The 55,741-nt window shown below is 64.3% G+C and carries 55 protein-coding genes and 1 tRNA gene (1 of these 56 cut by a window edge); 36 read left to right on the plus strand and 20 right to left on the minus strand.

What is annotated here, in order from left to right:
* Positions 1-255: 255 nt before the first annotated feature.
* Complete coding sequence (locus ABIB91_RS10440) at positions 256-1,173, minus strand: LysR substrate-binding domain-containing protein (protein ID WP_354169269.1); 918 nt, start codon at positions 1,171-1,173, stop codon at positions 256-258.
* A gap of 126 nt (positions 1,174-1,299) precedes the next feature.
* On the opposite strand from ABIB91_RS10440, the gene ABIB91_RS10445 reads away from it, so the two are divergent.
* The 3 genes from ABIB91_RS10445 (at position 1,300) to ABIB91_RS10455 (ending at position 3,118) form a co-directional block, all read left to right on the plus strand.
* Positions 1,300-2,079 (plus strand): sulfite exporter TauE/SafE family protein, encoded by a 780-nt coding sequence (locus tag ABIB91_RS10445; RefSeq protein ID WP_007596772.1) that lies wholly within the window; start codon positions 1,300-1,302, stop codon positions 2,077-2,079.
* Positions 2,076-2,306: a hypothetical protein gene (locus ABIB91_RS10450; RefSeq protein WP_018453537.1), complete on the plus strand. Its 231-nt coding sequence runs from the start codon at positions 2,076-2,078 to the stop codon at positions 2,304-2,306. Before ABIB91_RS10445 ends, ABIB91_RS10450 begins: the two co-directional genes overlap by 4 nt.
* A gap of 116 nt (positions 2,307-2,422) precedes the next feature.
* A complete protein-coding gene (locus ABIB91_RS10455; protein WP_354169272.1) occupies positions 2,423-3,118 on the plus strand; it encodes a glutathione S-transferase family protein in 696 nt (231 codons plus the stop codon).
* Positions 3,119-3,277: 159 nt separating this feature from the next.
* Here ABIB91_RS10455 and ABIB91_RS10460 read toward each other — a convergent pair whose 3' ends face one another.
* Positions 3,278-3,469 carry a cysteine-rich CWC family protein gene (locus ABIB91_RS10460; protein ID WP_007596767.1) on the minus strand — a complete coding sequence of 64 codons (192 nt, stop codon included), beginning with the start codon at positions 3,467-3,469 and terminating at the stop codon, positions 3,278-3,280.
* Between the two features lie 114 nt (positions 3,470-3,583).
* Between ABIB91_RS10460 and ABIB91_RS10465 the strand changes: the two genes are divergently transcribed.
* The 3 genes from ABIB91_RS10465 (at position 3,584) to hmuQ (ending at position 6,795) form a co-directional block, all read left to right on the plus strand.
* Positions 3,584-5,173: a DUF1800 domain-containing protein gene (locus tag ABIB91_RS10465; protein ID WP_354169275.1), complete on the plus strand. Its 1,590-nt coding sequence runs from the start codon at positions 3,584-3,586 to the stop codon at positions 5,171-5,173.
* Positions 5,174-5,175: 2 nt separating this feature from the next.
* The gene (locus ABIB91_RS10470) at positions 5,176-6,393 is read left to right on the plus strand and encodes a DUF1501 domain-containing protein (protein ID WP_354169277.1); all 1,218 of its coding nucleotides are present in this window, start codon (positions 5,176-5,178) and stop codon (positions 6,391-6,393) included.
* A 78-nt stretch (positions 6,394-6,471) separates the two neighbouring features.
* A complete protein-coding gene (hmuQ, locus tag ABIB91_RS10475; protein WP_007596764.1) occupies positions 6,472-6,795 on the plus strand; it encodes a heme-degrading protein HmuQ in 324 nt (107 codons plus the stop codon).
* A gap of 18 nt (positions 6,796-6,813) precedes the next feature.
* Here the strand turns inward: hmuQ and ABIB91_RS10480 are convergent, their stop codons facing one another.
* The 6 genes from ABIB91_RS10480 to ABIB91_RS10505 form a co-directional block, all read right to left on the minus strand.
* Positions 6,814-7,755 (minus strand): aldo/keto reductase, encoded by a 942-nt coding sequence (locus tag ABIB91_RS10480; RefSeq protein ID WP_354169279.1) that lies wholly within the window; start codon positions 7,753-7,755, stop codon positions 6,814-6,816.
* 276 nt (positions 7,756-8,031) lie between these two features.
* Positions 8,032-8,487 carry a GNAT family N-acetyltransferase gene (locus ABIB91_RS10485; RefSeq protein ID WP_354169281.1) on the minus strand — a complete coding sequence of 152 codons (456 nt, stop codon included), beginning with the start codon at positions 8,485-8,487 and terminating at the stop codon, positions 8,032-8,034.
* Positions 8,488-8,552: 65 nt separating this feature from the next.
* Positions 8,553-9,365: a PAS-domain containing protein gene (locus tag ABIB91_RS10490; protein ID WP_354169283.1), complete on the minus strand. Its 813-nt coding sequence runs from the start codon at positions 9,363-9,365 to the stop codon at positions 8,553-8,555.
* 129 nt (positions 9,366-9,494) lie between these two features.
* Positions 9,495-9,653 (minus strand): hypothetical protein, encoded by a 159-nt coding sequence (locus ABIB91_RS10495; RefSeq protein WP_007596748.1) that lies wholly within the window; start codon positions 9,651-9,653, stop codon positions 9,495-9,497.
* A 73-nt stretch (positions 9,654-9,726) separates the two neighbouring features.
* A complete protein-coding gene (locus ABIB91_RS10500) occupies positions 9,727-9,903 on the minus strand; it encodes a hypothetical protein (RefSeq protein WP_007596747.1) in 177 nt (58 codons plus the stop codon).
* A gap of 155 nt (positions 9,904-10,058) precedes the next feature.
* On the minus strand, positions 10,059-10,709 hold the full coding sequence (locus ABIB91_RS10505) for a glutathione S-transferase family protein (protein ID WP_007596746.1): 651 nt from the start codon (positions 10,707-10,709) through the stop codon (positions 10,059-10,061).
* A 523-nt stretch (positions 10,710-11,232) separates the two neighbouring features.
* Between ABIB91_RS10505 and ABIB91_RS10510 the strand changes: the two genes are divergently transcribed.
* The 8 genes from ABIB91_RS10510 to ABIB91_RS10545 all read left to right on the plus strand — a co-directional run bounded on the left by ABIB91_RS10510 (position 11,233) and on the right by ABIB91_RS10545 (position 20,224).
* On the plus strand, positions 11,233-12,435 hold the full coding sequence (locus ABIB91_RS10510) for a pyridoxal phosphate-dependent aminotransferase (RefSeq protein WP_007596745.1): 1,203 nt from the start codon (positions 11,233-11,235) through the stop codon (positions 12,433-12,435).
* A gap of 426 nt (positions 12,436-12,861) precedes the next feature.
* Positions 12,862-13,341 carry a DUF992 domain-containing protein gene (locus ABIB91_RS10515; RefSeq protein ID WP_354169286.1) on the plus strand — a complete coding sequence of 160 codons (480 nt, stop codon included), beginning with the start codon at positions 12,862-12,864 and terminating at the stop codon, positions 13,339-13,341.
* Positions 13,342-13,493: 152 nt separating this feature from the next.
* Entirely contained in the window at positions 13,494-15,542 is a 2,049-nt protein-coding gene (locus tag ABIB91_RS10520; RefSeq protein ID WP_219683672.1) for an elongation factor G, read from the plus strand.
* Positions 15,543-15,828: 286 nt separating this feature from the next.
* Positions 15,829-16,101 (plus strand): helix-turn-helix domain-containing protein, encoded by a 273-nt coding sequence (locus ABIB91_RS10525; protein ID WP_007596742.1) that lies wholly within the window; start codon positions 15,829-15,831, stop codon positions 16,099-16,101.
* Between the two features lie 109 nt (positions 16,102-16,210).
* Positions 16,211-17,965 (plus strand): SulP family inorganic anion transporter, encoded by a 1,755-nt coding sequence (locus tag ABIB91_RS10530; protein ID WP_354169288.1) that lies wholly within the window; start codon positions 16,211-16,213, stop codon positions 17,963-17,965.
* A 92-nt stretch (positions 17,966-18,057) separates the two neighbouring features.
* Positions 18,058-18,891 carry a shikimate dehydrogenase gene (locus tag ABIB91_RS10535; protein ID WP_354169290.1) on the plus strand — a complete coding sequence of 278 codons (834 nt, stop codon included), beginning with the start codon at positions 18,058-18,060 and terminating at the stop codon, positions 18,889-18,891.
* A gap of 67 nt (positions 18,892-18,958) precedes the next feature.
* Entirely contained in the window at positions 18,959-19,585 is a 627-nt protein-coding gene (locus ABIB91_RS10540; RefSeq protein WP_007596731.1) for a hypothetical protein, read from the plus strand.
* A gap of 15 nt (positions 19,586-19,600) precedes the next feature.
* Positions 19,601-20,224, plus strand: a complete 624-nt coding sequence (locus ABIB91_RS10545) for a single stranded DNA-binding domain-containing protein (RefSeq protein WP_354169292.1) — start codon at positions 19,601-19,603, stop codon at positions 20,222-20,224.
* A gap of 153 nt (positions 20,225-20,377) precedes the next feature.
* Here the strand turns inward: ABIB91_RS10545 and ABIB91_RS10550 are convergent, their stop codons facing one another.
* Entirely contained in the window at positions 20,378-21,514 is a 1,137-nt protein-coding gene (locus ABIB91_RS10550; protein ID WP_007596727.1) for an alpha-hydroxy acid oxidase, read from the minus strand.
* 131 nt (positions 21,515-21,645) lie between these two features.
* Between ABIB91_RS10550 and ABIB91_RS10555 the strand changes: the two genes are divergently transcribed.
* The 12 genes from ABIB91_RS10555 to ABIB91_RS10610 all read left to right on the plus strand — a co-directional run bounded on the left by ABIB91_RS10555 (position 21,646) and on the right by ABIB91_RS10610 (position 34,891).
* On the plus strand, positions 21,646-21,813 hold the full coding sequence (locus tag ABIB91_RS10555; RefSeq protein ID WP_007596725.1) for a hypothetical protein: 168 nt from the start codon (positions 21,646-21,648) through the stop codon (positions 21,811-21,813).
* Positions 21,814-22,031: 218 nt separating this feature from the next.
* Entirely contained in the window at positions 22,032-23,375 is a 1,344-nt protein-coding gene (gene glmM, locus ABIB91_RS10560; protein WP_007596723.1) for a phosphoglucosamine mutase, read from the plus strand.
* A gap of 228 nt (positions 23,376-23,603) precedes the next feature.
* Positions 23,604-24,851, plus strand: a complete 1,248-nt coding sequence (locus ABIB91_RS10565) for an MFS transporter (protein WP_007596721.1) — start codon at positions 23,604-23,606, stop codon at positions 24,849-24,851.
* A gap of 235 nt (positions 24,852-25,086) precedes the next feature.
* Positions 25,087-25,932, plus strand: coding sequence for an outer membrane protein (locus tag ABIB91_RS10570; protein WP_007596720.1), 846 nt, complete (start codon positions 25,087-25,089; stop codon positions 25,930-25,932).
* Between the two features lie 167 nt (positions 25,933-26,099).
* Positions 26,100-26,921, plus strand: coding sequence for an outer membrane protein (locus tag ABIB91_RS10575; protein WP_354169418.1), 822 nt, complete (start codon positions 26,100-26,102; stop codon positions 26,919-26,921).
* Between the two features lie 74 nt (positions 26,922-26,995).
* Positions 26,996-27,586 carry a glutathione S-transferase family protein gene (locus tag ABIB91_RS10580; RefSeq protein WP_354169296.1) on the plus strand — a complete coding sequence of 197 codons (591 nt, stop codon included), beginning with the start codon at positions 26,996-26,998 and terminating at the stop codon, positions 27,584-27,586.
* A gap of 24 nt (positions 27,587-27,610) precedes the next feature.
* Entirely contained in the window at positions 27,611-28,075 is a 465-nt protein-coding gene (locus ABIB91_RS10585) for a GNAT family N-acetyltransferase (RefSeq protein ID WP_354169298.1), read from the plus strand.
* Between the two features lie 172 nt (positions 28,076-28,247).
* On the plus strand, positions 28,248-28,439 hold the full coding sequence (locus ABIB91_RS10590; RefSeq protein ID WP_245286332.1) for a hypothetical protein: 192 nt from the start codon (positions 28,248-28,250) through the stop codon (positions 28,437-28,439).
* Between the two features lie 79 nt (positions 28,440-28,518).
* A complete protein-coding gene (locus tag ABIB91_RS10595; protein ID WP_354169300.1) occupies positions 28,519-29,691 on the plus strand; it encodes a phosphoserine transaminase in 1,173 nt (390 codons plus the stop codon).
* 112 nt (positions 29,692-29,803) lie between these two features.
* Complete coding sequence (serA, locus tag ABIB91_RS10600) at positions 29,804-31,393, plus strand: phosphoglycerate dehydrogenase (RefSeq protein ID WP_204512347.1); 1,590 nt, start codon at positions 29,804-29,806, stop codon at positions 31,391-31,393.
* Between the two features lie 153 nt (positions 31,394-31,546).
* A complete protein-coding gene (locus ABIB91_RS10605) occupies positions 31,547-32,719 on the plus strand; it encodes a thiolase family protein (protein ID WP_275172497.1) in 1,173 nt (390 codons plus the stop codon).
* A gap of 198 nt (positions 32,720-32,917) precedes the next feature.
* The gene (locus ABIB91_RS10610; RefSeq protein WP_354169303.1) at positions 32,918-34,891 is read left to right on the plus strand and encodes a methyl-accepting chemotaxis protein; all 1,974 of its coding nucleotides are present in this window, start codon (positions 32,918-32,920) and stop codon (positions 34,889-34,891) included.
* Positions 34,892-34,930: 39 nt separating this feature from the next.
* Here ABIB91_RS10610 and ABIB91_RS10615 read toward each other — a convergent pair whose 3' ends face one another.
* Positions 34,931-38,344: a PAS domain-containing protein gene (locus ABIB91_RS10615; RefSeq protein ID WP_354169305.1), complete on the minus strand. Its 3,414-nt coding sequence runs from the start codon at positions 38,342-38,344 to the stop codon at positions 34,931-34,933.
* Between the two features lie 649 nt (positions 38,345-38,993).
* Here ABIB91_RS10615 and ABIB91_RS10620 point away from each other — a divergent pair.
* From ABIB91_RS10620 to ABIB91_RS10630, 3 genes are all read left to right on the plus strand, one after another.
* Positions 38,994-39,425: a phasin gene (locus tag ABIB91_RS10620; protein ID WP_007596705.1), complete on the plus strand. Its 432-nt coding sequence runs from the start codon at positions 38,994-38,996 to the stop codon at positions 39,423-39,425.
* Between the two features lie 310 nt (positions 39,426-39,735).
* Positions 39,736-39,812, plus strand: a tRNA-His gene (locus ABIB91_RS10625).
* A gap of 505 nt (positions 39,813-40,317) precedes the next feature.
* Positions 40,318-41,280 carry a DUF4238 domain-containing protein gene (locus tag ABIB91_RS10630; RefSeq protein ID WP_354169308.1) on the plus strand — a complete coding sequence of 321 codons (963 nt, stop codon included), beginning with the start codon at positions 40,318-40,320 and terminating at the stop codon, positions 41,278-41,280.
* A 39-nt stretch (positions 41,281-41,319) separates the two neighbouring features.
* Here the strand turns inward: ABIB91_RS10630 and ABIB91_RS10635 are convergent, their stop codons facing one another.
* Positions 41,320-42,216, minus strand: a complete 897-nt coding sequence (locus ABIB91_RS10635) for a LysR family transcriptional regulator (RefSeq protein WP_007596699.1) — start codon at positions 42,214-42,216, stop codon at positions 41,320-41,322.
* Between the two features lie 107 nt (positions 42,217-42,323).
* Here ABIB91_RS10635 and ABIB91_RS10640 point away from each other — a divergent pair, with 107 nt between their 5' ends.
* The 4 genes from ABIB91_RS10640 (at position 42,324) to ABIB91_RS10655 (ending at position 45,731) form a co-directional block, all read left to right on the plus strand.
* Positions 42,324-43,448 (plus strand): ABC transporter substrate-binding protein, encoded by a 1,125-nt coding sequence (locus tag ABIB91_RS10640; RefSeq protein WP_354169310.1) that lies wholly within the window; start codon positions 42,324-42,326, stop codon positions 43,446-43,448.
* A 270-nt stretch (positions 43,449-43,718) separates the two neighbouring features.
* Positions 43,719-44,393, plus strand: coding sequence for a thiaminase II (gene tenA / locus ABIB91_RS10645; RefSeq protein WP_354169312.1), 675 nt, complete (start codon positions 43,719-43,721; stop codon positions 44,391-44,393).
* Positions 44,394-44,522: 129 nt separating this feature from the next.
* On the plus strand, positions 44,523-45,242 hold the full coding sequence (locus ABIB91_RS10650) for an Xre family toxin-antitoxin system antitoxin (RefSeq protein WP_354169314.1): 720 nt from the start codon (positions 44,523-44,525) through the stop codon (positions 45,240-45,242).
* Positions 45,243-45,251: 9 nt separating this feature from the next.
* Positions 45,252-45,731, plus strand: a complete 480-nt coding sequence (locus tag ABIB91_RS10655; protein ID WP_219683703.1) for an RES family NAD+ phosphorylase — start codon at positions 45,252-45,254, stop codon at positions 45,729-45,731.
* On the opposite strand, the gene ABIB91_RS10660 is transcribed toward ABIB91_RS10655, so the two are convergent.
* The 3 genes from ABIB91_RS10660 to ABIB91_RS10670 are packed head-to-tail and all read right to left on the minus strand — an operon-like array spanning position 45,724 to position 48,767.
* Positions 45,724-46,668 carry an AEC family transporter gene (locus ABIB91_RS10660; RefSeq protein WP_354169316.1) on the minus strand — a complete coding sequence of 315 codons (945 nt, stop codon included), beginning with the start codon at positions 46,666-46,668 and terminating at the stop codon, positions 45,724-45,726. The genes ABIB91_RS10655 and ABIB91_RS10660 overlap by 8 nt on opposite strands.
* A gap of 6 nt (positions 46,669-46,674) precedes the next feature.
* Positions 46,675-47,598 carry an HpcH/HpaI aldolase/citrate lyase family protein gene (locus ABIB91_RS10665; protein WP_354169318.1) on the minus strand — a complete coding sequence of 308 codons (924 nt, stop codon included), beginning with the start codon at positions 47,596-47,598 and terminating at the stop codon, positions 46,675-46,677.
* 2 nt (positions 47,599-47,600) lie between these two features.
* Entirely contained in the window at positions 47,601-48,767 is a 1,167-nt protein-coding gene (locus ABIB91_RS10670) for a CaiB/BaiF CoA transferase family protein (RefSeq protein WP_354169320.1), read from the minus strand.
* A gap of 321 nt (positions 48,768-49,088) precedes the next feature.
* Between ABIB91_RS10670 and ABIB91_RS10675 the strand changes: the two genes are divergently transcribed.
* Both ABIB91_RS10675 and ABIB91_RS10680 read left to right on the plus strand, forming a co-directional pair.
* A complete protein-coding gene (locus ABIB91_RS10675) occupies positions 49,089-49,451 on the plus strand; it encodes a hypothetical protein (RefSeq protein ID WP_354169322.1) in 363 nt (120 codons plus the stop codon).
* A 370-nt stretch (positions 49,452-49,821) separates the two neighbouring features.
* A complete protein-coding gene (locus ABIB91_RS10680) occupies positions 49,822-50,499 on the plus strand; it encodes an AAA family ATPase (RefSeq protein ID WP_007596685.1) in 678 nt (225 codons plus the stop codon).
* 77 nt (positions 50,500-50,576) lie between these two features.
* Here ABIB91_RS10680 and ABIB91_RS10685 read toward each other — a convergent pair whose 3' ends face one another.
* The 5 genes from ABIB91_RS10685 to trxB all read right to left on the minus strand — a co-directional run bounded on the left by ABIB91_RS10685 (position 50,577) and on the right by trxB (position 54,449).
* On the minus strand, positions 50,577-50,756 hold the full coding sequence (locus tag ABIB91_RS10685; RefSeq protein WP_007596684.1) for a hypothetical protein: 180 nt from the start codon (positions 50,754-50,756) through the stop codon (positions 50,577-50,579).
* 98 nt (positions 50,757-50,854) lie between these two features.
* Complete coding sequence (locus tag ABIB91_RS10690; RefSeq protein ID WP_007596683.1) at positions 50,855-51,001, minus strand: hypothetical protein; 147 nt, start codon at positions 50,999-51,001, stop codon at positions 50,855-50,857.
* A gap of 179 nt (positions 51,002-51,180) precedes the next feature.
* On the minus strand, positions 51,181-52,089 hold the full coding sequence (locus tag ABIB91_RS10695) for a 4-hydroxy-tetrahydrodipicolinate synthase family protein (protein ID WP_354169325.1): 909 nt from the start codon (positions 52,087-52,089) through the stop codon (positions 51,181-51,183).
* Between the two features lie 465 nt (positions 52,090-52,554).
* A complete protein-coding gene (locus ABIB91_RS10700) occupies positions 52,555-53,478 on the minus strand; it encodes a LysR family transcriptional regulator (RefSeq protein ID WP_007614700.1) in 924 nt (307 codons plus the stop codon).
* 5 nt (positions 53,479-53,483) lie between these two features.
* A complete protein-coding gene (gene trxB / locus ABIB91_RS10705) occupies positions 53,484-54,449 on the minus strand; it encodes a thioredoxin-disulfide reductase (protein WP_354169327.1) in 966 nt (321 codons plus the stop codon).
* Positions 54,450-54,714: 265 nt separating this feature from the next.
* On the opposite strand from trxB, the gene ABIB91_RS10710 reads away from it, so the two are divergent.
* Positions 54,715-55,194 (plus strand): Lrp/AsnC family transcriptional regulator, encoded by a 480-nt coding sequence (locus ABIB91_RS10710; RefSeq protein ID WP_007596676.1) that lies wholly within the window; start codon positions 54,715-54,717, stop codon positions 55,192-55,194.
* 186 nt (positions 55,195-55,380) lie between these two features.
* Here the strand turns inward: ABIB91_RS10710 and greA are convergent, their stop codons facing one another.
* On the minus strand, positions 55,381-55,741 hold the 3' portion of the coding sequence (gene greA / locus ABIB91_RS10715) for a transcription elongation factor GreA (protein WP_007596674.1). The gene runs 113 nt beyond the window's last position; 361 of the gene's 474 nt are visible here — the last part of the coding sequence; its start codon lies off the right edge, out of view; it ends in the stop codon at positions 55,381-55,383.

Below are 55,741 nucleotides of genomic sequence, written 5' to 3' on the forward strand. Positions count from 1 at the left end.
AAGACCGTCTGCGTTCGCGCGCCATCCGAGGCCGCACAAAAAAATACCCCATATCGAGCCTCACTCCCGCTCGGCCAATTAAGCAAAGCCCTCGCTTGCGGGCGAGGGTTGGGGCGGGGGTGTTTCCACAGAGAGATTCCCCAACGTGGAGGGAACCCTCACCCGGCGTTTCGCGCCGACCTCCCCTGCAAGCAAGCGGGAGAGGTGCACCGCATTCCGGGCGCGCGGCTTCAGCAAACCTGTTCGTGTGGATGATCAGTTCCGCGCGCTGGTGCGGCCGGTCCGCCGGATGGGACGGGCGGCCGGTTCCGACGCCGCGCGCATGATCCAGCGGCGGAACGCGGCAAAGTCGCGCTGCTCGGTCTGGAAGCTGCGATAGAGCAAATACCAGCGCATGCCCTTGGGCACCGAGAGATCGAATGGCGCGACCAGCCGGCCGGCGGCGAGATCGTCATCGATATAGGGCCGGATGCCCATGGCGATGCCGAGCCCGTCGGCGGCAGCCTGAAGCGCCTGGCCGTAGAACTGGAACTCCGGACCCCGCGCGTTGATGCGCGCGAGGTTCGCGGCCTTGAGCCAGATCGGCCAGTCCTCGGGCGAATGCGTAACGCGGATCAGGCTCGGTCCCCTGAGATCAGCCGGGCGCTTCAGCGAGGAAGCGAGGCGGGGAACGCAGACCGGTGTGAGGTCGCCGGCGAACAGCGGCTCGGCGACCAGCCCGGGCCAGTCGCCGGTCCCGAGCTGGATGCCGCAGCTCCAGTCTTCGCCGAACGGCACCGACGCGCCGCCGGTGGTGAAGCGCACCTCGATGTCGGGCTCTTCGTTGCGAAACTCCGACAGGCGCGGGATCAGCCAGCGCATCGCAAAGGTATGGCCGATGCCGATGGTGAGCACCCGGACGCTCGAGGGCGCCGTCACCTGGGCGGTGAGGCTTGCGAGCGCGTCGAAGATCGGCGTCAGCCCGCTCTGATAGGCGCGGCCGGCCTGCGTGAGCAGCAGCTTGTTGGCCTTGCGCTCGAACAGCGCGACGCCGAGCCGCTCTTCCAGGATGTGCACCATGCGGCTGACTGCGGCCGCCGATACGCTCAGCTCGAGGCCGGCCGCGGCAAAGCTGCCGGCCCGCGCCGCGGCTTCGAATGCCTTGATGCCGTTGAGAAACAGCAAGCGCCGCAAATGACCGACCCTCAGGAAAGCTGATGCCAGGCCAAGATAACTCAGTTTGCGTAGACGGGGCAAGCGGGGCACGTTTCCCTTCGCTTCGCGCCGCGAGCGGGGAGAAGGCCAATCGGAGATTTTTGCGTGACGCCCATCATGATCGCTGCCCTTGGATTGCTGATGGTCGGCACCGCGTTCCTGTCGGGGCTGTTCGGGATGGCGGGAGGGCTGATCCTGATCGGCGTGCTGCTGGCTCTGATGCCGCTGCCGACAGCGATGGTGTTGCATGCGATCACGCAGATGGCCTCGAACGGCTGGCGCGCCTTTCTCTGGCGCGCGCATATCCGCTGGCGGCCGGTCGCGAACTATATGGTCGGCGCGGCCGTCGCGCTTGCGGCGTGGTCGCTCACGCGCTACGTGCCGGACAAGCCGGTCGCGCTGCTGCTGCTCGGAATCACGCCGTTCATGGCGCGGCTGCTGCCGTCGAACATCAAGCCGGATCCGGACCGTCTCTGGCAGGGCACCGTCTACGGCACGATCTGCATGGGCCTCATGCTGATGACCGGCGTGTCGGGGCCGCTGCTCGACACTTTCTTCCTCGGCGGCGATTTCGGCCGGCGCGAGAAGGTGGCGACCAAGGCGATGTGCCAGCTCGTCAGCCATTTCACCAAGCTGATTTATTTCGGCAGCATCATCGACCAGGCGGCGACGCTCGACCCCGTGCTCGCCGGGGTCGCGATCGCGGCATCCATGCTCGGTACCACGCTGGCGCGGCGCATCCTCGAAGCCATGACCGACCAGCAATTCGTGGCTTGGTCGATGAAGCTGATCACCACCATCGCCTGCTACTACATCGCCTATGGCGGTTGGCTGCTGGTCCGCACGCCCGTGCTGGCCGCCTTCGACAAGGGAGGTTTGCAATGAGCGAGACTGCCGACCCGCTGGTGCTGGACTTCGTCGAATGGGTTGCGCGCGAGCCGCGCGCCTATGCCGAGGTGATCGCGACCTGGAAGACCTCGTGTCCGCGCCTCACCATCTGGGAAGACGCCGCCGACCGCGGCTATGTCGCGCGCGAGACGCTGCCCGGAATGGGGCTGGTCATCGCGGTGACGGAGGACGGCGAGAGACTGCTGCGCACGAACGGGCGCTAGCTCCCGCCACATCCGTCATTGCGAGCGCAAGCGAAGCAATCCAGAATGTTTCCGCGGCGGCAGTCCTGGATTGCTTCGCTTCGCTCGCAATGACGGAATACCGGGAGACCACTTTCATGTCGCTCAAACTGTTCGAACTCGTCGGCACCGATCCCTCGCGACCGTTCAGCCCGTTCTGCTGGCGCACGCGGATGGCGCTGGCGCACAAGGGCCTTTCGGCGGAAACGCTGCCCTGGCGCTTCACCGAGAAGAGCGCGATCGCGCCGCACGGCTCGGAGAAGGTTCCGGTGCTGCTGCATCACGACCAGCCGGTGGTCGATTCCTGGACGATCGCGAATTATCTTGAGGATCATTTTCCGGACCGTCCGTCGCTGTTCGGCGGCGAGGGCGGCCGCGCCATGGCGCGCATGCTCAATGCCTGGGGCGACATCGCCATCGTCGGCGGCATCTTTCCATTGATCATCGCCGACATTCCGAAGAATCTGGACGCGGTGGACGCCGCCTATTTCCGCCAGTCGCGCGAGGCGCGTTTCGGCAAGAGTCTGGAAGAGGTGATGTCGGGCCGCGATGCCGGCGTGGTCGCCTTCCGCAAATCGCTCGAGCCGATGCGGCAGGCCCTGAAGAAGCAGCCCTTCATCGGCGGCGCCGCACCGAACTATGCCGACTACATCGTGTTCGGTGGTTTTCAGTGGGCGCGCGTGACCAGCCCGTTCAAGCTGCTGAAAGCGGACGACCCGGTCTACGCCTGGCGCGAAAAGCTGCTGGATGGGTTTGATGGAATGGCTCGGAGATCGCCGGGGCACGCGGTGTAGTTGTCGCGAGCTGTCTCTCCTCAGCGTCGTCCTGGCGAAGCCACGACCCATACCGCGGAATCTGTCGACGGCGTTCGGTAGATGTTCCGAACGACGAATCTTCGCCAAACAACTCCGTGGGGTAATGGGTCCTGGCTTTCGCCAGGACGACGCGGAGGATTACGTTGCCTCCGCCGCCTCGCGCAAGCACGCCCGGCACAAACAATCCTCGCCCTTGACCGGCATCGGCAGCCGCGCCGTTTCTTCCGCGCACCAACAGGTGCCCGACAGGTCGCAGCCGAATTCGGCGCCGCAGCGGGAGCAGGCGAGGCGGCGCGGTTCCTGCACTGGAATGTCTTGCGGATTTGTCATGATTTGCGCAAAAGCCGTGCTGTCATTTTCATGTCGGGTTCATCTCTCGCTGCGGTATATTACGCCTCGCGCACGTATCAGGAAAGCGGTTGGCAACGCGCGAAGGACACATCGATGGCCCGCGATTCCCAAGCCGCGCTCGTCGCGCTCAACCGTTTCGGCTTCGGCGCTCGCGGTGGCGCATCCGGCGATCTCATCAACGCCGCCTCCGATCCTCGCGGTTTTGTGAAGGCGGAACTGGCTCGTCCTATCGCTGTGCTGCTGGAGGCGCCGGGCCTGCAATCCACGCCGCAGCTCGGGCAGGCGGTGTTTGCCTATCAGGATCAGGTCAAGCAGGCGCGCGAGGCCGCCGCCAAAGCCGGCGCGCCGACCGAAGCGCCGCCGCAAGCGCCGGCAGATCAGAAACCCGGACTGCGCCGCAACCTCTCGCTGAACGCTGCGGCAACCGAGATCGCCGGCCAGATGGCCGAGGCCAAGCCTACTGACAACAAACCGACCGATAATAAGCCGGCGGACGATATGGCGAAGCCGGACACCATGCAGCCCAACGCGGCCGCGCCGGCTGCCGCAAAACCCGCCCCGCAGCCGCTCAACGTGATCCAGAAGACCTTTCGCGCCGAGGCGTTGGCGCGGTTGCAGCGCGCGACCCTGGTCGAGTGCGGCTTCACGGAACGTCTGGTCGTGTTCTGGTCCAACCATTTCTGCATCTCCGCCAGCAAGGGCGAGCTGGCGCGAATATGGGCCGGCGCGTTCGAGCGCGAGGCGATCAGGCCGCATGTGCTCGGGCGTTTCGCCGACATGCTGAAAGCGGTGGAGCAGCATCCGGCGATGCTGTTCTTCCTCGACAACCAGCAATCGCTCGGACCGGACTCGCGCGCGGGCCAGAACCGCAAGCGCGGGCTGAACGAAAATCTCGCGCGCGAGATCATGGAGCTGCATACGCTCGGCGTCGGCGGCGGCTACACGCAGGACGACGTGACGTCGCTCGCGCGCATCATCACCGGCTGGACCTTTGCCGGCCGGCAGGGACAGCTGGGAGCGCCCGGTTCGTTCGTGTTCAACGTCAATGCGCACCAGCCCGGGCCGCAAATGCTGCTCGGCAAGAGCTACGAGCCAACCGGCCTTGCGCAAGGCGAAGCCGCACTCGCGGACATCGCACGCCATCCCTCGACCGCGAACTTCATCGCCACCAAATTCGTCCGCCACTTCGTCGCCGACGATGCGCCGCCGGCGCTGGTGGCGCGATTGCGCGATGTCTTCATCAAGACCGACGGGGATCTCAAGGCGCTCGCAACGGCACTGGTTGATTCCGACGAGGCGTGGAAGGCGCCGCTGACGAAGATGCGCAGCCCCTATGATTTCCTGGTCGCGAGCGGCCGGTTGCTCGCGCGCGTGCCGGAGGATCCCGGCGCCTACCTCAACAACCTCAATCTGCTGGGCCAGCCGCTGTGGTCGCCGGCCGGCCCGAATGGTTTCGCGGATACCAGCGCCGCGTGGGCGGCGCCGGAAGGCATCAAGCTCCGCCTCGACATCGCCGCGCAAATGGGCGCGCGGCTCGGGCCCAACATCGATCCGCTCGATCTGTTGGAATTTGCCGCCGCAGATGCGGCCTCGATCGAAACGCGGCGCACCATCGAACGGGCGGAGTCGCGGCAGCAGGCGCTGGCGCTGCTGTTGATGTCGCCGGAAATGCAGAGGAGATGATGATGATCGACTGCGTCGAGAACCGGCTCCTCACCTCGCGCCGCGGCCTCCTGCTCGGCGGCGCCTCGTTCGCGGCCTGGGCGTACTTGCCGAAATTCGCACGCGCGGCTGACGGTCGCGATCCCAGGCTGATCGTGGTGATCCTGCGCGGCGCGCTCGATGGTCTCTCGACCGTCGCGCCGGTCGGCGATCCCGATTATGCCGGCCTGCACGGGGCGATCGCGCTCACGGCGGACGGCGCCCATCCCGCCATCATGCTCGATGCTTTCTTCGCGCTGCATCCGTCGATGCCTGAGTTCGCACGCATGTATCGCGACAAGCACGCCGCGGTGATCCACGCGGTGGCGACGCCCTATCGCGACCGTTCGCATTTCGACGGCCAGGACGTGCTCGAAAGCGGCTATGCCGGCCCGGGTCGCGTGCAATCCGGCTGGCTCAACCGCGCGCTGGAGGCGCTGCCGCGCGGCGAGCGGGTGTCGAGTGCTCTTGCCGTCGGCCCGACCACGCCGCTGGTGCTGCGCGGCAATGCGCCGACCGTCGGCTGGGCGCCGGTAGCGCTGCCGCAGGCCGATGACGACACCGCGATGCGTCTGGTCGAGCTCTATCGTCACCGCGATCCCGCGCTGGCGGCCGTGCTGTCGCAGGGCCTTCAGCTGGAAAAGGCCGCGAGCGGCGACGACATGAAGCCGAAGCCGCGCAATGCGGTCGCGCAGATGCGCCAGGTCGCGCGTGGCGCCGCAAAACTGATGGCGTCGGACGACGGCCCGCGCATCGCGGCGCTCGCGTTCGACGGCTGGGACACGCACGCCAATGAAGGCGGGCCGATCGGTCGCCTTGCGTTCCTGCTCGGCGGGCTCGACGGTGCGCTCGCCGAATTCGAAAGCGGCCTAGGGGAACGCTGGCGCGACACCGTCGTCGTGGTCGCCACCGAATTCGGCCGCACCGCGCGCATCAACGGCACCGACGGCACCGATCACGGCACGGGAACGATCGCGCTGCTCGCCGGCGGCGCGGTGAAGGGCGGTCGTGTCGTCGCCGACTGGCCAGGTCTCAAGCCCGCCAATCTCTTCGAGGCCCGCGATCTCAAGCCCACCACCGATCTGCGCTCCGTGATCAAAGGCGTGCTGCAGGGCCAGTTCGGCCTGTCCGATCGCGTGCTGGCCGAGACGGTGTTTCCGGACAGTGCGGGAGCACGGCCGACGAAGGGGCTGGTTGCTTAAACTGCGATTCCGGGCCCGCGCCTTGCGGCGCGTCTCGGAATGACGACATGATGAGCCGAACATCAGGAGACCCTTCGCATGTACATCGCCATGAACCGCTTCCGCGTCGCCAAGGGCTCCGAGGCCGCCTTCGAGCAGGTCTGGCTTTCGCGCGATACCCATTTGGACAAGGTGCCGGGTTTCGTCGAGTTTCATCTGCTGCGCGGCCCCGAGCTCGAGGACCACACGCTGTACGCCTCGCACACGGTGTGGGCGAACCATGCGGCGTTTGAGGCCTGGACCAAATCGGATGCTTTTCGTGCCGCGCATGCGCGGGCCGGCGATACCAAGCCGACCTATCTCGGCCATCCCCAGTTCGAGGGCTTCGAGGTGATGCAGACGGTGGGTCGCGGCGCCAAGTAGCGCGCCACGCCGTAACGATCAGCCCAGCGTGATCTTGTCGATCTCCGCCATCTCCTCCGGACTGAGCTTCCAGGCAATCGCCTTCACGTTCTCCTCGACCTGCTCGACGCGGGTGGCGCCGGCAATCACGCTCGACACTTGCGGGCGCGCGGCGAGCCAGGAGAAGGCGAGCTCGAGCATGCTGTGCCCGCGCGCTTTCGCGAATGCCGTGAGCTTCTCGACGATGTCCTCATTGCGCGGCGTGACATAGCGGTCACGCAACGCCGGTACCTTGCCGAAGCGCGTATCGGTCGGGGCGGCCGCGCCGCGCTGGTACTTGCCGGTGAGGAGCCCGCTTGCGAGCGGGAAGAACGGCAGGAGACCGAGCTTGCACTCTTGTGCGGCCGGCAGCAGGTCCTTCTCGATGTCGCGCACCAGCAGGCTGTATTCGTCCTGGCAGGAGACGAAGCGGCTGACATTCATCGCGCGCGCGGTGAATTCGGCCTCCGCCATGCGCCAGGCCGGAAAGTTGGAATTGCCGATGTAGCGCACCTTGCCCTGACGGACGAGATCGTCGAGCGCGCGCAGCGTCTCCTCCATCGGCGTCAGCGGGTCGTAATCGTGCTGCTGATAGAGATCGATGTAGTCGGTCTTGAGCCGCGTCAGGCTCGCCTCGACTGCGTTCATGATGTAGCGGCGCGAAGCGCCCTGCTTGGTTCCGTCGGTCGCCATCGGCTTGGAAAATTTGGTGGCGAGCACGATCTCCTTGCGGCGGTCGCCAAGCACGGTGCCGAGCACCGTTTCCGAACCGCCCATGCCGGCATAGATGTCGGCGGTGTCGAACAGGGTGATGCCGAGATCGAGCGCGCGATGGATCACCTTGCGCGAGGTCTCCAAATCCGTCCGCTGGCCGAAATTGTTGCAGCCGAGCCCGACCGCAGACACGCGCAGGCCGGAGGCGCCGAGATTACGAATTTCCATGGGAGATCCCTGTCGGAGATGGGCAGGGGCTTATTGTGGCTGCGGTACGCCGCCGCAGCAAGCCGCGCGCCGCGTTGCTGCCATGCTGACAAGGAACTGCGGACAACGACTGCCGACAAAAAAATGCGGCCCCTGTCAGACGCGGCGACTGACGGGGACCGCTTTGGGGCGCTTGATCGGTGACGGGGGGCTGACCAGACGCAGCTGCAGCCTAGTCCCGCTATGTTACGCGCGGGTGACAGGCAGAGTTATCCACAGGCGTCGCGATCGCGACGATCAGAAGATCTTGCGATAGACGATGAACCCGGAACGCTCGGCGACCTTGTCGTACAGGCGCTGCGCCGTGACGTTGGTCTCGTGCGTTTGCCAGTACACGCGCGGCGATCCCACGAGCTTTGCGCGCTCGTAGACGCCATGGATCAGCGCCGAGCCGACACCCTTGCCGCGTGCGGCCTCGGTCGTGAACAGGTCCTGCAAATAGCAGGACGGCTCGATCGCGGTGGTGCTGCGGTGAAACAGGTAATTCGTCATCCCGAGCAGGCGGCCGTCGCTCTCGGCGACCAATCCGTGCACCGGCTCATAGGCATCGAAAAAGCGCTGCCATGTCGCGCGCGTGATGTCGGGCGAGAGCGCGGTCGGACCGGAGCGGCCGTAGAAGGCGTTGTAGCCGTCCCACAACGGCAGCCATTGTTCGGAGTCCTGCCTCGTGACGGAGCGAATGGTGAGCGACATATGGATTCCCGCGATCGATGAGGTGTCCTTCATACGTGATGAGGGACGTGCTGATCAATCGCGCATCACTCCGCGACGCGCAGATACCGGATCAGCTTGCGGCCTGTGGGATCGCGCAGTGAGCGGTAGTAGTCGGCGCGAGACGGCGCATCGGTGTGGCGCACGAGGTCGGTCACGGGCGTGTAGCTCAGCATGCGCCCGCCATCGGGCAGCGCAGCACAGACGAAGCGCAACACCGCGCCATTGCGCAAGGCGATGTCGATCGGCGTGGCATCGCCGATCCGCACCATCTCCATGCGCTGTGCGATGAAAGTGCCGAGCTCGTCCTCGGGCAATTCGAACGCGCCGGTGTCGCGGCCATGATACATCAGCGCGATGAACGGCGGCTTGTCGTCGGCGATGTCGTCCGGCACCGCAAAATAATCGCGGAACGCGCGGTTGATGAATTCGGCGCGCGTCTCGGCATCGAGCAGCACGATGCCGATATCGACCTGGTCGAGCGCGGCCGACAGCCGCGCGGCGGTGGCGTGGCTCCGACGTTCGGCGGCAAACGTGCCGAGCAGCCGCTGGCGCATCAGGCCGGTGATGGCTGCGGTGCCCGCGGCCGTCGCGGCCAGGACGCCGAGCCGGATCATATCCGCGGTGGTAAGACCTGCAACGCCGTGTCGGCTGAGGAGCAGCAGTGCCGCGCCGATGACGGCGATGGCTGCGCTGGCGACGGCGGAAGCGGGACCCGAGAGCGCGCCGGCGAGCGCCACGATGCAGACGAGCAGCGGCGCGGGCGAGGGAGTGGGGACGAAGCGATCGAAAAACATCGCCAGCAGCAAAGTCGCTGCCGTCAGCGCCGGACCGGAGATCGCACGCCATCCCAACCGCATGGGCCTGTCTCGCTCCTCCCTGAACGCGGTAAGGCGGCAACACTGACTGATTATCGCGCCAGTGCGATGCGGTTTCGCGCGGTGTGCTTAAGGTGCGCTTTGATTCATGCGCAAAGCTTTCGGATGATTTTAGACCAAGTGCGCGTGCTTGAGACGTTGTTGCAGCGCGGGCGCATTCAGCGTCGACGTCCCCTGGCCCTTGCGCGTGCCGACGAAGATCAACAGCGACGCCGCGACCAGGATGGCCGCGGTCAGGGTGATTGCAACGATGACCACAGGTGATTTCATCGAAATCCTGTCGCGATGCCGGTCGGCGCGGGCGACGCTTCGCCTTGAAGGCGTGTCCAGGATGAAGCGGGAATCAGACCGGCAGGCCCATCGCCATGGTCGCCTTGGTCGACAGCACCGTCAGGGTGACGATCAGGCACAGCGAGAGCGCGGCGACGGCGAGCGAGGCCGCGACCGCGTTGGTCAGCCGGGAAGACGAAACGGTTGCGGGTTGGCCTTGAAAGCCCGCCGTGCCGGACGCCCGAATCATGGTCTAAATCCTTCAACGCGCGAGCGAATCACCCGCGACATCGAACAATTTCACTGTTGCAATCGGCAATATTGCGGCGGCCAATCGGGTGAAAATGGCGAGATTGCGGCAATGGTGACCCTTATGCCCGCTATTCGCCAGAGCGCGATCGCCCCTCAGGCGCCGGCGGCGATGCTGGCGGGGTCCTCGATGTCGGCCGGCCGCCAGTCCATTGCGACGAAGCCGGGGGCGGCTTCCACGCGCTTCAGCCAGTCCCGGATCGCCGGGAAGGTCGAGAGGTCGAAGTCGCAGCGGTCGGCGAGGTGGGTATAGCCGTACAGCGCGATGTCGGCGACCGTGAGCTGGCGGGCGGCGAAATAGGCGTTGGTCTTGAGGTGATTCTCCATCACCTGGAGCGCGCCATAGCCGCGCTCCATCCAGTCCTCCAGCGAATGAGTCTGGAGGTCGCGGCCGCCCCTCACCAGCGACAGCCAGAAATAGGCCGCGCCGATGTTCGGCTCCAGCGCGTGCTGCTCGAAGAACATCCATTGCAGCGCGTCGGCGCGATCGATGCGGTTCTCCGGCGCGAGCGGCGTGCCGACGGCGACATACCAGAGAATGGCGTTGGACTCGGCGAGATAGCGATCGTCGCCGACCTCGAGCAGCGGCACCTGACCGGATGGGTTCTTGGCCAGGAAGTCCGGGGTGCGGCTCTCGCCGCGCAGAATGTCCACCTCGACCGCTTCGTAAGGCAAGTTCAGCAGCGCCAACGCAAGGCGGACCTTGTAGCTGTTGCCCGAGCGCTGCATCGAATAGAGCTTGTACATTCTAGGGATGATTCCGGAAGACGGGAGGGCGCGGCGCTTGTTGCCCCGCAACGCGGCTAAACAATGATGCCGATGCGAATCCGCCGCAAGACCCGGCCCATAGAAAAACTCGAAAACCCTACCGCATTGCAATGCGGCGGAAGATCATTTCCGTGCGACCATCCAACTCAGTTCACGCTTGCGTCAATGCGGCCGCATTGCTCGGCGCATTTGTGTGAGAGGGTTGAAGGTCGTGATCGCCTCGGCCGCTGGTCTCTCAAGCGCCGGACTGCCGTCAGCTTCATGGGCGTCTTGAAGCGCGCAAAATTGCTCCGAGGACACGCCTTGTCGGATATGTGGGATTTGCCCGGCAAAGTTGCGGAAAATTGCGGAAAGTCACGCCTTGATGCGCGCCAGACACGTAAACTTTTGCGGGATCGGACCGAAGTTTCTTGCGGCGCAACGGCACTCGTTTTAGGGTGGCTCATTCCCACAATCGGAGTCGTGAAGCCAAAGGGTTCACGACGCTTGTCAGGAGATGACGATGTCCTTCCTTGCCGCTGCGCTCGACCGTGTGAAGCCGTCCGCGACCATCGCGGTCACGGATAAAGCACGTGCGCTGAAAGCGGCGGGCCGCAACGTCATCGGCTTAGGTGCCGGCGAGCCCGACTTCGACACGCCCGCGAACATCAAGCTGGCCGCGATCCACGCCATCGAAGCCGGCAAGACCAAGTACACCGCGGTCGATGGCATTCCCGAGTTGAAGGAAGCCATCATCGCCAAGTTTCAGCGCGAGAACGGCGTCGTCTACAAGGCGAACCAGATCATCGTCGGCACCGGCGGCAAGCAGGTGCTCTACAACGCGCTGATGGCAACCATCAATCCGGGCGACGAGGTGATCATCCCCGCACCGTACTGGGTCAGCTATCCCGAGATGGTGGCGCTCGCCGGCGGCGAGCCGGTGCCGGTGGTCTGCACCGCCGCGACCGGCTTCAAGCTCCAGGCCGAGGCGCTCGAGCGCGCGATCACGCCGAAGACCAAATGGGTGATCCTGTGCTCGCCGTCGAATCCGACGGGAGCTGCCTACACCAGGACCGAGCTGAAGGCGCTCACCGACGTGCTGGTGAAGCATCCTCACGTCTGGGTCATGACCGACGACATGTACGAGCATCTCGTCTATGACGATTTCCAGTTTACCACGGTCGCGCAGGTCGAGCCGAAACTCTACGATCGCACGCTCACCGTGAACGGCGTGTCGAAGGCCTATTGCATGACCGGCTGGCGCATCGGCTATGCCGGCGGTCCGGCGCAGCTGATCAAGGCGATGTCGACGATCCAGTCGCAGTCGACCTCGAACCCGTCGTCCATTGCGCAATGGGCCGCGGTCGAGGCGCTGAACGGTCCGCAGGACTTCATCCCGGCCAACAACAAGGTGTTCAAGGAGCGTCGCGACCTCGTCGTCTCCATGCTCAACCAGGCCAAGGGCATCGAATGCCCGCGGCCCGAGGGCGCCTTCTACGTCTATCCGTCCTGCGCCGGCACCATCGGCAAGACCGCGCCGTCGGGCAAGGTGATCGACAATGACGAGACGTTCGTGACCGAACTGCTGGAGACCGAAGGTGTCGCCGTGGTGCAGGGCTCGGCGTTCGGCCTCGGCCCCGCGTTCCGTATCTCCTACGCGACCAAGACCTCCGACCTCGAAGACGCCTGCAAGCGCATCCAGCGCTTCTGCGGCAATCTGCGGTAAGGCTGTCGCGACAGTGCAAATTGGAAAGGCCCGCTTCGCGCGGGCCTTTTTTATGGGTGCTTCGATGAGTGAAGTTGGATGGACTATTGCTTGGGCCGATGCTGTGCCCTGCCCCTCACCCGGATCGCTTGGCGCGCACTTGCGCGCCAAAGCGATCCGACCTCCCCCCGCAAAGAGCGGGGAGAGGTTAAGGGCGCTCGCGGCGTCCCGTTGAAGTTCGATGGGCCCATGAAGTGAGGGACACACTGCTCGTGCACTCCCTCGCCCCGTTCTTACGGGGAGAGGGTGGGGTGAGGGGCTCTCTCCGCGAACTCGCTTTTAGACGCGTTCGATCTGGCACACGCAAAACTATTGTGGCATAGACCATCGCGCATCACGGGTGGGGCGCTCTCTCTGCTCGCATCACATTCATCGCCGGAGATATTCATGCGCCGTTCACTCCTCCTCGCCGGGCTTGCCGTTGCGAGCTTCGTTGCCTCCGTTGCGGGTGCCAGCGCGCAGTCCCGGATGGTGCAGGTGGGCGTGCTCGAATGCCGCGGCGGCGCCAGCGTAGGCTTCATCGTGGGATCGGTAACCAATCTCGGCTGCGTGCTGCGCGTCGATGGTTTGCCGGACGACCGTTACGTCGCGACGATCCGCAAGGTGGGCCTCGACCTCGGCATCACCCAGGAAACGGCACTCGCCTGGGGCGTGTTCGCGCCGGTGAACCGGCTCGGCCCGGGCGACCTCGCCGGCACCTACGCCGGTGCGCAGGGCAGCGCATCGGTCGGCGTCGGCCTCGGCGGCAACGTGCTGGTCGGCGGCTCCAATAATTCGATCGCGCTCCAGCCACTCAGCGTGCAGGGCCAGGTCGGCCTCAACGTCGCCGCCGGCCTCGAGAGTCTGGAACTCCACCCGGGCCGTTGACAACTCCCGTGTGCGAATCGCGTCGCTCCGACGCGATTCCGGCAACGACGCACCGCAGCGACGTTTGATGCTTGCCAAATCTCGGGGACGGGCAGAGCATCGGCGTTTGCCGACCCAATCATGGGCCGAGCTCCACACCAAGGAGGCGGCGAATGGGACAAGACGTCAGAAGTCCCCGAGGTCCACGGTGCATCGCGCTGGTGGGCCCTTTCCAAAGCGGTAAAACCACACTTCTCGAAGCCATCCTGGCGCGAACCGGCGCAATCCCGCGCGCCGGCAGCGTCGACGCCGGAACCTCCGTCGGCGACGCCGCGCCAGAGGCCCGTCATCACAAGATGACGGTCGGGCTGACTGCCGTCACCACGAGTTTCATGGGCGACAGCTACACCTTCCTCGATTGTCCCGGTTCCGTCGAATTTGCCCACGACATGCGCGCCGCGCTGCCCGCGGTTGATGCCGCAATCGTGGTCTGCGAAGCCGACGAGAAGAAGCTGCCGCAGCTTCAGATCATTCTGCGCGAGCTGGAAGAACTGAAGATCCCGCGTTTCCTGTTCCTCAACAAGATCGACCGCGCCAACAAGCGCATCCGCGAGACGCTCGAGATACTCCAGCCCGCCTCGCGCGTGCCGCTGGTGCTGCGCCAGATCCCGATCTGGAAGGACGATCTGATCGAGGGCTTCGTCGATCTCGCGCTGGAGCGTGCGTTCATTTACCGCGAGCACAAGGCCTCCGAAGTCGTCGCGCTCCAAGGCGGCGATCTCGATCGCGAGAAGGAGGCCCGCTTCTCGATGCTGGAGAAGCTCGCCGATCATGACGATGCGCTGATGGAGCAGCTGCTCGAGGACATCCAGCCGCCGCGCGACGCCGTGTTCGACGATCTCGCGCGCGAATTGCGCGACGGGCTGATCTGCCCCGTGCTGCTGGGCGCCGCCGCACGCGAAAACGGCGTGCTGCGTTTGATGAAAGCGCTGCGCCACGAGGCGCCCGGTATCGCGGAGACCGCAAAGCGTCTCGGCGTTCCCGAGACCAGAGACGTCCTCGGCTTCGTCTTCAAGACTCTGCATTCGCAGCACGGCGGCAAGCTCTCGCTGACGCGGATGCTCGCGGGCCATCTCGACGACGGTGCTACGCTGCAATCCTCCTCCGGCGGGGTCAGCCGCATCTCCGGCATCCTCGCCGTCACCGGGGCCTACGACACCAAGCGTGCCGCGGCGGAAGCCGGCGACACGGTGGCGCTCGCTAAGCTCGACCCGATCAAGACCGGCGACACGGTTTCGAACGGCAAGACCCCGCCGGCAGCGCTTGCCGCCAGCGAGCCCACTCCGCCGGTGCTCGCGATCTCGGTTGCGGCCACCGACCGCAAGGACGACGTCAAGCTCGGCCAGGCGCTGATGCGGCTGCACGAGGAGGATCCCTCGCTCGTCTTCGTGATGAACGCCCAGACCCACGACACCGTGCTGTGGGGTCAGGGCGAGATGCACTTGCGCGTCGCGAGCGAGCGGCTGCGCGATCGTTTCGGCGTCAAGGTCGCCTCGCATCCGCCTGCGATCGGCTATCAGGAAACCATCCGCAAGCCGATCGTCCAGCGCGGCCGCCACAAGAAACAGTCCGGCGGGCATGGCCAGTTCGGTGACGTCGTGCTCGACATCAGGCCGCTGCCGCGCGGCGAGGGCTTCAAGTTCGCCGAGAAGGTGGTCGGCGGCGCGGTGCCGCGCAACTACATCGGCGCGGTGGAAGAGGGCGTCGTCGACGGGCTCGCCCGCGGCCCGCTCGGTTTCCCGGTCACCGATTTGCAGGTGACGCTGACCGACGGCTCCTATCACAGCGTCGATTCCTCCGACCTCGCCTTCCGCACGGCGGCGCGGGTCGGGCTCACCGAGGGCCTGCCGCAATGCCAGTCGGTGCTGCTGGAGCCGATCCACGTGGTCGAGATCGTCTGCCCGACCGACGCCACCGCCAAGATCAACGCAATCCTATCGGCACGGCGCGGCCAGATCCTCGGCTTCGACACCCGCGACGGCTGGAGCGGATGGGACTGCGTCCGCGCCATGATGCCGGAAGCCGAGATCGGCGAGTTGATCGTCGAACTGCGCTCGGCCACGGCAGGCGCCGGCAGCTTCACCCGCCAGTTCGACCACATGGCCGAAGTCACGGGGCGCGCCGCCGACCAGATCATCGCCGCGCATCAACACGCGGCGTGAGTCTGTCTCTCGCGCAGTAAGGGGAGCACGCTCTCTCACCCCCTCTCCCCGTTCTTTACGGGGAGAGGGTGGGGTGAGGGGCTGCCTCGCCACCCCGTCATTGCGAGCGCAGCGAAGCAATCCAGAATCCCTCCGCGGGGACAGCCTGGATTGCTTCGCTGCGCTCGCAATGACGGTGGAGACAGACGGGAGCGATAAAGTGCTTGCGCACGGCCTTGAATGATGTATTTTACATCATTGTACATGCTTCAGATATTACTTATAAAGGCTGAAACGTGAGGCCAAGGTGATCACGTCGTTCCAGATGCGGGCAGCGCGCGCGCTGCTCGGCATTGACCAGAGGGCCTTGGCGGAGCTCGCAGGCGTTTCGCTGCCGACCATTCAGCGGATGGAGGCGAGCACCGGCAACGTCCGCGGCGTGGTCGAGACCTTGATGAAGGTGGTCGAAGCCTTTGATCGGGCCGGCGTCGAGCTGATCGGCGAACAGGTGCGCAGCGAAGGCGGCGGACGCGGCGTTCGGCTCAAGGAGCCGGGGCCGCCGCGTCGGGTGGGAGCATGATCCCGCAATGATCATGCTCGGAAGCAGTCTTGACTAACGCACCGTCGCGCCCCGATACGCGGCCGCACGATGCATCGGAGCGTTGTGGGCAGCGGAGCATTTTGCTGAAATGAGCATCACTGGCGAACACGCAGGCAAGCTGCACCAGCTTCGTCGGCCGACCTTTACCGAACTCTATTTGCCAAAGCTCGTCACCGTATGGCGCGAGGGCTACGGCCTAGCGGATTTCCGCGCTGATGTGTTCGCGGGCCTCACGGTCGCGATCGTCGCGCTGCCGCTGTCGATGGCCATCGCGATCGCCTCGGGCGTGACGCCGGACCGCGGACTCTACACCGCCGTCGTCGGCGGCTTCATTGCCTCACTGCTCGGCGGCAGCCGATTCCAGATCGGCGGTCCCGCCGGCGCCTTCATTGTGCTGGTTGCGGCGACCGCCGACCGTCACGGGGTTGATGGCGTGATCCTGGCCACGCTGATGGCGGGCCTGTTCCTGATCGCTGCGGGCTTCCTGCGGGTCGGCACTTATATCAAGTTCATTCCGTATCCTGTGACGGTCGGCTTCACGGCCGGCATCGCCGTCATCATCTTCGCCAGCCAGCTGCGCGATCTCGGCGGGATCACGCTCCTCGCGAAGGAGCCGAGCGAGTTCGTTCCGAAACTGGTCGCGCTCGCCGGGGGCCTGCACACCGTCAATCCGTCGGCCGTCGCGGTCGCGATCGTCAGCATTGCCATCATCGCGGGCCTGCGACGTTGGCTGCCGTCCTGGCCGGGTATCCTGATCGCGGTCGTGCTCGCGGCGGTCGCATGTGCCGTGCTGTCGCTGCCGGTCGAGACCGTCGGCTCTCGCTTCGGCGGCATTCCGCGCGAACTGCCCTCGCCGGCCTTGCCTGCGTTCTCGCTCGCGAAGGCGACCGCCGTGCTGCCGGATGCGATCTCCTTCGCGCTGCTCGCCGCCATCGAATCGCTGCTGTCGGCGGTGGTGGCCGACGGCATGACCGGGCGCCGTCACCGCTCCAATTGCGAGCTGGTGGCGCAAGGCGCCGCCAATGTCGGCGCGGCGCTGTTCGGCGGCATCTGCGTCACCGGGCTGATCGCGCGCACCGCGACCAACATCCGCGCCGGCGCGCGGGGGCCGCTGGCGGGCATGCTGCATTCGGTCTTCCTGCTGCTGTTCATGCTGATCGCAGCGCCGCTCGCGAGCTACATCCCGCTGGCCGCGCTCGCCGCCGTGCTCGTCGTGGTGGCCTGGACCATGGCAGAGAAGCACGAATTCGCGACGCTGCTGCGCTCGTCATGGGGCGATGCCGTCGTGCTGCTCGCAACCTTCCTGCTCACCATCTTCCGCGATCTGACCGAAGGCATTTTGGTCGGCTTCGCGCTTGGCGCGGTCCTGTTCATCCATCGCATGGCGGAAATGACCGGCATCGAGGAACGTTCGCCGCTGGTGGCCGCCGATCGTCCCGACGACGATAATGGCGGGCGCGTGCCCTACGACCCCGCCCTCGCGGTCGATCGCGACGTGCTGGTCTATCGCATCACCGGCGCATTCTTTTTCGGTGCAGCCTCGGCGATCGGCGGCGTGCTCGACGGCATCGCCGACAAGCGCAAGGGATTCGTGGTCGATTTCGCCGCGGTGCCGTTCCTGGATTCGACCGCGGCCAACGTGCTCGGCCGCGTCGCCGCCAAGGCCCACCGCCAGGGCATCCGGCTGTTCATCACGGGGGCATCGCCAACGGTTCGCCGCGCGCTGCTCACCCATGGCGTCACGCCGCCACGCGCCCGCTATCGCGAGACCATCGCGCGTGCGGTCGCCGACATCAAGGGCGGTGCGGCGCACCCCGCGGCCGGTCAGGCGGGCACGACCTGACGTCGAGCCTCTCCCGAGACGCCCGCGCGCTTGACAGGGCCTGCGGGACGCGAAATGGATCGCCTCCGAAACGACCCCAGGGGAGGACGACCGTGACCAAGGCTCCCGCAGCCTGTCTGATCGGATGGCCGGCTGCGCATTCGCGCTCGCCGCTGATCCATCGTTACTGGCTGCGCACGCTCGGGATCGAGGGTGGCTATGTCATCGAGGCGGTTCCACCCGACAATTTGCGCGACTTCGTGCTGCGGCTGTCGCTGCGCGGCTTCGTCGGCGCCAACGTCACCATCCCGCACAAGGAGGGCGTGCTCGAGCTCTCGACGCCCGATGCCCGCGCGCGGGCGGTCGGTGCGGCCAACACGCTGTGGTTTGCGGACGGCGAGCTGCGCTCGACCAACACCGACGTCGAGGGCTTTATCGGCAATCTCGATGCCAGCGCGCCCGGCTGGGACGCAGCCGAAGAGGCGCTGGTGCTGGGCGCCGGCGGCTCCTCGCGCGCCATCGTGTTCGGGTTGCTCGAACGCGGCATCAGCCGCGTGCATCTCGCCAATCGCACCATCGCCCGGGCCGAGATGCTTGCACGCGAGTTCGGGCCGAAGGTGCATCCTGTTGCCTGGGACGGGATCGATGACATCCTGTCGCGTGCAAGACTTCTCGTGAACACGACCTCGCTCGGCATGCACGGTCAGCCTTCACTCGACCTTGACGTGGCGCGCCTGCCGGATGGCGCCGTGATCGCCGATCTCGTCTATGTCCCGCTGGCGACGCCGCTGCTCGCGGCCGCAAAGGCGCGCGGGCTGAAGACCGCCGACGGGCTCGGCATGCTGCTGCATCAGGCGGTCCGCGGCTTCGAGCTGTGGTTCGGCCAGCGGCCGCAGGTCACGGCCGAGCTGCGTGCGCTGGTCGAGGCCGATCTCACAAAGACTTGAGAGAATAGCGCGTAACCTCCGGAGTTCTATGTCCGTAAGGGGACAATAGGGACAATCGGAGACCGTCATGTCTGTTCAACGTGCAACTTTCACACGTCCGCTCATTGCCGTCGCGATGGTGGCCGTCTCGACCCTCTCGGCACTTGCGCAAAGGGCGCCGGTGCCGACGCGCGTCCGCGGCACGATCGAAAGCGTCAATGGCGACACCATGCAGGTCAAGGCGCGCAGCGGCGAGGACGTCAAGCTGCACATCGCCTCCGACGTGAACGTGTCGGGCATTACCAGGATTTCACTTGCCGACATCAAGCCCGGCTCCTTCGTCGGCGCCACCACCGTGCCGGGACCGGACGGCGGCGCGAACGCGGTCGAGGTCCACGTGTTTCCTGAGAGCATGCGCGGCACCGGCGAGGGCTCGCGACCTTATGACCTCAAGCCCAACTCCAGCATGACCAATGCGACCGTGTCGGAGAGCGTGGTCGGCAACGACGGCCATACGCTGCTGGTCAAGTACAAGGACGGCGAGAAGAAGGTGTTCGTCGCCGACAATACGCCGGTGGTGACCTTCGTGCCCGGCGACAAATCCGATCTGAAGGCCGGCGCCAAGGTGATCGCCTTCATGAAGCAGCTGCCGGACGGCTCGTTCGAAACCAACCGCGTCAGCGTCGGCCGCGACGGCCTGACGCCGCCGATGTAAACGGAGATTAACAACATGTCGAAGAGAACCTGGATATCACGCGTTGGCGTCGCCGCATTCGCCGCCTGCATCGTCACGTCATCCGCCCTGGCGCAGCAGACGCCGACGGTCCGCATCCGCGGCACCATCGAGAGCGTCGACGGCAACACGCTCGGCATCAAGACCCGCGAAGGCAGCGACGTGAAGGTGCGCATGACCGACAACGTCGCCGTCTTCGCGGTGGTGAAGACGTCGTTGTCGGAGATCAAGGACGGCTCCTATATCGGCGTCACCGGCCTGCCCGAGCCCGACGGCACCCAGAAGGCGATCGCGGTGCACATCTTCCCCGAAAACCAGCGCGGCGCGGCCGAAGGTTTTCGTCCCTGGGACGCGCGCGCCAACTCGACCATGACCAACGCCACCGTGGCGCAGACGGTGAAGGGCACCGATGGCCAGAACATCACGGTCAAGTACAAGGACGGCGAGAAGAAGGTCGTGGTGCCTCCGGACACGCCGATCGTCACCTTCGTCGCCAGCGACAAATCCGAGCTCAAGCCCGGCGCCAAGCTGATCATTTTCGGCGCGGTGAAGAAGGACGATGGTTCGCTGGAAGCCAACCGGGTGAACGTCGGTCGCGATGGGGTGACGCCGCCGATGTGAGGAGCGCGCCAAGCGGAGATTTGTAGGGTGGGTTAGGCGAAGCCGTAACCCACCATGCTTCCGCAAATGCGGCCGAAGTTGGTGGGTTACGCTCAGCGACCGCGCTTCGCGCAGCCGCAGAGCTAACCCACCCTACAGCACTGCCGCTGCGGTTCACATCGCAATGATATGTTCGTCGATCTCGTCAATCCTGTTGACGCCGCACAGGCCCATGGTGGTGAGCAGCTCCTTCTGGATGATGTCGATCGCCTTGGCGACGCCGGCCTGGCCGCCGGCGCCCAGGCCATAGGCGTAAGCGCGGCCGATCATGCAGGACTTTGCGCCGAGCGCGAGCGCACGCATCACGTCTTGACCGGAGCGGATGCCGCCGTCGAACATGATCTCCATCCTGTCACCGACCGCCTCGGCGATCTCGGGCAGCACCTCGATCGATGACGGCGCGCCGTCGAGCTGACGGCCGCCGTGGTTCGATACGACGAGAGCCTGCGCGCCGGTCTTGGCGGCTTCCTCCGCGTCCTCGACGTCCAGAATGCCCTTGATGATCAGCTTGCCCGGCCAGATGCTGCGGACCCACTCGACGTCCTTCCAGTTCAACGACGTGTCGAACTGCGACGCCGTCCACTCGGCGAGGCGATTGAGATCCCCGGTGTTCTTCACATGTCCGGCGATGTTACCGAAGGTGCGGCGCTTGCCCCGGAGCACGCCCGACACCCAGGTCGGCTTGGTGGCAAAGTCGATCAGCTTCGAGAGCGACCATTCCGGCGGAACCGTCATGCCGTTCTTGATGTCGGCGTGGCGCTGGCCGATGACCTGGAGATCGACTGTCAGCACCAGCGCGGAGCATTTCGCCGCGATCGCGCGCTGGATCAGTTCCTTGATGAAGCCGCGGTCCTTCATCACGTAGAGCTGGAACCAGAACGGCTTCTCGACACTGGCCGCGATGTCTTCGATCGAGCAGATCGACATCGTCGACTGCGTGAACGGGATACCGGCGGCTTGCGCGGCGCGGCAGGCATGGATCTCGCCATCGCCATGCTGCATGCCGAGCAGGCCTACCGGCGCCAGTATCAGCGGCATGGTCGAGGGCTCGCCGAGGATCGTGGTCGCGGTGTCGCGTTTGGAGACGTCGACCAGGATGCGCTGGCGGAACTTGATGGCCTGCATGTCATCGCGGTTGGCGCGCAGCGTTTCCTCGGCGTAGGAGCCGCGGTCGCAATAATCGAAAAACGCCTTCGGCACGCGGCGCTGATGCAGTGTGCGAAGATCGTCGATACAGGTGATGTGCTTCATGAACGTTTCCCCGGCCCGTCTTCTATCAAGAGTCTTGTACTGGAAGACTCTTGCATCGGAAGATCGAGGGGTCATCTAGCATGGTTGGATGCACAGCCAAATCGTTTGAAAATCTTTTGGAGGAGGGCGCCATGACCAGGCCGCACACCGGACCGACGCCGGAGGAGATCAAGGAGAAGCATGATCTCGAGGAGGCGCTGGAAGAAGGTCTGGAAGAGACCTTTCCGGGCTCCGATCCCGTCAATGTCACCCAGCCGGCGCCGAGCCGCGGGGACGGCCATGTGAAGCGCTCGGACTAGGCGCGGTTCCGCCCTGTTCCGGCGTCCTCACCGGAAATATAACGTTAACAAGGCGTTATCGGGGCCGGGGTACGTCCGGTTCCGTAATGATTCATCATATTTTTTGAAGCCAAGTTAGCCGCGATGGCTTTATAAGACCTCAGCAAATCAGGGATGCGGGTCCCGCCAGGGCACCCGCAGGTTGTCTTGGGATCCCTGGTTGTCGCGTGGGGGACGATATGAGCCGCAAATATTTCGGGACGGACGGGATCCGGGGCCGCGCCAACGGGCTGATCACGCCGGAGCTCGCGCTCAAGGTCGGCCAGGCCGCAGGCCTGGCGTTTCAGCGCGGTGACCACCGCCACAGGGTCGTGATCGGCAAGGACACCCGCTTGTCCGGCTACATGATCGAATACGCGATGGTGGCGGGCTTCACCTCGGTCGGCATGGATGTGCTGCTGGTCGGCCCGATGCCGACACCGGCGGTCGCGATGCTGACCAAGTCGATGCGCGCCGATCTCGGCGTGATGATCTCCGCGTCGCACAACCTGTTCGAGGACAACGGCATCAAGCTGTTCGGCCCGCAGGGCTTCAAGCTCTCCGACGACGTCGAGAAGCAGATCGAGCAGCTGCTCGACGAGCCCATCGACAAGCGTCTTGCCCAGAGCGCCAGCCTCGGCCGCGCCCGCCGCATCGATGGCGTGCATGATCGCTACATCGAATTCGCCAAGCGCACGCTGCCGCGCGATCTGTCGCTCGACGGCCTGCGCGTCGTGGTCGATTGCGCCAACGGCGCCGCCTACAAGGTGGTACCGGAAGCGCTGTGGGAGCTGGGCGCCGACGTGATTGCGATCGGAGTCGAGCCCGACGGCTTCAACATCAACAAGGAATGCGGCTCCACCTCGCCGGAAGCGCTGTCGAAGAAGGTGCGCGAGATGCGCGCCGACATCGGCATCGCGCTCGACGGTGACGCCGATCGCGTCATCCTGGTCGACGAGCGCGGCCACATCGTCGATGGCGACCAGCTGCTCGCGGTGATCGCGCAGAGCTGGAAGGAAGACGGCCGGCTGTCGCGATCGGGCATCGTCGCCACCGTGATGTCGAACCTCGGGCTCGAGCGCTTCCTCAATGCGCAGGGGCTCGATCTCGTGCGCACGCCGGTCGGCGATCGCTACGTGCTCGAGCAGATGCTGAACGGCGGCTACAATCTCGGGGGCGAGCAGTCCGGCCACATCATCCTGTCCGACTACGCCACCACCGGCGACGGCTTCGTGGCCGCATTGCAGGTGCTTGCCGTGGTGCAGAAGCTGCGCCGGCCGGTGTCGGAAGTCTGCCACCGCTTCGATCCGCTGCCGCAGATCCTGAAGAACGTCCGTCACAAGGGCGGCAAGCCGCTCGACAATTCCGACGTCAAATCGGCGATCTCCGACGGCGAGCAGCGGCTCAACGGCCACGGCCGCCTGCTGATCCGCTCCTCCGGCACCGAGCCGGTGATCCGCGTCATGGGCGAGGGTGAGGATCGCATCCTGGTCGAGGACGTCGTCGACACCATCGTTTCCGCACTCGGGCAGGCCGCGGCTTAAGGCGCATCGCGAAGCACGATCGTAGCCCGGATGGAGCGCAGCGAAATCCGGGAATCGTGCAACAGGCGAACGGCCCCGGATTGCGCTGCGCTCCATCCGGGCTACGAACTCCCTCAGGCGGGAAGAGCGAAGCGCATCCCAGCCATCGACGATTGGCGGTGGATCGCTCGCCGCGCGCAGCGTAACTAGCTTGTCGCGGCAATCTGCCGCGCCGGCCGGGATGCTCCATTGAACAAGCCAGTCGTCGTCTCAGAGGAAACGCTGACCGAGCCCGTCATCGTCAGCGACGTGGCATCCGCCGCCAAGGCCGCAGGGCCGGCCTATGTCGTGCTTGCCGGCATCAGCTTCTCGCACTTTCTCAACGACACCATGCAGTCGCTGATCGCTTCCGTGTATCCGATCCTGAAGGACACCTACGCACTCGACTTCGCGCAGATCGGCATGATCACGCTGGCCTTCCAGTTCACGGCCTCGCTGCTCCAGCCGGTGGTCGGCCACTACACCGACAAGAAGGCGCAGCCCTATTCGCTGTCGATCGGCATGGCCTCGACCTTCTTCGGTCTGTTGCTGCTCAGTGCCGCCCACCAATATCTCGTCATCCTCGTCGCCGCCGCGCTGGTCGGCCTCGGCTCGGCGGTGTTTCACCCGGAATCGGCACGCATCGCGCGGCTCGCCTCCGGCGGCCGCTACGGTTTTGCGCAATCGGTGTTCCAGCTCGGCGGCAGTTTTGGCACCTCGATGGGACCGGTGCTCGCCGCGCTCATCGTCGTGCCGTTCGGGCAGGGCAGCATCGCCTGGTTCTCCTCGATCGCCTTCCTCGCGATCCTCATCCTCTGGCGCATCGGCCGCTGGTACGAACCGCAGATCAAGGCGAAGAAGACCGCGGTCGCTCAAGCCCATCCCGACGCGCCGAGCTCGCGTCGCGTCGTCGTTGCGCTCCTCGTGCTGGTCGCGCTGCTGTTCTCGAAACAGCTCTACGTCTCGAGCCTGTCGAGCTACTACATCTTTTATCTGATCGACCGCTTCGGCGTGTCGACGCAAGCCGCGCAGATGTATCTCTTCATTTTTCTCGCCGCGAACGCGGTCGGCGCTTTTCTCGGTGGTCCCCTGGGCGATCGCTTCGGCCGCAAGATCGTGATCTGGATCTCGATCCTGGGGGCGCTGCCGTTCACGCTGGCGCTGCCCTATGCCGGGCTCTATGCGAGCGCGGTGCTATCAGTGATCATCGGCCTGATCATCTCCTCGACGACGTCATCGATCATCGTGTTCGCGCAGGAGCTGGTGCCGCATCGCTTCGGCATGATCTCCGGCGTGTTCTTCGGTGTCGCCTTCGGCATCGGCGGCTTGGGCGCCGCCGTGCTCGGCAAGCTCGCCGACCACACCTCGATCGCGTTCGTCTACCAGGTCTGCGCTTACCTCCCGGCGATCGGCCTGCTTGCGGTGTTCCTGCCCAAGCTGCCGCGGCACGCGCGTTAACACATCCTGTCTTGCTGCAACGCGGCTTCATACATCGTTAGGAAATGCGGCGACGGCGTCGTATTTGCGCTGCATTTTTGCAACGCTCGCGCCGCACGCGCGTGTGCAGTTAGAAAAAATCAACCTTAAAAATTAGGGTTAAGTGGCGCTTAAACATTTGCTGGCATCGTCCGGGCCGTGAGTTTCCAGAACGTGAGGCGCCGTATTTGCCTCACCGGCCAAAAGGACGAAGCCAATGCGTAGCGTTAAGTCTCTCCTTGCCGCGGGTGCGGCAACCCTGATCTCATCGATGGCGTTCGCCGCCGACATGCCGATCGCGGCGCCCCCTCCGATGTACGCGCCCCCGGCTCCGCCCGCCGATTTCGGTGGCTGGTATCTGCGCGGCGACGTCGGCTTCAGCAATCAGAAGACAAGCGATCTCCACTACGGTCGCGAGTCCGCCTATTCGCAGCTCACCTCGTTCAATCAGCAGGCGTCGTTCGACACGGCCGGCATCTTTGGGCTCGGCGCGGGTTACCGGTTCAACAATTGGTTCCGCGCGGACGTGACCGGGCAGTATCGCGGCAATTCGAATTTCAAGGGAACGGATCGTTTCACCGGAACCGCGGGCGGCGTGCCCTACAGCGGGATCGACAATTACAGTGCATCCAAGTCCGAATGGCTGGTGTTGGCGAACGCGTATGTCGACCTGGGCACCTGGTGGTGCATCACGCCGTTCATCGGCGCGGGCGTTGGCGGCGCACGCGTCTCCATCTCGAACTTCACCGACACCGGCATCAACGATCTTGCGTTCTCGACCGCGAGCTTCTCAAGCGCACCGACCGGTTCGAAGTGGAACTTGGCGTGGGCTGCCCACGCGGGTCTCGCATACAAGGTCAATCCCAACCTCGTCCTCGAACTTGCCTATAGCTATGTCGATATGGGTGAGGGGCAAACCGGTGTTTTGTCGACCTACACCGGGGGAACCACGGGCAACGTCTTCAAGTTCAAGGACATCACCTCGCACGACCTGAAGCTTGGCGTGCGCTGGAATCTCGACAGCCCGCCGGCCTACATGCCGCCGCTCGTCACCAAGGGCTGATCGTCAGCCTGATCGGTTAGGATTTCTTAACGGCGCGGGATCATCCCGCGCCGTTTTGCTTTGCGTATTTTTCATGGCGAACGGCGACGAAAGGCTCCGACGCAACCATTGGTTAAGGTTAACGAGCCATGATCACGAGCGAAAGTTCGAGTTCGATGGAGCGTTCGATGCGTAGGCTTTTGTTGGCGGCGGCGATGTTGGGGACGATCTCTGCGGCGCACGCGGCTGATCTCTCTGACCTGCCGATCCTGCGCGGCGGCTTCACAGACGGCTTGAGCAACTCCAACGTCAACTGGCAAGGAAGCTATATCGGCGCCCAGGGAAGCTACGGGACATCCGATATGAATTTCACCGGTTCTACTAGAACTGTTGCGGCTGCGTTGCTTGCCAATACTTCGATCGAAGCCGGCGGACAGGTATCGAGCTGGCCAGTGGGCGGCGGCAAGGTGTCATCACATGGTCATGGCTATGGCGCCTTCGCCGGTTACAACGGGCAATGGGACGATGTCGTGCTCGGCGTCGAGGTCAATTACATACATGGCAAGTTCGGCGGCTCGGCGACCGGCACCATGGGGCGCTCCTTTGTCGATCCTCTGGGTTTTCTGGACGACATCACGTACAAAAGCACGAGCTCGATAGCGATCTCAGATATGGGAACGCTCCGCATTCGCGGCGGCTACGCCGTCGGCTCTTTCTTGCCTTATCTGTTCGGAGGCATTGCACTTGGGCAAGCCAACATCACCAAGACTGCCGAGATCACCGGGACTCAGTTCAACCAGTCGGCGCCCTTTCAAACAATCAATGTCAATCTGTCCGCCACAGATGGTCTCTATAGTCACCTGATCTATGGCTACTCCACCGGTATTGGTGTCGATGCGATGCTGTGTGCAGGCCTGTTTCTGCGGGCGGAGTGGGAATACGTTCGCTTCACGTCATCGGTTGACACCAGTATCAACACCGTTCGCGCCGGCCTCGGCTACAAGTTCTGAAGGCACTGCGGTGTCGTCGGTTGACAGGTTTGCCTCGTCCTGATGCTCTGTTGCCGGAAGACGGGGCAGTAGCGATGAAGATCTACGGCGATACCAATTCCGGCAATTGTCTGAAGGTGAAGTGGGTCTGCGATAAGCTCGCGCTGCCCTATCAGTGGATCGAGATCGACACTCGCAAGGGCGAAAGCCGCACGCCGCAATTCCTGAGGATGAACGGCGCCGGCCAGGTGCCGACGGTGGCCTTCGACGAAGGTCGCACGCTGGCGCAATCCAATGCCATCATCCGCTATCTCGCGCGCGACAGTGCGCTCATTCCGCGCGATGCCTTCACTGCCGCGAAGATGGACGAATGGCTGTTCTGGGAACAATACAGCCACGAGCCCTATATCGCGGTGTGCCGCTTCCAGCTCGTCTATCTCGGCAGGGACGCCTCCGAGCTCGACCCTGAAAAGGTCAAGCGCGGCTATGCGGCGCTCGATCGCATGGAGCAGCATCTGGCGGCAAGCCGCTTCTTCGCCGGCGATGCAGTTTCGCTCGCCGACGTCTCGCTGCTTGCCTATACGCGCGTCGCGCATGAAGGCGGCTTCGATCTCGGTCGTTATGCCGCCATCCGCCGCTGGATCGGCGAAGCCGAGACCTTTCTCGGGCTTCCCAAGGTGCGTTAGGCGCGCTGAGGCAGGAGTAACTCAATGAACACCGAATCCGTTTCCATTCGTCCCGCGCGCCGTGAGGATGTTGCTGCGATCGTGGCGATGCTCGCCGACGATCATCTCGGGAGCGCACGCGAGCGCGTGGAAGACCCGTTGCCTGCGTCCTATTACGAGGCATTCGCGCGGATCGAGCGCGATCAAAATATCCAGCTCGTAGTTGCCGAGAGCGAGGGCAGGGTGGTCGGCTGCCTGCAGCTCGCGATCCTGCCGGGTCTCAGCTCGCAAGGCGGCTTGCGCGGTCTGCTCGAAGACGTCCGCGTCGCTTCCGATTGCCGTAGCCGCGGCATCGGCGAGCAATTGGTGCAATGGGCGGTGACGGAAGCGAAAGCGCGCGGTTGCAATCTGGTCGAGCTGCTGACGCATCAGACGCGAACAGATGCGCAGCGCTTCTACAAGCGGCTTGGGTTCACGGCGAGTCACGTCGGCATGACTGTCCGCTTTTGACGCAGTACGACAATGAGCGTTGCGCGATCAGCGAAATCGGATCGCGCATACGTTCATATTAAGAGCTGATAAACCACCGCTACGGCGTTCACGTTGGCTAGGGAACGAACGGTGCTACGGGACGTCGAAACCGGGCTCGATCGGTTCGGGGATTTCGATGACAAGCTATTCGATGATCAAGGTCGGCAACGACTACGTCGTGCAGGCCAACGACAAATGCATTTTGAAAGTCGGCAGCCGCCGCCGCGCCGCGCAATTGATCAACGATGCCACGGACTTGTTGAACGCGCTGGCCGTGGTCGAATCCCCTAAAATCGCACCGGAGGCGCCATCACTCGCGCGTGAGGCCCCGGAACTTCCTTGACTGGTCTTCCCGATTCCCGTATCAGCCGCGGCGGGACACCTCCCCCCAACGGGAGGCTTACTATCTGGAAGGGTAGACGATGACTGTAGCGAAGCCCGCTTCGCGGCCGAACGTGCCGCATTTTTCCTCCGGCCCCTGCGCCAAGCGCCCCGGATGGGATGCCCAAAATCTCAAGGACGCAGCGCTCGGCCGTTCGCATCGCGCGAAGGTCGGCAAGACCAAGCTCAAGCTTGCGATCGATTTGACGCGCGAGGTGCTCGAAGTGCCCGCCGATTATCGCATCGGCATCGTGCCGGCGTCCGATACCGGCGCGGTCGAGATGGCACTGTGGTCGATGCTGGGTGCGCGGCCCGTCACCACGCTCGCTTGGGAATCCTTCGGCGAGGGCTGGGTCAGCGACATCGTCAAGGAATTGAAGCTCAAGGACGTCACCAAGCTCAACGCGGCTTACGGTGAACTCCCGGATCTCTCCAAGGTCGATCCGAAGTCCGACGTCGTCTTCACCTGGAACGGCACCACCTCGGGCGTGCGCGTGCCGAACGCCGACTGGATCAGCGCGACCCGCGAAGGCCTGACCATTTGCGACGCCACCTCGGCCGCGTTCGCACAACCCCTCGACTGGGCCAAGCTCGACGTCGTCACCTTCTCCTGGCAGAAGGCGCTCGGCGGCGAAGCCGCGCACGGCATGCTGATCCTGTCGCCCCGCGCGGTGGAGCGGCTCGAAACCTACAAGCCGGCCTGGCCGCTTCCGAAGATTTTCCGCATGACCAAGGGCGGCAAGATCAACGAAGGCATTTTCGTCGGCGAGACCATCAACACGCCGTCGATGCTCTGCGTCGAGGACTATCTCGACGCGCTGAACTGGGCCAAGTCGATCGGCGGCCTGAAGGCGCTGATCGCGCGCGCCGACGCCAACACCAAGGTGCTCGCCGACTGGAAGGCGAAGACGCCCTGGATCGACTTCCTCGCCAAGGACGCCGCGATCCGCTCCAACACTTCGGTGTGCCTGAAGTTCACCGATCCCGCGATCACCTCGCTCTCCGAGGACGCGCAGGCCGACTTCTCCAAGAAGCTGGTGGCGCTGGTCGAGAAGGAAGGCGCGGGCTACGACTTCGCCTACTACCGCGATGCGCCCGCCGGCCTGCGGATCTGGTGCGGCGCCACCGTCGAGGCCAGCGATGTCGCGCTGCTGACCCAGTGGATCGACTGGGCTTTTGCCGAGACCAAGGCCGCGCTCGCCAAGGCAGCGTAGGTTTCTTTCTTCGCTTCTCCCCGTAAGAACGGGGGGAGGGAGAAGTGCTCCGAGACATTCATCCAATCCGGTCTAAGGCCCTTCCCTTGAGGAAGGCAGAGGACACATTCCCATGACCAAACCCAAAGTTCTCATTTCCGACGCGCTCTCTCCCGCCGCCGTACAGATCTTCAAAGACCGCGGTGTCGAGGTCGACTTCCAGCCCAACCTCGGCAAGGACAAGGACAAGCTCGCCGAGATCATCGGCAATTACGACGGCCTCGCGATCCGCTCGGCGACCAAGGCGACCGCGAAGATCCTCGAGAAGGCGACCAACCTCAAGGTGATCGGCCGCGCCGGCATCGGCGTCGACAACGTCGAGATTCCCGCCGCCACGGCCAAGGGCATCATCGTGATGAACACGCCGTTCGGCAATTCGATCACGACCGCCGAGCACGCCATCACCCTGATGCTGGCGCTGGCGCGCGAGATTCCGCAGGCGGACGCTTCGACCCAGGCCGGCAAATGGGAAAAGAACCGCTTCATGGGCGTCGAGATCACCGGCAAGGTGCTCGGCGTCGTCGGCTGCGGCAACATCGGCTCGATCGTCGCCGACCGCGCGCTCGGCCTGCGCATGAAGGTGATCGCGTTCGATCCGTTCCTGTCGCCGGAACGCGCCAGGGACATCGGCGTTGAGAAGGTCGAGCTCGACGATCTCTTGAAGCGTGCCGACTTCATCACGCTGCACACCCCGCTGACCGAGAAGACCAAGAACATCATCGACGCATCCGCGATCGCCAAGATGAAGAAGGGCGTGCGCCTGATCAACTGCGCCCGCGGCGGCCTCGTCGACGAGCAGGCCGTGGTCGACGCTTTGAATTCCAAGCACATCGCAGGTGCCGCCTTCGACGTCTTTGTCGAGGAGCCCGCCACCGCGAACGTGCTGTTCGGTCATCCCAACGTGATCTGCACGCCGCATCTCGGCGCGTCCACCACCGAGGCGCAGGAGAACGTCGCACTTCAGGTCGCCGAGCAGATGTCGGATTACCTGCTCACCGGCGCGATCTCGAATGCCGTCAACTTCCCCTCGATCACGGCGGAAGAGGCCCCGAAGCTGAAGCCGTTCATCGCGCTCGCCGAAAAGCTCGGCTCGTTCGCCGGACAGCTGACCGAGAGCGGCATCCTCAAGGTGGAGATCACCTATGAGGGCCACGTCGCCGAGATGAAGATCAAGGCGATCACCTCCGCCGTGCTGTCCGGCCTGCTGCGGCCGATGCTGGGCGAGGTCAACGTCGTCTCCGCGCCCGTCGTCGCCAAGGAGCGCGGCATGGTGGTGGACGAGATCGTCCGCGCCGCCCAGAGCGACTATGAAAGCCTGATCACCGTCACGGTCACCACCGAGCGGCAGGAGCGGTCGGTCTCGGGCACGGTCTATGCCGACGGCAAGCCGCGCCTGGTCGACATCAAGGGCATCCGCGTCGACGCTGAATTTGGCAAGTCGATGATCTACGTGACCAACGAGGACAAGCCGGGCTTCATCGGCAAGTTCGCGAGCCTGCTCGGCGATGCCAAGATCAACATCGCGACCTTCCATCTCGGCCGAGTTGCGCCGGGCTCCGATGCCATCGCACTGATCGAGGTCGACGGTGCCGTGCCGGCGGATCTGCTCGCCAAGGTGCAGGCCCTGCCGCAGGTCAAGCAGGTCAAGGCGCTGACGTTCTGATACGCCGACATATTCCGACCCGCGGAACAACGCCGCCCTCTCGCGAGGGCGGCGCTTTTATTTCTCCCGCGACCGCTGGACATTGTGTACCAATGGCGCCGAGAAGACGTCGACCGACGCTCCGTTCAAAATCGTTCGAAAAGGGAGAAAACAATGCGTGAAGCCGTCATCGTTTCCTATGCACGCACGGGCCTCGCGAAATCCGGCCGCGGCGGGTTCAACATCACCCCGCCGATGTCGCTCGCGGCCCACGCCATCCACCACGCGGTCGATCGCGCCGGCGTCGAGAAGGACTATGTCGAGGATTGCTATCTCGGCAATTGCGCCCATGGCGCGCCGAACATCGGCCGCCAGGCCGCGCTGCTGGCAGGAATGCCGAAATCGACCGGGGGCGTCTCGGTGAACCGGTTCTGCTCGTCCGGTCTCCAGACCATCGCGATGGCCGCCAACTCGATTCGTTCGGACGGTTCCGACTGCATCGTCGCAGGCGGCGTCGAGAGCATCTCAATGCCGGGCGGCGGGACTCCGAAAGAATCGATCGATCCCGAGCTGCTCAAGACGGCGCCGGCGATCTTCATGGCGATGATCGACACCGCCGACATCGTCGCCGAGCGCTACAATCTCAGCCGTGAATATCAGGACGAGTATTCGCTGGAATCGCAGCGCCGCATGGCCGCCGCGCAGCAGGCGGGCAAGTTCAAGGACGAGATCGTTCCGATGAAGACCAAGATGAAAGTGGTCGACAAGGCGACCAAAGCGGAGTCGATCGTCGATTACGTCGTCGACCGCGACGAGTGCAATCGGCCCGAGACCACGCTGGAAGGTCTCGCCAAGCTCGAGCCGGTCAGGGGCCCCGGCAAGTTCGTCACGGCGGGCAACGCCAGCCAGCTGTCGGACGGTGCCGCGGCCGTGGTGCTGATGGAAGCCAAGGACGCGGAGAAGCGCGGCCTCAATCCCATGGGCCGCTTCGTCGCCTGGGCGGCGGCGGGTTGCGAGCCAGACGAGATGGGCATCGGCCCGATCTTTGCCGTGCCGAAGCTGTTGAAGCGTCATGGCCTGAAGATCGACGACATCGATCTGTGGGAGCTCAACGAAGCCTTCGCCAGCCAGTGTCTCTATTCGCGCGACAAGCTCGGCATCGATCCCGACAAGTACAACGTCAACGGCGGCTCGATCGCGATCGGCCACCCGTTCGGCATGACCGGCGCGCGTCTCACCGGCCACATCCTTCAGGAAGGCAAGCGCCGCAAGGCCAAATGGGGCGTCGTGACGATGTGCATCGGCGGCGGCCAGGGCGGCGCGGGACTGTTCGAAATCTACAGCTGAGGCGAAGTCTCACCGAGCGGGAAGCACGGCGCCACAAGCGGCGTGCTTCTTTTTTGGAATCCGGCTTGTGCACGCCACTGGGCATAGAGGCGAACATTGTGGCAAATGTACGTATTCGTACGTGCCCGCAAATTAACGGAAGTTTTTAGGCATTATCCTTTCATCAACCGCATCAACCTCCACAGGGTCTATCGTCCGATGCGGTCACTCTCACTTCGCCTCACCCACAAGATCACGGCGATCGGCATCGTCGGCGTCATCGGCGTCGTCCTGATCGGCGGCATTCACCTTTATGGCGAGCGGGCCATGGGCGTCTATCGCGACGCCGCCGCGGATGCGCGCACCGTCTTCGAGCTGAACAACAGGATCGCGATCGAGCTGCTCGAGGCGCGCCGCGCCGAGAAGGACTTCCTGCTGCGCAGCGATCCGGCCAAGGCGCAGCGCCAGGCCGAGATCGGCAAGCAGGTGGCGCTCGATATCGAGACGCTTCGCGGCAAGACCGCAGCCCTCGGCAAGCCTGAACTCGCCGCGCGGATCGACGCGATGAACGCATCGCTCAAGACCTATCAGGCGCGTTTCGCCGCCGTGCTCGAGGAGCGGCGACGGCTCGGCCTCGATGAGAAGTCCGGTCTCGAAGGACGGCTGCGGGCCTCGGTCCACGACATCGAGGGCAAGGTCGATCAGCTTCAGGATTCGTCGCTCAAGGTGATCATGCTGATGATGCGCCGGCACGAGAAGGACTTCATGCTGCGTCGCGACGCCAGATATGGCGACGACATGAAGCAGCGCGCATCCGAATTCGCAGGCAGCGTCGATGCCTCCGCCATGCCCGACAAGACCAAGGCCGAGCTGCGCGCGAAGCTCGCCGACTATCAGCGCGACTTCTCGGCATGGATGGAGACCGCGCTGAAGCTGGCGGCCGAGCTGAAGGGCATGTCCGAAGCCTTCTCGGCGGTCGAACCCGTCATCGAACAGGTCTCGAAGTCTGTCGACCAGATTCGTGTCGAGGCCGACCGGCTGAACGACGCCGAGCGTGACAGCATTCAATCGTGGATCGGCGTTGCCATTGCGCTGATTGCGACCGGCGTGCTCGGCCTCGGCGTCTTCATCGGGCGCTCGGTCTCGAAACCGCTGTCCGCGATGCGGGCGGCGATGATCGAGCTTGCCAACGGCAATTTCGCCGTCGTCCTGCCCGGCCTCGGGCGTCCCGACGAGATCGGCGAGATCGCGCAGGCGGTCGAGACGTTCAAGGTCAATGCCGAACGGAAGGCGCGCGAGGAAGCGGACGAGAAGATCAGGCAGGACAAGCTCGCCGCCGAGCGCCGCCGCGCCGACATGATCAGGATGGCCGACAATTTCGAGGGGGCAATCGGCGAGATCGTCGAGACCGTGTCGTCGGCGGCGACCGAGCTCGAGGCGTCGGCGACGTCGCTGACCACGACCGCGAGCCGGTCGACCGAGCTGGCCACGCTGGTGGAGGCCGCCTCGGAAGAGGCCGCCACGAACGTGCAGTCGGTGGCGTCCGCAGCCGAGGAGCTGACCGCCTCGGTCAACGAGATCAGCCGCCAGGTACAGGCCTCCGCGCGCATGGCCGGCGAGGCCGTCGATCAGGCCGGGCAGACCAACGATCGCGTCAGCGAATTGTCGCGCGCGGCCGCACGGATCGGTGACGTGGTCGAGCTCATCAATGCGATTGCGGGCCAGACCAACCTGCTGGCGCTGAACGCCACCATCGAGGCCGCTCGCGCGGGCGAGGCCGGACGCGGCTTTGCCGTGGTCGCCTCCGAGGTCAAGGCGCTGGCCGAGCAGACCGCGAAGGCGACCGGCGACATCGGTCAGCAGATCTCGAGCATCCAGACCGCAACCAACGATTCGGTCGGCGCGATCAAGACCATCGGCGGCACCATCGAACGCCTGTCCGAAATTTCCTCCACCATCGCGGCCGCGGTGGAAGAGCAGGGCGCCGCGACCAGCGAGATCTCGCGCAACGTCCAGAACGCGGCGGCGGGCACCACGCAGGTCAGCGCCAACATCAGCAGCGTGCGGCAGGGCGCGACCGAGACCGGCTCGGCTTCGTCCCAGGTGCTCTCCGCGGCGCAGTCACTCTCGAACGACAGCAATCGGCTCAAGCTCGAGGTGAGCAGGTTCTTGGACACCGTGCGCGCAGCGTGAGGCTGCACGAACCCTAAAGGCCGATCCCGTCTTGCGGCCTCAAGCCTGCGCCAGCGCCGGTGCGAACACCACCTCGATCAGCGAGCCGGAGTTCGCCGCGCTCTTGATGTTGAACCGGGCGCGGTTGGCTTCGACCAGGGCCTTGGTCAGCGACAGGCTCAGCGCCGAATTGTCTTCGGCGTCGCCGGGCGGTGGCGTCCGGAACGGCTCCATCGCGGCGGCGACTTCGCGCTCGGTAAGGCCATGGCCGGTGTCGCGGATCCGAAGTGCGACCTCGCCGCGGTCGGTGAGGGCGGTCGAGACGATGACCTGGCCGCCGGCGCTGGCGAGCCGGATCGAGTTGGAGATCAGGTTCATGGTGATCTGCCGCATCGCGCGCGCATCCGCGCTCACCTGCGGCAGCGCATGGCCGAGCGAGGTGCGGATGATGATGCGCTCGCGATTGGCCTGCGGCTGCATCACGACCACGCAGGCCTCGACCAGATCGTTGAGGTTGAGGTTGGCGAAGTTGAGGTCGAGCTTGCCGGTCTCGATCCGCGACAGCTCGAGCAGGTCGTCGATGATGGCGATGACGCGCTCGCCGGAGGCGCGGATGTCCTTCATGTACTCGCCGTAGCGCTCGTTGCCGAGCGTGCCGAAGCGTTCCGAAATCATCACCTCCGAAAAGCCGATGATCGCGTTGAGCGGCGTGCGGATCTCGTGGCTGATCCGCGCCAGCATGTCGGCCTTGGCATTGGCCGCGCCGTCGACCAGGCGTCGCGCCTGCGTCAGCTCGCTCTCGCCCTGCTTGCTGTGCGAGAGGTCGCGGAACACGGCGAAGAAGTTCGGGCCGTCGGGCCGGGTGCGGCCCATGATCATGGCGAGCGGAATGACGCCGCCCTTCTTCTCGCGCCCCAGCACCTCGCGGCCGTGGTCGAGCAGGCTCGCGATGTCCTGGCTCTTGAGGTTTTCGAGATAGTCGATCACGACATGCTGGCTCTCCGGCGCGAACAGCGTCACCAGATTCTGCTGCATCAGCGTCTCGCCGTCATAGCCGAACAGCGCCTCGGCGCTGCGGTTGCAGGCGTGGATGTTGCCTTCGGCATCGAACATGACGATGCCCTCGGCCGTGGTGTCGAGGATCGCGGCGAGATCTTCCGCGTCCGCCTCGCCGACGTCGGGCTCGGGCGGGAAGGTCTCGGGGACAATGGTCTCTGCGATCACGGTCTCCGCAACGACGGGCGCAGCGGGTGCAGCTTGCGGCAGCGCGCAGATCAGCGCATGCGCGCTCTCGCCGTCCCAGTCGATCGCGTGCAGATGCGCCTCGGTGGTCGGCAGCGGCGCTTCGCCATTGGCGAGCGTCGCGCTGATCGTGACAGGCGTGCCTGCTTGCGACGTGCTGCTGGCCGCGGACACGCCCGGCTCGACATAGAGCGCATCGAGCCCGCCGGCGTTCTCCAGCTCGCTCAGGCTGGCATAGCCCATGCGCGCGAGAAACGCCGGGTTGGCGTAGAGCAGGCGGTCGAGCCGATAGATCATGATGCCTGATGGCAGCAGGTCGAGCAGCGCGCGGTCGCGCGTGCTGTGGCCGTGCGCCGGCGGCGCGGGCGCGGTCAGCCATTCGGCCGGCGCGTGCGGCGTCTCAGGCTCAGACTTGGGCTCGGGCTCCGGCGTCGGCGCTTCGGGCGTGATCTCGGCATCCGGCGGTTCGGCCGATGCCGCGATGGTTTCCTTGTCGCGCTCGAGGCGCTCGGACAATTGCCGGGCAAGCTCGTTGAACGCACTGTTCTCGACCGGCGTCAGCGTCGGCGATCGCGTGTCGCCGGGCGCGCGGAACGGCAGGACATTGGGAGGCGTTTCCACTGGGGTTTCCGGATCGGTTGGATGTGAATTCGCGTCGGTTGTGGGTTCGGGCGGTTTAGCTTCAGGCTCAGGCTCAGGCTCAGGCTCAGGCTCAGGCTCAGGCGCGGGCGGTTCGATCGGCGGAGGCGGCGCCTCTAGCTCGGGTTCGACCATATCGGCGGACAGGCTTTGCGGCGCCTGCGGTTCGGCCAGCAGCTCAAAACGCCTGAGCGCGTCGAGCCGGTTGAGACCGTCGAGATCGCGGCAGACCCCAAATCCCCTGAAGCCCGCGAAGTTGCGGTCGCCGTCGTAAACCGGAAGTCCGGCAAGCTCGACCGGCAGATGCTCGCCGCAATCGACCGGCCAGTTCACGGTGATCCCGGCCCAGGTGTCCTTGCTCGCCAGCGCCTGCGCCACGCGGCTTTCAGGGTCGAACGCGAATGTGTCGGCGATCTCGCGCCAGGGGCGGTCGAAGCCGGCCGCCGTGCGCGGACCGATCAGGCGGATGAATTCGTCGGAGAGAAGCACAAAGCGGCCCTCTGCATCCACCTTCCAGAGGAAGCGCAGCGGATGCTGACGCGGTGCGGGCGGCTCTTCGTGGCCCGACGGCGGCTCGACCATGCCTGTTACGGTCGGCGCGGCCTGCGGCGACACCATGGCTTCGGCCGAGTTTTCAACCGGAGTTTCTGGCGCGGCCTCGGCCGCTTGCTCGACGGCTTGCTGGATCGAGACGATCTCAGTGGCCGGCTCGCGCGCGGGCGGTTCGTGCGCGATCGTTGCTTCCGGCGCGTCGACCGGCTCGGCAAAGGCGTCGAACAGCGCGATTTCGGATGGCGCTTCGTGCGACGGCGCGGCTTGCACATGCTCCGGCACGGGGGCGGGAGCAGGGGGCGGCGCGGGCTCAGGCTGAACGATGTGTTCGCGCGCGACCTCTTCAGCGGCCCCGGCTTTAACGTCATCAGTCGCAGCCGCCGCCTGCTGCACGGCAGGCTCGATCAGCGCGACCAGGCCGACATTGGCCCCGCTGCCGACCCGCTGCAGCACCATCTGGCCGATGCCGATCGGCGTCTCGGCGCGACCCTGGCGAAGCGCGTCGCTACGCGCCTGTTCGAGGCCTGCTTCGCCGAGATCGCGGAAGCCGAGCAGGGTGCGGGCCGTTTCGCTGGCGCCGACGAACAGGCCATCGGGCGCGAACGCCGCCATCGGCGTCTTGGCGCCGTCGACGAGACGAAGCAGGCGCTCGACCAGCGGCATGGTGCGCAAGCCCGGGTCCATCGCGGTAACGAGCACAGCGCGGCCGCCATCGGCGAAGTCCAGCCGGGCACAGGCGCAGGTCATCAGCGTGCCGAGCCGCGCGCCGAAGCCGCGCAGCCGTTCGAGCCGGATCGCGCCGTTCGCAGGCAGCCGGCCGGCAAGCCGGATGATCTGGCGGCGGTGGCTGTCGGCGGGGCCGAAAATCTTCTCCGCCAGCGCCGTGGCATTGGCCGCGCCGAACAGTCTTGCCCCGACCGGATTGGCCCAGAGCACGCGCGTGCCGTCGATCGACCAGAGCCAGGCGGGCAGCGGCGAGGTCGCGTGCACGGCCAGCCGGGGATCGCCCACGCCTCGCAACTGGAAATCCGAACTCGTCATCCGACCGGCTTCGCGTCCCGCTTGTGCGCATGGCTGCCGGGAATGGCAGCCTTAAGAAAGGGTTAGTATCGCCCGCAGCCGCGGGCAGGTCCACGTCCCAAGCCTACGGAGCAAGGCCTAAAGCCGCGATAACCTTAATGTCCCCGACCCCGCAAGGCGTGCCGGCGCTGCATCCGCAGGATTCGCGCGTGCGGATGGTCGATCGCATCAAGCCGAGCTAGCGCCCCACCCCAACTGCGTTCCCTCCCCCCTTGTGGGGGAGGGCTAGGGAGAGGGGTAAGCCCAGCAAAAGGTCTCAGTCGTTGCCCCGAGGCCCAGAGCGCGACGGACAGAATCCCCGTGTGGCACCCCCCTCCCTGACCCTCCCTCACAAGGGGGAGGGAACGGAGAGAGCGCTGCTGGCCGTCGCAAACCCCCTCAACCACCGGTTCCCCTGCCCGGGAACCTCATCCTCCCCGAGATTAAATTTTGCAATGCACCCTCCAAACCCGTTGCGTTGCACAATGTTGACATTTTAGGCAGCCATGGTCCCCGCGCTGGGCGAGCCATCATTCGTTTCGTGTTTCCAGTCTTCGCACCCGTCACCCGGTTGGCCGGCGGGCGCGCCTGAAGGCTCACTCCGTTTTTTCATTAGTGTGAGGGACAAACCATGACAGGTGCGACTGATCCGTTTTCTGCCTCGATCATTCCGTTCGAGGTCCCCGAGCAGATGCGTGCGTTCGCCGAAAAGGGCGTGTCGCAGGCCCGCGAGAACTACGCCAAGTTCAAGGACGCCGCCGAGACCCACAACGGCACCGTCGAGGCCGTGTTCTCTTCCGCCCACAAGGGCGTGAGCGAATACACCGCCAAGCTGATGGAGTTCGCGAAGGCCAACACCAAGGCCCATCTCGACTTCACCCAGGAGCTGTTCAGCGTGAAGGCGCCGCAGGATGCGTTCGCGCTGTGGACCAACCATTCCAAGGCGCAGCTCGAGACCTTCCAGGCCCAGGCCCGGGAGCTCGCCGAGATCGCCCAGCGCGCTGCCACTGCCGCCGCCGAGCCGATCAAGGCCTCCGCCGCGAAGCTCTACCCCGCCGCCTGATCCGGCCGGGACGTCTGAATTAAGAACCCGGGCCTAAAGCCCGGGTTTTTTCTTCACCTCTCCCGCCTGCGGGAGAGGCCGGGAGAGGGCTCTCTCCTCACGGGGAGTGTCGCCGCCAAGCGGGCGAGGGGAGCGCAACCTCGCTGCGGTCGCCATCAAGCCTGATTTCATTGCGCTGAGGGTGATTTACCCCGGTTTTTCGTCTGTTTGCGGCCTTGCCAAAAACGCCCGTTGCACCTAGTTTCCGCCCCGTCCAGCCCCCCATGGTTCTCGGCCCTATCAAGGGCGCCCCCGGGCGGCTCGCAAGGATGCAGTTGTAGCTCAGTTGGTTAGAGCGCCTGTCTGTGGAACAGGAGGTCGGTGGTTCGAGCCCACCCAACTGTACCAACGGTGCGGCAGGGCTTAAGCAGACATCACGGATTGGCGCCTCCCGCCTGCGGCAGGCGCGTTATCATCATTTCGCGATCTGCGTATAAAACCGGTCGGGAGCGCGGTGAGAGTGTCGAAACTCCACATGAACCATAGCTGGTCAGTCGCAAGGGGCAGTGGAAGAAGCGCTCGTTGCCCAACGCGCGGCCTGCGCTATCTGCGACATGGCATCTGCGATATCCGGCAACATAAAGAGTGCACTATCACCGTAATCAAATGTGGATAGAGAATTATCGTTGCGTCCCTGTCTACAGCATTCGAGCCAACAGGAAACAGCTGAGCGGCTTCGCTACGTCGTCGAGAATATGACGACGATAACGGCCATCGCGGTTTAACGAAAAGCGCCGCTCTCAGCCCGAGCTTTTATTCGTTGAGCAAGCCGGTATGCCTAAAATTATAGTCCGGTTGAGTCGCCTAATTGTTTTGAGGCCCCGCCCTCTGAAATTCTCTGACAAAACCCGCCATGCCTCTCGATCATTACGTTTCACAGGTTCATCTGCGGCAGTTCTATTCGCCTGAACTTGATGGAAAGCAGATGCACGGCTTTCGCAAGCGCGACGGCCATGTTTTCCCATGCAGTTCAAAAGATGTCTGCCGCGTGCAAAACGGCAGCACGAACGAATATCTGCTGAACGATCGAGCCATCGAAGAATTCTTGAAAACAGTCGAACCCAACTACAATCCCGCAATCGCAGAACTGCGAACTGGAAAACCGAGTCGTGATACTGTCCATGTGGTTGCCGGCTTCGCCGCCTACGTAACGAGCTGCTCGCCGGCAGCAATGCGGCTACATTCGGGACCTTTGAGGAGCACGGTTGAAGCCACCGGCAAGATCCTCGACGCATCGGGAGAGATTCCGAGAGCGCCGGAAGCTCTCGGAGGCAAGAGCTATACCGAGTTGATCGAGAGTGCGGTCATCAAAACAACCATCAACGAGAAGTACCCTCAAGCCCTCGGCATCAATGGAATCATGGAGCGGGTGAACATCTGGGGGAATTCCGCCTGGGATATTGTTGTTAACGAATACGCCAAGGATAGCCCCTTCTTTACTAGCGATTTCGCAAACGGAATTGAGACGTCTAACGATCCAAGAATCATCAACAGGCTGGTGCCGCTAGCTCCCGACCTTGCTTTGCGTATTCGCCCCGATCTTGATGCGCGGGATCAAAATATGGACACGACATTCAAGGCTTTTCGTTGTCGCCTGCTGACGCCTTCCCGGAACGAAGTCCGCGCTATAAATCAAGCCATTGCCAGGTGCGGAGAAGAACTTATCTTTTTTCGCGACCATCACGAGTGGGTCGAACCCTTCCTCAATAAGCATCGGTCCTTTCGCGTTGAACCGGTAACCACCGAACTCAAGACGCCCACGGGATACGCGTTGATCTCAACCATTCGAGTCAAATCCACCAGAGGCGGCGATTAAGCCCGCGGCAGCCTTCCAATGGGGGCCACGCTTTCTCTATCACGGTAGCCCGACGGCATAGGATTCCACCAAGTGGTCGACGAAACGCCGCAGCTTCACCGGCATGTAGCGTGCTGCCGGAAAAACAGCATGAAGCTCCAATTCACCGAGGCGGTAGGTCGACAGCAGTTGAACCAGCCGGCCATCACGCAAGGCCTCATCAACGATGAACAGCGGCTGCAAAATGATGCCTTCTCCCGCCAAGGCCGCCATCATGAGGGCCGTCCCATTATTGGCAGCCAAGTTGCCGCCCACCGTCACCACTTCCTTGGTTCCGTCAGGAGCTGTCATCGCCCAACTTTGCGACTGTCCGGCCTGAGTGTAGCGCAGGCAGTTGTGAGCAAGCAGGTCGGCCGGATGCTTTGGAATGCCGTGTCGCGCCAGATATGCGGGCGAAGCGCAGATTGCTCTTCGACACAGCGCGAGCCGCCGCGACATCAAGCTGGAGTCTGCCAAACGACCGATGCGCAGCGTCAGATCGAATCCCTCCTCCACCAGATCGACGATCCGATCATTGAGCACCAGGTCGATCTCCACCCCGGGGTGTTGTTCGCTGAAACGGCTGAGCACCGACGGTAAATACCGCACACCAAAAGACACGGGCGCGCTCAGGCGCAGCCTGCCGTGAAGGCTGGTTCGCGATTCCGATGCTCGGTCGGAGGCGTCGTGCAGTTGCCTCAATGGTTCGCGCGTTAGCTCGTAGAATGCCGCACCGGCCTCGGTCAGCGCTTGTCGCCGGGTCGTGCGTTGCAACAGGCGTACCCCCAATCTCCGCTCAAGGGCTTGGATTTGTCGCCCGACCGCCATTCGCGACAGACCAAGCGCCGCGGCTGCCGCCGCCTGACTGCCCAGATCGACGGTTCGAATGAAGGCTTCCAGTTCGGTCAAACGATCCATCAGCGATTGTATCGCTGTCGCGTTACTGTATGTCACAATTTCACGTGATTGTATCAGGCAAGCGCGCGGAATAACTGAGGGAAGCAAAATTCGGAGATCAAAGAGTCATGCAACAGTTCAGCCGTCGCGCCTTTGCGGCAATCTCTCTTGCAGCACCGCTCGTGCTTGCTGCCGCGCGTGCATCGGTCGCCAGACCTCAGTCAGTGCCCCCGGACGTTGAGACGCGCAGCCTGGACGAGCTGCATCGTGCGGCACTCGCGGAAGGCGGAAAGCTTGTGGTGTACGCAGGGGGTGACATTCCGAACGCCTCGGCGGGCCTGGAGCAGGCTTTCAAGAAGCGCTTTCCGGGCATGGACGCCCGCATCATAACAGATCTCAGCAAATTCCATGATGCGCGCATCGACCTGCAGCTTGCGCGCGGTCGCCTGGAGGCTGATGTCGCGCACCTGCAGACGCTGCAGGATTTCGAGCGTTGGAAGACACAAGATCAACTCCTCGCCTACAAGCCGCTCGACTGGGACGCCATCGCGCCCGAATATAAGGACCCGGACGCCGCTTTCCACGCAATCAGCGTCGTCGCTTTCAGCAACTCGTTCAATATTACGCTTGTTCCGGAGGCGGACGCGCCACGCGATGCGCTCGACTATCTCGATCCGAAGCTCAAGGGGCGCATCTGTCTCACTTATCCGCACGATGACGATGCTGTGCTCTATCAGTTCGATCGTATCGTCAACGCCCATGGATGGGAGTACATAGATCGCCTGCTGCAGCAGGACGTATTGTGGGTCCGTGGTACTGTGCCGGCGCGCCTAGCGGTGCAGGAGGGTAAGCGAGCTGCGACCTTCACCGCCTCCGGAGCATTTGCGCCGGCAGCTAATAGCCCGCTACGCTTCGCATTGCCTCGGCACGACGTGTTCCACAGCTGGCCGCAGACAGCGGCAATCTTTCGCGAGGCGCAGCACAAAGCCGCAGCACAGCTTTATCTAAGCTGGATGGCCTCGAAAGATGCCACGATTGCCCGGACCGGCCAGTGGTCGGTGCGTCGCGACGTGCCGGTCCCCGGTGGCTACAAGCCGATTTCGGAGTACAATACGGATCCGCTGCGTTTCCGGCTGTTCATGCAGGATCGGACACGCGTCGAACGGCTGAAGACTCAGTTCGAGGAGATGATCGGGCCTGCACTCGGCCCCAATCCGACTGGAGCCAAAGGCGTGTACCTCGTCGACATCTGAAGGCTCGCCGAGTGGGGCCGCTCCTGCAATCTTCTTTTCGGGTGAAGCGTGGCCGATGCCGAAATGGCAGCTTTGCGCGATCAAACTCTCGGAACGGTGGGTTCGGCATTACGGTGACAGTGCACAAAGCTCTCGACGCGGGGAGTGCCCCATCCGCAACGCCGCTCAAAGCCAGTTTTGTCCGCCGTCGCCGTAGCTCCTCGGTCCGCAATGCGCTATCGGTAGCGAGCCAAAGACGTTCATGGACAAGCAAGCCGGGCAGACAAGATCGTGAGTTTCTTCGAGCGTCTCAAGACAGAAGCATCCGTCGAGTGGCGGGCTTACACCGAGCATCCCTTCACGAACGGATTGGCAGACGGCTCGCTCCCCGAAGCGGCGTTTCGTCACTACCTCGTTCAGGACTACTTGTTCCTCATCGAGTTTGCTCGCGCCTACGCGCTCGCGGTCTACAAGTCGCCAAAACTCGCCGACATGCGTGAAGCAGCGGCCGGACTTTCGGCCATCCTCGATGTCGAGATGAACCTCCACGTGAAGCTCTGTGCCGATTGGGGTCTATCGCCGACCGATCTTGAACATGCTCCTCCGGCGGCCGAGATGCTGGCCTATACACGCTACGTGCTCGACGCGGGAATGCGCGGCGATCTGCTGGCACTCAAGGTGGCGCTTGCCCCCTGCGTGATCGGGTACGCGGAGATCGCAACGCGGCTCGCCTCGCGACCCCTCGCGGACGCCGCGACGAACGCCTATCGCGTTTGGATCGCCGAGTACGCCGGCGCGCCGTACCAGGAGGTCGCTGCCAGAGCGCGGGCGCATATGGAGCATCTCGCCGATCTCTACGCCACGCCGGCGCGAGAGGCAGAACTGATTGCGATCTTCAAGGAAGCCACCAGACTCGAGGCAGACTTCTGGGAGATGGCCTGGCGTGAGGGCCAGCGTGTTCAATAGCCCTTTCAGGCATTGTCTGAGCTTCCCGGCATGAGGTCGCGAGAGCACCGCCGCGCTTGAATCCGGCAGCCCATGTGCTTAAATGCCACTTGGCTGTATTTTTTAGGCGTTTGGCATTACGGCGGACCAATGGCAAAGAACGAGCGGACTGGCAAAGGCGTTGGTTCAACTTCCCGCGGGCTTCGTGCCCCCGGCTCGCTGACCAACAAACAGATCAAGACGATCGCGGCGGCAGCCCTGACCCAGCGACCTGACCGCAAGCCATCATCGAAGCCGACGCACAAATCTCCTCCCGACAAATCGCGCGGGGGGGCGGCAATTGAACGCTTGTTCGCCTCCGAGCAGGACCACACCTATCAACCGCAAGCCGGCGCCATTGTCGTGCAGGGGCATTTCGATGCGGTCACGGGGCTCTCCACCGTCACCGGCGCGCCTTCGCTCGGGCTGGGCAGGGGCGGGACGGATGAATCGCAGCCGTCGGCCGAGCTGTTCAATGTCGTTATCGACGCCAACAGCCTGTTTCGCATCGAACCTGCCGCGCTCAAGCGCCTCGCCAATTACAGCGACGACGAAATTCACGCGCTTGTCGTGCCGAAGCGCACACTGGCGCGGCGGCTGTCGGAGGGCGAGCCGCTGACGGTCGAGGAGACCGACAAAGCCGTGCGGCTGGCGCGGGTTGACCGATTGGCCGCCAACGCGTTCGGCGAGCCTGCGAAGGCGCACCGCTGGTTGCGCAAGCCCAAGAAGTTGCTTCGCGGGGAAACGCCACTTGCTTACCTCGCGACGGAGGCGGGCGCGCGCGTCGTCGAAGAGATGCTGCACCGGATCGATCACGGCATCCTTGCGTAAGGATTTGGCGTGAGGATCTGGCGGATCTCCAACTTCGACGATCTGTCTGGCGTGGGCGGCCTCAAGGCCGACGGCCGCTGGCATGATCGCGGCCGGCACGCGGTCTACGCAGCGGATCATCCGGCGTCGGCACTGCTCGAAGTGATGGTGCATCTGGAAATCGATTTCGAGGACCTGCCGACGAGCTACCAACTGCTCGGCATCGACGTGCCGGACGACCTCGCCGTCGAGACGGTGAGCCGGGCCGACATCGAGAGTATATCGCCGGATTGGGCTGACGATCCCAGGGTGAGCCGCGACGTGTTGCGGACCTGGTTCACTGAGGTGCGCACGGCGATGGTGTCGGTGCCATCGGTCATCGTGCCATTCGCGCAAAACTACCTCATCAATCCTAGGCACAAGGACGCGGCGCGCATCCGCGTGGCGCATGTCGCGCGCTATCCCCATGACCTCAGGCTGTTCGGCCAATGGCCGGCCAACGCTACCTAACCCCCGCCACCACCCACACCACCACCGGCAACGTCACCGCCGCCAGCAGCGTGCCCAGCGCCACCGCGCCCGACACCGGGTTCACCAGCCGCTGGTACTGCACCGCGAAGATGTACGCATTCGCGCCGGTCGGCATCGCCGCGAACAGCACGACGACGCCGGCTGCGAGCGGCGGCAGGTCGAGCAGCTTTGCCAGCACGAAGGCGGCCGCCGGCATCGCCAGCAGTTTGAGCGCGCTCATGGCGAGGATGCCGAGCTTCTCGCCCTTGACCTCGAAACGAAAGAGATTGATGCCGAGCGCGATCAGGGCAGCGGGCGATCCCGCCTGCGCCAAGAGCTCGACGGTCCTGTCGACGACGGGATGCAGGCCGAGGCCGGTGAGGCGCCAGACGAGGCCGAAGCCGATCGCGAGCATGATCGGGTTGCGGGAGAGATCGCGCAGCACCGGCAGGATCAGCGACGCCGCCGAGGCGGTCTGCTTGCGGTCGACCAGCTCCATCTGCAGCGTGCCGCAGAGCCAGAGCAGCGGCGTGTTCACCGACAGGATCAGGGCCATCGGGCCTGCGGCCTCATTGCCCAGCGCCGACAGCGTCAGCGGAATGCCGAGCATGACGATGTTGCCGTAGACCGAGCCGATCGCGAACACGACGCCGTCCTCGCGGTCCTCGCGCCGTTGCCGCAGCAGCGCCGAGAGGATGAGCGCCGCGATCCAGGTCAGCGCGAGCGCGCCGTAATAGGCGCCCCACATCCGCCACGGGCTGACGCCGGAGAATTCCGAGACGACGATGGTGCGGAACAGCAGGGCGGGAATGGCGATGCTGAAGGCGAATTCGGAGATGCCCTTATGCGCGGTCTCCGAGACGAAGCGAAACAACACCGCGGCATAGCCAGCCGCGATCAGCGCAAACACCGGCGCGACGATCAGCACGGTGGCCATGCGCGGCTACGACCCCATCTCGATGATCCGGCGCGCCATGCGCACATTGGCATAGTCGATCATCTTGCCGTCGAGCGTCACCGCGCCCTGGCCCTGCGCCTCGGCCTGCTCCATGGCCTCGACGACCCGCCGCGCGTGCGCGAGCTCGGTTTCGGACGGGACGAACGCCCGCAGCGTCGGTTCGATCTGGTCGGGATGGATCACCTGCTTGCCGTCAAAGCCCATCGCAGCCGCCTTGAGCGCGCTGCTTTCAGTCAGTCTGGCATCCCGGAACGCGCCGCACGGACCGTCGATGGCGCGCAGGCCGAACGCGCGCGCGGCCACCAGCAGGCGCATCATCGGATAGGCGAACAGGTCGAGCGGAGCGGAGGCATAGCCGCTCTGGGCGGAGCCCACGTGCCGGTAGCCGTCCGGCGAGGCGCCGATTTCCGAAGAACGGGCGCCGATCGACGCCGCGAAATCGCCGACACCGAGATGAAGGGCGGCGACGCTTTGGTGCGCGGCGGCGAGCGCGTCGACATTGACGAGACCGAGCGCGGTCTCGATCAGCAGTTCGAGCGTAACAGGCGAGGGGCGATCAGGTGCGGCCGCGCGCAGCTGATCGGCAATGGCGGCGATGTCGCTCGGGCGCTCCGCCTTCGGCACGATCACGGAATCCAGCCTGGGGAGCGCAGCGAGTTTGCGGATTTCCTGCGCGATGAAGGGGCTGTCGACGGCGTTGAGCCTGACAGCGACGACCTTGCTGCCCCAATCCAGCGAGGACAGCGCCTGCGCAGCTTCCTCCAGTGCCGCGCTCTTCTCGGACGGTGGCACGGCGTCCTCGAGATCCATGAACACCGCATCCGCGGCCGAGGCGGCCGCCTTGGCGACGAGACGGGAGCGATGCGCGGGAACGGCCAGATAGACCCGCGTCGGCCGTAGACGGACCATCGTCATGTCTCCTTTGCGAGACCGAGCTCGCTGAGGATGGATTGGTTGTGCTGGCCGACGTCAGGCACGGGATCCATCCGGGGCAACAGGCCCGGAATGGTGAGAGCCGGCAGGAAGCTCATCACCGGGCCGCAACCAGTGCCCACCGTTTGCACCCGGGAGCGGGCGCGGAGCTGCTCGTGCTCCAGGAACGCCTCGACCGAATTCAGATGTGCGTTGGCGATCGAGGCCTCGTCGAGCAGCCGCAGCACCTCGTCACTGGTCATCGCCGCAAAACGCTGCTCGATATGGACCTGCAGATCGTCCCTGTTCTGCATGCGCAGCGGATTGGTGCGGAAGCGGGGATGGTCGGCAAAGGCGGCCTCGCCAAGCACAATGGCGCACAGCGATCGCCATTCCCGGTCGTTCTGGATGCCGAAGAAGATCGTGTTGCCGTCGCCGACGCGGAAAGGGCCATACGGCGCTATCGTTGCGTGCTTGGCCCCGGTTCGCGGCAGCGGCCGGCCTGTACTTGCCGTGTAGAAGGCGGGATAGCTCATCCAGTCCGTGATGGAATCGAACAGCGAGGCCTCGAAGGCGGTGCCCTTGCCGGTCCGCTCGCGGCGATACAGCGCCATCAGCACGCCGTTGAGGATGTACATGCCGGTGGCGATATCGACCACCGAAAGCCCGACCTTGGCAGGCTCCGCCTCGGTGCCGTTGATGGCGAGGACGCCGGCCTCGCACTGCACCAGGAGATCGTAGGCCTTCTTGTCGCTGTAGGGTCCGCCCGCGCCATAGCCCGACACGTCGCAGGCGATGATGCGGGGAAATTTCCGCAGCAGCGATGCGGCATCGAGGCCGAGCCGCTCCGCCGCGCCGGGCGCCAGGTTCTGGATGAAGACGTCGGCCTGCGGCAGCAAGGCCTCGAGCACCTCCCGGCCTTCGGGGCTTTTGATGTCGATGGCGAGGCTCTCCTTCGACCGGTTGGTCCAGACGAACTGGCTCGACATCCCGTTCATCACGTGATCGTAGTCGCGGCAGAAATCGCCATCGCCCGGCCGCTCGATCTTGATGACGCGCGCGCCCCAGTCCGCGAGATGCCGGCTGGCAAGAGGAGCCGCAATCGCCTGCTCGAGCGAGACCACCGTCACGCCCGACAGCGGCAGGTCCGCCTCACGTCCCTCCATGCAATCGTCTCCGCTCCCGCTCACGCTTTCGACCAGCGCAGGAGACAAGCCGACCACCCCACGCACGTTCTGTGATGATGGCATCATGCTCCTGTTTTGCCCGACGAGTCAAATCGATTTCGTAAAATCCGTAAATCGCGATCCGTAAAGTTCAATCGTCACATGGACTTGGCTACTGTGCATGGGGTTGTTTTCGCGTTTTTTGTTTTAGGGGGCCCTGTTGCCGAGACCGCACACGTTCCGCCTTTCGCATCTCGCCTCGGTTGCCAACGAACCGCCGTTCACCCACTATCGCCTCCGACTCGACATTTGGGGGGATCGATGCCGGCGTTCCGTTTCAAGAAATCTTTCGCTGCTGCGGTCACGGGGCTCGCTCTGGCCGTCCTGATCCACCCGAGCGAAGGCTTTGCCTACTCCCAGGAGGAGCAGCAGGCCTGCACCCCCGATGCGATGCGGCTGTGCGGCGAGTTCGTTCCGAACGTCGACGCCATCACCGCCTGCATGATCCAGAAGAAGTCGCAGCTCTCGCCGCAGTGCCGGGTGTTCTTCCGGCCGGGACCGGAGCCGGGCATGGCGGCCGCGCCCCGCGCCGGCAAGCCGACCAGCATCGCGCCCAAGAGCTCGGCCCGGACGGCGAAGAAGAGCACCAGGCCGGCCAAGAAGAAGAAAGCCAGCGAAGGCTGAACGCGGACACCGCGTTCCAAAGCGAGCAGTGCGTTCGAAGTCTCGGGCATTTGCGTGTCCGGCCCTCGTTCGCTGTCCCCTTGAGTCAAACCGACCAGGGCATCAGCCCCACACCAGCCACCGGACTCCTTTTGTTCGCCTCCGCGTGCGGACGCTTGCGACAAGGCGGGATGGAAACGAGTCGCGAACGGTTTGCGCGGCGGGGTTGCATTCCGCTTCGTCCCGCAGCGCCGCGCACGCAGTAGTGTGACTCAAAAGCCAACGCGCTTTGTTATTTCATGGCGCCAGCATAACTTATGATAAATTTTTCTTTCCCGAATCACCGCGGTGATTCATTTTCGCCGCCTGGGGTCAATCTGGAGGCAGAGGTATGAACGTTATTGTTTTTGCATCGCGTAAAGGTGGCTCAGGCAAGAGTACGCTGGCCGCGCATCTCGCCGCGCAGATCAAGGCGACCAAGCCGATCCTGCTCGTCGATGCGGATCCGCAAGGCTCGCTCACGCTGTGGCACAAGCTGCGTGGCACCAACGAGCCGCCGATCAAGTCCGCGGTGAACTCGGTCAGCGGCATCGTCTCCGCGGCCAAGCGCGACGGTTATGAATGGGTGTTGATCGATACGCCGCCGAACCTGTCGGCCGTCGTCGACGACGCCATCCGCAATGCCACCATGGTCGTGATCCCCGCCCGTCCCGGCGTGTTCGACGTCAACGCGGTGCAGGAAACCATCCAGATGTGCCGTGCGGCGCGCAAACCCTACGCGGTCGTGCTCAACGGTGCGCCGGCGCGCCGCGACGAGTCCGAAAGCCCGATCGTCACCATTGCCCGCGAGGCACTGGCGAAGTTCCGTGCTCCGGTGTGGGGCGGCCAGATCACCAACCGTTCGGATCTGCTGATGGCGCTGAGCCACGGCGAGGGCGCGCGGGAATATCAGGCCGAGAGTCGTGCGGCTCAGGAAATCGCAAGGCTGTGGGCGGCAATCGAACGTTCGGTGAAGGCTATTCGCGGCACGGCGTCGGCGTCCGGCGCAATGCACAAGCAGGCGGCGTAATTTTTCATAAATCATTCCCCGGACGAAAAACGCGCGGACATCCGCGCGTTTTGCGTTTCTGGAGATCGCTGTGGAGGCTATGCCACCATCAGCATGTAGAACACGATCACCGGCGACAAAGTGAGGATCACTGACCAGATGCCGGCGGCCCAGAGAATGTCCTCGGTGGTGAAGCCCTGCTGTCCAGCGTCGTAATGCGACGCCATTTCGTTATGACTATTCACAAACGCCCCCGCGATTTCTTCGCTTATGGGCATGAACGCTACACGGGATGATTTAAAAATCCGGGTCGCAGTTTCGCGCGCTTTCGAACACAGGTGCTACCACGGGTTAACCATCCCGACCTGCGCTTGCATCACGCCAGCCAGACTCGAAACACCAGCACCGGCATCAGGCCGAGCATCACCGCCCAGAAGCCAAACGACGACACCACCAGAATTCCCCGCAAGAAATCGGCCGACGCGAACATGTCTGCCGCCGTCGGGCGGATGCGCTGCCCCATGATCGTTCCCCCATTTGAAAAGACTTTGAATGAAGACGATAGGCGCGTTTGCGTAAACGAGCCGTGGATGCGCCATGCGGCAGCAGCGAAGGCCGTTCGGGCGCGGTTAACCAAGCACTCCGCTCTCTCACTCCCTCTCCCCGTTCTTACGGGGAGAGGGTGGGGTGAGGGGCTATCAGCTACGCCGCGACTTGCGTCCGCCGTTCGATCTCGCGGTCGAGCTGGACGGCGAGTTCGCTGCCGATCTCGACCATCGGCAGGCGCACTTCGGGGCTGTCGATCAGGCCCGTGCGCCACAGCCAGTATTTTGCCGGTGCGGGACTGGGCTCGGTGAACAACAGCCGCGTCAGGTCCGCGACCTCCTGCCAGCGCGCCAGCGCCGCATCGTGATTGCCGCGCTTCAGCTCGGCATGGACAGCCGCAAATGTCGCGGTCTCGAGATGGGCTGACAGCACGATGCCGCCGTCGGCGCCGTCGCTGAGCGCGTCGAAATAATTCGCATCCTCGCCGGTCAGTACGCGAAAGTCCGCAGGACGGTCGCGCAGCAACGCGATGGATTGCTCGCGGCTTGCGCCGCAATCCTTCAGGCCGATGATGTTCCGATGCCCGGCAAGCCGCAGCAGCGTCTGGTTGGTGATGTTGACCGAGGTGCGATAGGGGATGTTGTAGAGCGCGAGCGGCCAGGCGGCGTGATCGGCGAGCGCTTCGAAATGCGCCAGCAACCCACGCTGCGACGGCCGCACATAATACGGGCTCGCGATCAGATAACCGTCGATCGGCCAGTCCGCGGTCGCGTCGAGACGCTCCTTCAGCCGCGAGGTGTCCGCGCCTGAGAGTCCGAGGCAGATCGGAAGCTTACTGTGGGCGGTGGCCAGCTCGTCGCGCACGATGGCGACGAGGCGTTCGAGCTCGGCGTCGCGCAGCGTCATGCCTTCACCGGAGGTCGCTCCCAGGATGAAGCCGTCGACAGCCTGTCCGCTGTAATGCCGTGTCAACCGGCGCAGCGACCTCTCGTCGAGGGCGCCGTCGCGAAACGGCGTCACCAGCGGCAGCCAGAGCCCGTGCAATTGTTCCTGTAGTCCGGTCATGTTCCATCTCCTTCTCGGGAAAAGTCCTGAGACGAGGGCACATGAAAAAACCCCGTCCAGGCGGCGGGGTTTTCGAAGTTTCGGCTCGCGATGACGAAGGCTGTGTTAGCGCGTGCAAAAATCCGAGGTCCCCAGATGGGGGCCTTTTTTCGAGGCGATTGCCTGCGACGAGCTTGCGCACGACTTCGTGATCATTTGCAAATCATGCGGGGGAAGCATGGAACTGTCAATACACGTGGAGGGCGAAGGCCGAATCCGCCAAAAAAAAGCCGGGCTCGATCGAGCCCGGCTTAAGGTATTGGCCACGTGAGGCCGACACAATCACCTTCCAAGAGGGATTACTGAACTCCCGCGCCACTGGAGGAGGGGGACAAATGCGCAACGCGAAGGCTCAGCGTGAAAAGATTATGGGCTAGCTTCGCGCCATGCATCAAGCGTCCAAGCCGCATGTCAGACATGCGGAAATCAGGACGGCCAGCGCTGCGCCTTGCTCACCACGAAGTCGCGGAACACTTGCACGCGCGCGACCGTCTTCAGCTCTTCCGGATAAACAAAATACGTATCGAGCTGGATCGAATCCGATTCGCCGAACAGCTGCACGAGGCGGCTCTGTTCTTCGATCAGATAGTCGGGCAGCGCGGCAATGCCGAGGCCCTGCTGACAGGCGCGGACGAGGCCGAGAATGTTGTTGACCCTGAAATAGGCCTCGCGCGGACCTGAGCCGTTGCGCCCCGCTTCGACCAGCCAGTTGCGGTTCTGAAGATGCGGCGCGAAGTTGCCGTCGGAGAGCGTGATGATGCGATGGGAGTCGAGCTCCTCCAGCGTGCGCGGCGTGCCGAAGCGCTTGATGTAATCGGGCGAGCAATAGGCGTGGAAGCCCATCGCGAACAGCTTGCGCTGGATGAGATCCGGCTGCGTAGGCTTGCGGGTGCGGATCGCGACGTCGGCCTCGCGCATCGACAGGTCGAGCTCCTCGTCTGTGACGATCAGCGAGATCCGGATTTCCGGATAGAGCGCGGTGAATTCGCCGAGCCTGGGGATCAGCCAGTTGATGCCGACGCCGGGCGTGGTGGTGATCTTGAGATCGCCGCTCGGCCGCTCGCGGCTGTCGGTCAGTTTGGCGCGCGCCGCCTGCAGCTGCATGAACACGTCATGGGCGGTGCGGAACAGGAGGTCGCCCTGTTCGGTGAGGATCAGGCCGCGGGCGTGGCGGTGGAACAGCGAGACCGAAAGCTCCTGCTCCAGTGCCGAGACCTGGCGTGACACCGCCGATTGCGACAGGCCGAGCTGCTCGCCCGCGTGCGTGAAGCTGCCCGCTTCCGCCGCGGCGTGAAACACCTTCAGCTTGTCCCAGTCCATATCCGTAAATCCGTCGCGTGTTCTTGCCATGATGTCTATTCCGCTGCCGCGCGCTCGCTGGCGCGCAGGGCCAAAAATCGTTCCGCCTCGAGCGCTGCCATGCAGCCGAGGCCGGCCGCCGTGACCGCTTGACGATAGGTCTCGTCGGCGACGTCGCCGGCGGCGAACAGGCCGGGGACCGAGGTGGCGGTCGAGTTCGGGGCGACCTCGACATAGCCTGACGGTTTCAGCTTGATCTGGCCGGCCACGAGCTCGGTCGCCGGGGCATGCCCGATGGCGACGAAGACGCCGTCGGTCGGCACATCGGTCAAGGCGCCTGTCTTGACGTTCTTCAGTCGCACATGGGTGACCTTGTTCGGGTTCTCGGTGCCGCAGATCTCGTCGACGGCTGAGTCCCAGACCACCTTGATCTTCGGGTGCTTGAACAGACGCTCCTGCAGGATGCGTTCGGCGCGGAAATGATCGCGACGATGCACGATGGTGACCTGCGAAGCATGGTTGGTGAGGTACAGGGCTTCCTCGACCGCGGTATTGCCGCCGCCGACCACCACGACGTCCTTGTTGCGGTAGAAGAACCCGTCACAGGTGGCACAGGCCGACACGCCGCCGCCCTGGAATTTCGCTTCGGACGGCAGCCCGAGCCAGCGCGCCTGGGCGCCGGTGGCGAGGATGACGGTGTCGGCGAGATAGACGTCGCCGCTATCGCAGGTCAGGCGAAAGGGTCGCTGCGAGGTGTCGAGCTTCGTCACCAGATCGGTCTTGATCTGGGTGCCCACATGCAGCGCCTGCTTCTCCATCTGCTCCATCAGCCACGGGCCCTGGATCACGTCGGCGAAACCGGGATAGTTCTCGACGTCGGTGGTGATGGTGAGCTGCCCGCCCGCCTGGATGCCCTGGATCAGGATCGGCTCGAGCATCGCGCGCGCGGCGTAGATCGCCGCCGTGTAGCCGGCGGGGCCGGAGCCGATGATGACGACCTTTGCATGGACAGCGGCGGACATTTCGACAGATGCCTTTCACGGGGGACTGCAGCGCGGGCGCGGAACGTGCCGGGAGGCCTCGCGGAGGCGCTGAAATATCAGAGGTAATCTAAGCCTTCTGGTGAGCTATGCAAGAATTGCATTCCCTGTCGGCGGATTTTTCCAACAGGGAACAAAAGTCGATTGCGCTGCACGCGCAATAAAATTGCGCCGAGTGCGCGGTCTGCGCTATGAGGATTGCGACAGACCCACCAATACCGCCGCAAAGGCCAGGAGTTCCAATCACGTGTCGCGGAACCTAGACGAGATCGACCTGAAAATTCTCACCGAGATTCAGGCCGACGGTCGAATCACGAATGTCGAGCTGGCCAAGCGGGTCGGCATTTCGCCCCCGCCCTGCCTGCGCCGAGTCCGGGCGCTGGAGGAGGAGGGGTATATCCATGGCTATCGCGGGCTCTTGGACGCGCGCAAGCTCGGCTTCGACGTCACGGTGTTTGCCGCAGTGCACCTCTCCAGCCAGGCCGAGGCCGATTTGCGCGCCTTCGAGGAGTTCGTCCGCGCCGAGCCGCTGGTGCGCGAGTGCTGGATGCTGTCGGGCGAAGTCGATTTCATCCTGAAATGCGTCGCACCCGACATGGCCACCTTCCAGGATTTCGTCACCCATTTGACCGCCGCCCCGCACGTCCGCAACGTGCGGACGTCGCTGGTGCTGCACAATTCGAAATACGAGGCGGCCGTGCCGCTCGATGTGAGGGGAAGAAGGTAGCGCCTCCTCCGTCATTGCGAGCGGAGCGAAGCAATCCAGGCGACCTCTGCGGAAAGACTCTGGATTGCTTCGCTCCGCTCGCAATGACCAGAGGTGAGGATCATCCCACCTCATTCCCGGCAACACGCAGATACAAAAAGGCCGCGCATCGCGCGGCCTTTTCAAATCACACGCGACGGCAAATCGCTACCGCCACTCCACCTTGGTGATCTCATAAGCCTTGGCGCCGCCGGGTGCGTTGACCTCGACGGTTGAACCCTTCTTCTTGCCGATCAGCGCGCGCGCGAGCGGCGAGGTGATGGAGATGCGGCCCTTCTTGGCGTCGGCCTCGACCTCGCCGACGATCTGCCACACCGTCTTCTTTTCGGTGTCCTCGTCGACCAGCGTCACGGTCGCGCCGAACTTGATGGTGTCGCCGGACAGCTTCGAGATGTCGATGATGTCGGCGCGCGCGAGCTTGTCCTCGAGCTCGGCGATGCGGCCTTCATTGTGGGACTGCTCTTCCTTCGCGGCGTGGTATTCCGCGTTCTCCGAAAGGTCTCCGTGC

Source organism: Bradyrhizobium sp. JR4.3, from assembly GCF_040547695.1.
GTDB classification, from domain to species: Bacteria; Pseudomonadota; Alphaproteobacteria; order Rhizobiales; family Xanthobacteraceae; genus Bradyrhizobium; species Bradyrhizobium canariense.

Excerpts from the sequence above, each read along its gene's own strand:
- ABIB91_RS10660 (WP_354169316.1), bottom strand. The coding sequence starts at position 46,668 with ATGGCCACCGTGCTGATCGTCGCGCCGGTGTTTGCGCTGATCGCGGCT.
- ABIB91_RS10595 (WP_354169300.1), top strand. The coding sequence starts at position 28,519 with ATGACTGTAGCGAAGCCCGCTTCGCGGCCGAACGTGCCGCATTTTTCC.
- ABIB91_RS10585 (WP_354169298.1), top strand. The coding sequence starts at position 27,611 with ATGAACACCGAATCCGTTTCCATTCGTCCCGCGCGCCGTGAGGATGTT.
- ABIB91_RS10495 (WP_007596748.1), bottom strand. The coding sequence starts at position 9,653 with ATGAAATCACCTGTGGTCATCGTTGCAATCACCCTGACCGCGGCCATC.
- ABIB91_RS10620 (WP_007596705.1), top strand. The coding sequence starts at position 38,994 with ATGACAGGTGCGACTGATCCGTTTTCTGCCTCGATCATTCCGTTCGAG.
- ABIB91_RS10470 (WP_354169277.1), top strand. The coding sequence starts at position 5,176 with ATGATCGACTGCGTCGAGAACCGGCTCCTCACCTCGCGCCGCGGCCTC.
- ABIB91_RS10650 (WP_354169314.1), top strand. The coding sequence starts at position 44,523 with ATGGCAAAGAACGAGCGGACTGGCAAAGGCGTTGGTTCAACTTCCCGC.
- ABIB91_RS10485 (WP_354169281.1), bottom strand. The coding sequence starts at position 8,487 with ATGTCGCTCACCATTCGCTCCGTCACGAGGCAGGACTCCGAACAATGG.
- ABIB91_RS10640 (WP_354169310.1), top strand. The coding sequence starts at position 42,324 with ATGCAACAGTTCAGCCGTCGCGCCTTTGCGGCAATCTCTCTTGCAGCA.
- ABIB91_RS10480 (WP_354169279.1), bottom strand. The coding sequence starts at position 7,755 with ATGGAAATTCGTAATCTCGGCGCCTCCGGCCTGCGCGTGTCTGCGGTC.
- ABIB91_RS10530 (WP_354169288.1), top strand. The coding sequence starts at position 16,211 with ATGAGCATCACTGGCGAACACGCAGGCAAGCTGCACCAGCTTCGTCGG.
- ABIB91_RS10635 (WP_007596699.1), bottom strand. The coding sequence starts at position 42,216 with ATGGATCGTTTGACCGAACTGGAAGCCTTCATTCGAACCGTCGATCTG.
- ABIB91_RS10460 (WP_007596767.1), bottom strand. The coding sequence starts at position 3,469 with ATGACAAATCCGCAAGACATTCCAGTGCAGGAACCGCGCCGCCTCGCC.
- ABIB91_RS10455 (WP_354169272.1), top strand. The coding sequence starts at position 2,423 with ATGTCGCTCAAACTGTTCGAACTCGTCGGCACCGATCCCTCGCGACCG.
- ABIB91_RS10590 (WP_245286332.1), top strand. The coding sequence starts at position 28,248 with ATGATCAAGGTCGGCAACGACTACGTCGTGCAGGCCAACGACAAATGC.
- ABIB91_RS10665 (WP_354169318.1), bottom strand. The coding sequence starts at position 47,598 with ATGGTCCGTCTACGGCCGACGCGGGTCTATCTGGCCGTTCCCGCGCAT.
- ABIB91_RS10700 (WP_007614700.1), bottom strand. The coding sequence starts at position 53,478 with ATGGCAAGAACACGCGACGGATTTACGGATATGGACTGGGACAAGCTG.
- ABIB91_RS10610 (WP_354169303.1), top strand. The coding sequence starts at position 32,918 with ATGCGGTCACTCTCACTTCGCCTCACCCACAAGATCACGGCGATCGGC.
- hmuQ (WP_007596764.1), top strand. The coding sequence starts at position 6,472 with ATGTACATCGCCATGAACCGCTTCCGCGTCGCCAAGGGCTCCGAGGCC.
- ABIB91_RS10685 (WP_007596684.1), bottom strand. The coding sequence starts at position 50,756 with ATGCCCATAAGCGAAGAAATCGCGGGGGCGTTTGTGAATAGTCATAAC.
- ABIB91_RS10695 (WP_354169325.1), bottom strand. The coding sequence starts at position 52,089 with ATGACCGGACTACAGGAACAATTGCACGGGCTCTGGCTGCCGCTGGTG.
- ABIB91_RS10450 (WP_018453537.1), top strand. The coding sequence starts at position 2,076 with ATGAGCGAGACTGCCGACCCGCTGGTGCTGGACTTCGTCGAATGGGTT.
- ABIB91_RS10510 (WP_007596745.1), top strand. The coding sequence starts at position 11,233 with ATGTCCTTCCTTGCCGCTGCGCTCGACCGTGTGAAGCCGTCCGCGACC.
- ABIB91_RS10555 (WP_007596725.1), top strand. The coding sequence starts at position 21,646 with ATGACCAGGCCGCACACCGGACCGACGCCGGAGGAGATCAAGGAGAAG.
- ABIB91_RS10520 (WP_219683672.1), top strand. The coding sequence starts at position 13,494 with ATGGGACAAGACGTCAGAAGTCCCCGAGGTCCACGGTGCATCGCGCTG.
- glmM (WP_007596723.1), top strand. The coding sequence starts at position 22,032 with ATGAGCCGCAAATATTTCGGGACGGACGGGATCCGGGGCCGCGCCAAC.
- ABIB91_RS10500 (WP_007596747.1), bottom strand. The coding sequence starts at position 9,903 with ATGATTCGGGCGTCCGGCACGGCGGGCTTTCAAGGCCAACCCGCAACC.
- ABIB91_RS10675 (WP_354169322.1), top strand. The coding sequence starts at position 49,089 with ATGCCGGCGTTCCGTTTCAAGAAATCTTTCGCTGCTGCGGTCACGGGG.
- ABIB91_RS10690 (WP_007596683.1), bottom strand. The coding sequence starts at position 51,001 with ATGGGGCAGCGCATCCGCCCGACGGCGGCAGACATGTTCGCGTCGGCC.
- ABIB91_RS10465 (WP_354169275.1), top strand. The coding sequence starts at position 3,584 with ATGGCCCGCGATTCCCAAGCCGCGCTCGTCGCGCTCAACCGTTTCGGC.
- ABIB91_RS10575 (WP_354169418.1), top strand. The coding sequence starts at position 26,100 with ATGCGTAGGCTTTTGTTGGCGGCGGCGATGTTGGGGACGATCTCTGCG.
- ABIB91_RS10630 (WP_354169308.1), top strand. The coding sequence starts at position 40,318 with ATGCCTCTCGATCATTACGTTTCACAGGTTCATCTGCGGCAGTTCTAT.
- ABIB91_RS10670 (WP_354169320.1), bottom strand. The coding sequence starts at position 48,767 with ATGGAGGGACGTGAGGCGGACCTGCCGCTGTCGGGCGTGACGGTGGTC.
- serA (WP_204512347.1), top strand. The coding sequence starts at position 29,804 with ATGACCAAACCCAAAGTTCTCATTTCCGACGCGCTCTCTCCCGCCGCC.
- ABIB91_RS10505 (WP_007596746.1), bottom strand. The coding sequence starts at position 10,709 with ATGTACAAGCTCTATTCGATGCAGCGCTCGGGCAACAGCTACAAGGTC.
- ABIB91_RS10545 (WP_354169292.1), top strand. The coding sequence starts at position 19,601 with ATGTCGAAGAGAACCTGGATATCACGCGTTGGCGTCGCCGCATTCGCC.
- ABIB91_RS10580 (WP_354169296.1), top strand. The coding sequence starts at position 26,996 with ATGAAGATCTACGGCGATACCAATTCCGGCAATTGTCTGAAGGTGAAG.
- ABIB91_RS10515 (WP_354169286.1), top strand. The coding sequence starts at position 12,862 with ATGCGCCGTTCACTCCTCCTCGCCGGGCTTGCCGTTGCGAGCTTCGTT.
- ABIB91_RS10615 (WP_354169305.1), bottom strand. The coding sequence starts at position 38,344 with ATGACGAGTTCGGATTTCCAGTTGCGAGGCGTGGGCGATCCCCGGCTG.
- ABIB91_RS10550 (WP_007596727.1), bottom strand. The coding sequence starts at position 21,514 with ATGAAGCACATCACCTGTATCGACGATCTTCGCACACTGCATCAGCGC.
- ABIB91_RS10570 (WP_007596720.1), top strand. The coding sequence starts at position 25,087 with ATGCGTAGCGTTAAGTCTCTCCTTGCCGCGGGTGCGGCAACCCTGATC.
- ABIB91_RS10490 (WP_354169283.1), bottom strand. The coding sequence starts at position 9,365 with ATGCGGTTGGGATGGCGTGCGATCTCCGGTCCGGCGCTGACGGCAGCG.
- ABIB91_RS10605 (WP_275172497.1), top strand. The coding sequence starts at position 31,547 with ATGCGTGAAGCCGTCATCGTTTCCTATGCACGCACGGGCCTCGCGAAA.
- ABIB91_RS10540 (WP_007596731.1), top strand. The coding sequence starts at position 18,959 with ATGTCTGTTCAACGTGCAACTTTCACACGTCCGCTCATTGCCGTCGCG.
- ABIB91_RS10680 (WP_007596685.1), top strand. The coding sequence starts at position 49,822 with ATGAACGTTATTGTTTTTGCATCGCGTAAAGGTGGCTCAGGCAAGAGT.
- trxB (WP_354169327.1), bottom strand. The coding sequence starts at position 54,449 with ATGTCCGCCGCTGTCCATGCAAAGGTCGTCATCATCGGCTCCGGCCCC.